The 57,671-nt window shown below is 70.9% G+C and carries 43 protein-coding genes and 1 pseudogene (1 of these 44 running past the window's edge); 22 read left to right on the top strand and 22 right to left on the bottom strand.

Annotated features, from left to right (window positions below; all coding sequences use genetic code 11):
- Positions 1 to 3,782, bottom strand: the 5' portion of a protein-coding gene (locus tag AB0F29_RS13910; RefSeq protein ID WP_361871263.1) for a GH92 family glycosyl hydrolase. 103 nt of this gene lie to the left of the window's left edge; 3,782 of the gene's 3,885 nt are visible here — the first part of the coding sequence; its start codon is at positions 3,780 to 3,782; the stop codon falls past the left edge of the window.
- A gap of 514 nt (positions 3,783 to 4,296) precedes the next feature.
- On the opposite strand from AB0F29_RS13910, the gene ngcE reads away from it, so the two are divergent.
- The 9 genes from ngcE (at position 4,297) to AB0F29_RS13865 (ending at position 16,432) form a co-directional block, all read left to right on the top strand.
- Positions 4,297 to 5,742: an N-acetylglucosamine/diacetylchitobiose ABC transporter substrate-binding protein gene (gene ngcE, locus AB0F29_RS13905; protein WP_361871260.1), complete on the top strand. Its 1,446-nt coding sequence runs from the start codon at positions 4,297 to 4,299 to the stop codon at positions 5,740 to 5,742.
- A 49-nt stretch (positions 5,743 to 5,791) separates the two neighbouring features.
- A complete protein-coding gene (locus AB0F29_RS13900) occupies positions 5,792 to 6,712 on the top strand; it encodes a sugar ABC transporter permease (protein WP_361871258.1) in 921 nt (306 codons plus the stop codon).
- The gene (locus AB0F29_RS13895; protein ID WP_361871255.1) at positions 6,712 to 7,662 is read left to right on the top strand and encodes a carbohydrate ABC transporter permease; all 951 of its coding nucleotides are present in this window, start codon (positions 6,712 to 6,714) and stop codon (positions 7,660 to 7,662) included. Before AB0F29_RS13900 ends, AB0F29_RS13895 begins: the two co-directional genes overlap by 1 nt.
- 213 nt (positions 7,663 to 7,875) lie before the next feature.
- Entirely contained in the window at positions 7,876 to 9,075 is a 1,200-nt protein-coding gene (locus tag AB0F29_RS13890) for an ROK family transcriptional regulator (RefSeq protein ID WP_361871253.1), read from the top strand.
- 120 nt (positions 9,076 to 9,195) lie between these two features.
- Positions 9,196 to 10,308, top strand: coding sequence for a sugar ABC transporter substrate-binding protein (locus AB0F29_RS13885; protein ID WP_361871250.1), 1,113 nt, complete (start codon positions 9,196 to 9,198; stop codon positions 10,306 to 10,308).
- A gap of 280 nt (positions 10,309 to 10,588) precedes the next feature.
- Entirely contained in the window at positions 10,589 to 11,377 is a 789-nt protein-coding gene (locus AB0F29_RS13880) for an ATP-binding cassette domain-containing protein (protein ID WP_361871247.1), read from the top strand.
- Positions 11,374 to 12,687 carry a sugar ABC transporter permease gene (locus tag AB0F29_RS13875; RefSeq protein ID WP_361871245.1) on the top strand — a complete coding sequence of 438 codons (1,314 nt, stop codon included), beginning with the start codon at positions 11,374 to 11,376 and terminating at the stop codon, positions 12,685 to 12,687. Before AB0F29_RS13880 ends, AB0F29_RS13875 begins: the two co-directional genes overlap by 4 nt.
- A 163-nt stretch (positions 12,688 to 12,850) precedes the next feature.
- The gene (dxs, locus tag AB0F29_RS13870; RefSeq protein WP_361871243.1) at positions 12,851 to 14,764 is read left to right on the top strand and encodes a 1-deoxy-D-xylulose-5-phosphate synthase; all 1,914 of its coding nucleotides are present in this window, start codon (positions 12,851 to 12,853) and stop codon (positions 14,762 to 14,764) included.
- Positions 14,765 to 14,965: 201 nt separating this feature from the next.
- Positions 14,966 to 16,432, top strand: a complete 1,467-nt coding sequence (locus AB0F29_RS13865; protein WP_361871240.1) for an amino acid permease — start codon at positions 14,966 to 14,968, stop codon at positions 16,430 to 16,432.
- Between the two features lie 21 nt (positions 16,433 to 16,453).
- Here AB0F29_RS13865 and AB0F29_RS13860 read toward each other — a convergent pair whose 3' ends face one another.
- The 9 genes from AB0F29_RS13860 to AB0F29_RS13820 form a co-directional block, all read right to left on the bottom strand.
- The gene (locus tag AB0F29_RS13860; RefSeq protein WP_361871238.1) at positions 16,454 to 18,604 is read right to left on the bottom strand and encodes a prolyl oligopeptidase family serine peptidase; all 2,151 of its coding nucleotides are present in this window, start codon (positions 18,602 to 18,604) and stop codon (positions 16,454 to 16,456) included.
- Positions 18,601 to 20,046, bottom strand: coding sequence for an MFS transporter (locus tag AB0F29_RS13855; RefSeq protein WP_361871236.1), 1,446 nt, complete (start codon positions 20,044 to 20,046; stop codon positions 18,601 to 18,603). The genes AB0F29_RS13860 and AB0F29_RS13855 overlap by 4 nt, the downstream gene beginning before the upstream one ends.
- On the bottom strand, positions 20,031 to 20,990 hold the full coding sequence (locus AB0F29_RS13850; protein ID WP_361871233.1) for a hypothetical protein: 960 nt from the start codon (positions 20,988 to 20,990) through the stop codon (positions 20,031 to 20,033). Before AB0F29_RS13850 ends, AB0F29_RS13855 begins: the two co-directional genes overlap by 16 nt.
- A gap of 2 nt (positions 20,991 to 20,992) precedes the next feature.
- Positions 20,993 to 22,183, bottom strand: coding sequence for a radical SAM protein (locus tag AB0F29_RS13845; RefSeq protein WP_361871230.1), 1,191 nt, complete (start codon positions 22,181 to 22,183; stop codon positions 20,993 to 20,995).
- Positions 22,180 to 23,172, bottom strand: a complete 993-nt coding sequence (locus AB0F29_RS13840) for a hypothetical protein (protein WP_361871228.1) — start codon at positions 23,170 to 23,172, stop codon at positions 22,180 to 22,182. The genes AB0F29_RS13845 and AB0F29_RS13840 overlap by 4 nt, the downstream gene beginning before the upstream one ends.
- Positions 23,147 to 24,343: a glycosyltransferase gene (locus AB0F29_RS13835; protein ID WP_361871225.1), complete on the bottom strand. Its 1,197-nt coding sequence runs from the start codon at positions 24,341 to 24,343 to the stop codon at positions 23,147 to 23,149. Before AB0F29_RS13835 ends, AB0F29_RS13840 begins: the two co-directional genes overlap by 26 nt.
- A 327-nt stretch (positions 24,344 to 24,670) precedes the next feature.
- Entirely contained in the window at positions 24,671 to 24,793 is a 123-nt protein-coding gene (locus AB0F29_RS13830; RefSeq protein ID WP_003965535.1) for a hypothetical protein, read from the bottom strand.
- 390 nt (positions 24,794 to 25,183) lie between these two features.
- A complete protein-coding gene (locus AB0F29_RS13825) occupies positions 25,184 to 25,579 on the bottom strand; it encodes an NTP pyrophosphohydrolase (RefSeq protein WP_361871223.1) in 396 nt (131 codons plus the stop codon).
- Between the two features lie 39 nt (positions 25,580 to 25,618).
- Positions 25,619 to 26,719: an LCP family protein gene (locus tag AB0F29_RS13820; protein ID WP_361871221.1), complete on the bottom strand. Its 1,101-nt coding sequence runs from the start codon at positions 26,717 to 26,719 to the stop codon at positions 25,619 to 25,621.
- Positions 26,720 to 27,114: 395 nt separating this feature from the next.
- Between AB0F29_RS13820 and AB0F29_RS13815 the strand changes: the two genes are divergently transcribed.
- From AB0F29_RS13815 to AB0F29_RS13790, 6 genes are all read left to right on the top strand, one after another.
- Positions 27,115 to 28,152, top strand: coding sequence for a hypothetical protein (locus AB0F29_RS13815; RefSeq protein ID WP_361871219.1), 1,038 nt, complete (start codon positions 27,115 to 27,117; stop codon positions 28,150 to 28,152).
- A gap of 316 nt (positions 28,153 to 28,468) precedes the next feature.
- Positions 28,469 to 30,100 carry a stealth family protein gene (locus AB0F29_RS13810; RefSeq protein WP_361871216.1) on the top strand — a complete coding sequence of 544 codons (1,632 nt, stop codon included), beginning with the start codon at positions 28,469 to 28,471 and terminating at the stop codon, positions 30,098 to 30,100.
- 15 nt (positions 30,101 to 30,115) lie between these two features.
- On the top strand, positions 30,116 to 31,723 hold the full coding sequence (locus AB0F29_RS13805) for a sugar phosphotransferase (protein ID WP_361871214.1): 1,608 nt from the start codon (positions 30,116 to 30,118) through the stop codon (positions 31,721 to 31,723).
- 92 nt (positions 31,724 to 31,815) lie between these two features.
- Entirely contained in the window at positions 31,816 to 33,483 is a 1,668-nt protein-coding gene (locus tag AB0F29_RS13800) for a stealth family protein (protein WP_361871212.1), read from the top strand.
- Positions 33,480 to 35,579 carry a glycosyltransferase family 4 protein gene (locus AB0F29_RS13795; RefSeq protein WP_361871210.1) on the top strand — a complete coding sequence of 700 codons (2,100 nt, stop codon included), beginning with the start codon at positions 33,480 to 33,482 and terminating at the stop codon, positions 35,577 to 35,579. The genes AB0F29_RS13800 and AB0F29_RS13795 overlap by 4 nt, the downstream gene beginning before the upstream one ends.
- A gap of 21 nt (positions 35,580 to 35,600) precedes the next feature.
- The gene (locus AB0F29_RS13790; protein WP_361871207.1) at positions 35,601 to 36,995 is read left to right on the top strand and encodes a GDSL-type esterase/lipase family protein; all 1,395 of its coding nucleotides are present in this window, start codon (positions 35,601 to 35,603) and stop codon (positions 36,993 to 36,995) included.
- A 61-nt stretch (positions 36,996 to 37,056) separates the two neighbouring features.
- On the opposite strand, the gene AB0F29_RS13785 is transcribed toward AB0F29_RS13790, so the two are convergent.
- From AB0F29_RS13785 to AB0F29_RS13765, 5 genes are all read right to left on the bottom strand, one after another.
- Positions 37,057 to 39,186, bottom strand: a complete 2,130-nt coding sequence (locus AB0F29_RS13785) for a 3-hydroxyacyl-CoA dehydrogenase NAD-binding domain-containing protein (RefSeq protein ID WP_361871204.1) — start codon at positions 39,184 to 39,186, stop codon at positions 37,057 to 37,059.
- Positions 39,183 to 40,409, bottom strand: a complete 1,227-nt coding sequence (locus AB0F29_RS13780) for an acetyl-CoA C-acyltransferase (protein WP_361871202.1) — start codon at positions 40,407 to 40,409, stop codon at positions 39,183 to 39,185. The genes AB0F29_RS13785 and AB0F29_RS13780 overlap by 4 nt, the downstream gene beginning before the upstream one ends.
- Before the next feature lie 328 nt (positions 40,410 to 40,737).
- A complete protein-coding gene (locus tag AB0F29_RS13775; RefSeq protein WP_361871199.1) occupies positions 40,738 to 42,009 on the bottom strand; it encodes an HRDC domain-containing protein in 1,272 nt (423 codons plus the stop codon).
- A 114-nt stretch (positions 42,010 to 42,123) separates the two neighbouring features.
- Positions 42,124 to 42,786 carry a response regulator transcription factor gene (locus tag AB0F29_RS13770; RefSeq protein ID WP_018956913.1) on the bottom strand — a complete coding sequence of 221 codons (663 nt, stop codon included), beginning with the start codon at positions 42,784 to 42,786 and terminating at the stop codon, positions 42,124 to 42,126.
- A gap of 211 nt (positions 42,787 to 42,997) precedes the next feature.
- Entirely contained in the window at positions 42,998 to 43,657 is a 660-nt protein-coding gene (locus tag AB0F29_RS13765; protein ID WP_361871198.1) for a DUF3000 domain-containing protein, read from the bottom strand.
- Between the two features lie 92 nt (positions 43,658 to 43,749).
- Here AB0F29_RS13765 and hemE point away from each other — a divergent pair, with 92 nt between their 5' ends.
- The gene (gene hemE / locus AB0F29_RS13760) at positions 43,750 to 44,847 is read left to right on the top strand and encodes a uroporphyrinogen decarboxylase (RefSeq protein ID WP_361871195.1); all 1,098 of its coding nucleotides are present in this window, start codon (positions 43,750 to 43,752) and stop codon (positions 44,845 to 44,847) included.
- A gap of 37 nt (positions 44,848 to 44,884) precedes the next feature.
- Here the strand turns inward: hemE and AB0F29_RS13755 are convergent, their stop codons facing one another.
- Positions 44,885 to 46,273 carry an FAD-dependent oxidoreductase gene (locus tag AB0F29_RS13755; protein WP_361871192.1) on the bottom strand — a complete coding sequence of 463 codons (1,389 nt, stop codon included), beginning with the start codon at positions 46,271 to 46,273 and terminating at the stop codon, positions 44,885 to 44,887.
- A gap of 67 nt (positions 46,274 to 46,340) precedes the next feature.
- A complete protein-coding gene (locus AB0F29_RS13750; RefSeq protein ID WP_361871190.1) occupies positions 46,341 to 47,321 on the bottom strand; it encodes a DUF4349 domain-containing protein in 981 nt (326 codons plus the stop codon).
- Positions 47,322 to 47,447: 126 nt separating this feature from the next.
- On the opposite strand from AB0F29_RS13750, the gene hemG reads away from it, so the two are divergent.
- Positions 47,448 to 48,959, top strand: coding sequence for a protoporphyrinogen oxidase (hemG, locus tag AB0F29_RS13745; protein ID WP_361871187.1), 1,512 nt, complete (start codon positions 47,448 to 47,450; stop codon positions 48,957 to 48,959).
- Positions 48,960 to 48,963: 4 nt separating this feature from the next.
- The gene (gene hemQ / locus AB0F29_RS13740) at positions 48,964 to 49,692 is read left to right on the top strand and encodes a hydrogen peroxide-dependent heme synthase (RefSeq protein ID WP_026290345.1); all 729 of its coding nucleotides are present in this window, start codon (positions 48,964 to 48,966) and stop codon (positions 49,690 to 49,692) included.
- Between the two features lie 163 nt (positions 49,693 to 49,855).
- Here the strand turns inward: hemQ and AB0F29_RS13735 are convergent, their stop codons facing one another.
- From AB0F29_RS13735 to AB0F29_RS13720, 4 genes are all read right to left on the bottom strand, one after another.
- Positions 49,856 to 51,418: an alpha/beta hydrolase gene (locus AB0F29_RS13735; RefSeq protein WP_361871185.1), complete on the bottom strand. Its 1,563-nt coding sequence runs from the start codon at positions 51,416 to 51,418 to the stop codon at positions 49,856 to 49,858.
- 129 nt (positions 51,419 to 51,547) lie between these two features.
- Positions 51,548 to 52,615: a TIGR04222 domain-containing membrane protein gene (locus AB0F29_RS13730; RefSeq protein WP_361871183.1), complete on the bottom strand. Its 1,068-nt coding sequence runs from the start codon at positions 52,613 to 52,615 to the stop codon at positions 51,548 to 51,550.
- Entirely contained in the window at positions 52,612 to 53,961 is a 1,350-nt protein-coding gene (locus AB0F29_RS13725) for a DUF692 domain-containing protein (protein ID WP_361871180.1), read from the bottom strand. Before AB0F29_RS13725 ends, AB0F29_RS13730 begins: the two co-directional genes overlap by 4 nt.
- Before the next feature lie 219 nt (positions 53,962 to 54,180).
- On the bottom strand, positions 54,181 to 54,909 hold the full coding sequence (locus AB0F29_RS13720; protein ID WP_361871178.1) for a peptidyl-tRNA hydrolase: 729 nt from the start codon (positions 54,907 to 54,909) through the stop codon (positions 54,181 to 54,183).
- A 71-nt stretch (positions 54,910 to 54,980) separates the two neighbouring features.
- Between AB0F29_RS13720 and AB0F29_RS13715 the strand changes: the two genes are divergently transcribed.
- The 4 genes from AB0F29_RS13715 to AB0F29_RS13700 are packed head-to-tail and all read left to right on the top strand — an operon-like array spanning position 54,981 to position 57,554.
- On the top strand, positions 54,981 to 55,655 hold the full coding sequence (locus AB0F29_RS13715) for an AIM24 family protein (RefSeq protein ID WP_361871175.1): 675 nt from the start codon (positions 54,981 to 54,983) through the stop codon (positions 55,653 to 55,655).
- Positions 55,656 to 55,657: 2 nt separating this feature from the next.
- The gene (locus AB0F29_RS13710; protein WP_361871173.1) at positions 55,658 to 56,677 is read left to right on the top strand and encodes an ATP-binding cassette domain-containing protein; all 1,020 of its coding nucleotides are present in this window, start codon (positions 55,658 to 55,660) and stop codon (positions 56,675 to 56,677) included.
- The gene (locus AB0F29_RS13705; protein ID WP_361871171.1) at positions 56,674 to 57,342 is read left to right on the top strand and encodes an ABC transporter; all 669 of its coding nucleotides are present in this window, start codon (positions 56,674 to 56,676) and stop codon (positions 57,340 to 57,342) included. The genes AB0F29_RS13710 and AB0F29_RS13705 overlap by 4 nt, the downstream gene beginning before the upstream one ends.
- Positions 57,343 to 57,350: 8 nt before the next feature.
- Positions 57,351 to 57,554, top strand: coding sequence for a hypothetical protein (locus AB0F29_RS13700; protein ID WP_361871169.1), 204 nt, complete (start codon positions 57,351 to 57,353; stop codon positions 57,552 to 57,554).
- A 30-nt stretch (positions 57,555 to 57,584) separates the two neighbouring features.
- Here AB0F29_RS13700 and AB0F29_RS13695 read toward each other — a convergent pair.
- A pseudogene (locus tag AB0F29_RS13695) lies at positions 57,585 to 57,671 on the bottom strand (NIL domain-containing protein); the annotation flags it as partial.

The following is a 57,671-nucleotide window of genomic DNA, read 5'->3' as shown; positions in this document are numbered from 1 at the left end:
TTGTCCCAGGCGAACGACTGGCCCGAGCGGCGGTCGACGTCCGTCCACTTCTCGCCGTCCGTCGACCCCTGGAGCGTCCAGCCCTCCGGCGCCTTGTCGGCCGCCGCCGAGGTCAGCGTGTACTGGACGCCCTTCGTCGCCGAGGGCACCGGCAGCTCCACCGACTCCACCGTCGCCGAGGTGGCGGAGGTGTCGTCGAAGAGCGCGCCGTCGCCCTTCAGCGCGTCGCCCTTGGGCGCCGGGACCTTGTCGTCCTTCTGGACGGAGACCGGGGCCGCGTCCTCGCCCGTGCCCCACGCCGACGGCTTCGGGCCCATGTCGAACTCCAGCGTGCCGCCCTTGGCCAGGACGTCGTGGGGGAGCGCCGTGGAGGTCCACTTCTTGCCGTTGACCTTCACGCCCTGCACGTAGATGTTCTCGTCGCTGTTCTTCGGGGCCTTCACGGTCAGCTTGCGGCCGTTGTCCATGCGGACGGTCACCTTCTTGAAGAGCGGCGAGCCGATCGCGTACTCCCCGCTGCCCATCACCAGCGGGTAGAAGCCGAGCGAGGAGAAGAGGAACCAGGCCGACTGCTCGCCGTTGTCCTCGTCGCCGTGGATGCCCTGCCCGATCTCGCTGCCGACGTACAGCCGGCCCAGCACCTCGCGGACCTTCTCCTGCGTCTTGTACGGCTGCGAGGCCGCGTTGTACATGTACGTGGCGTGGTGGGCGACCTGGTTGCTGTGCCCGTACTGGCCCATCCGCACGTCACGCGCCTCGGTCATCTCATGGATGACGCCGCCGTAGCTGCCGACGAACTCCGGGCCCGCCGTCTCCGGGGTGGAGAAGTACGTGTCCAGCTTCTTGCCGAGACCGTCGCGGCCGCCGTACAGGTTGGCCAGGCCCCGGCTGTCCTGCGGGGCGGTGAAGGCGTAGCCCCAGCCGTTGGTCTCGGTGTAGTCGTAGCCCCAGACGCGGGGGTCGTACTCACCGGAAGGCAGCCGCCAGTCGCCGTTCGGCTTCTTGCCCTGGAAGAACCCGGCCTTGTCGTCGAAGAGCTTGACGTACTTCTGGGCCCGGTTCATGAAGTACTCGGACTCTTCCTTGTACCGCGCCTTCTTCGTCTTCTTGTACAGCTCCTGGCCCATGCGGGCGATGCCGTAGTCGTTGACGTAGCCCTCCAGCGACCAGGACAGGCCCTCGTGGGTCTCGGTGTCCGCGTAGCCGGTGAAGACCGAGGTCTGAAGGCCCTTGCGGCCGACGCCCGAGGACGGCGGGGCCACGGTGGCGTTCTTGAGCGCCGCGTCGTACGCCGCCTCGGCGTCGAACTTCACGCCCTTGACGTACGCGTCGGCGAACGCCACGTCCGAGCTGGTGCCGGTCATCAGGTCCGCGTAGCCGGGGGAGGACCAGCGAGAGGTCCAGCCGCCGTCCTTGTAGTGCTGGACGAAACCGTCCACCAGCTTGCCGGCCTTCTTCGGGGAGAAGAAGGAGTAGGCGGGCCAGGTGGTGCGGTAGGTGTCCCAGAAGCCGTTGTTGACGTACACCTCGCCGTCGACGATCTTCGCGCCGGTCCGTGTCGGGGTGTTCTCGCCGACCGCCTTGGAGAAGGGGCTGGCGTACCTGGTCTTCCCCTTCACCTTCTCGTGGCCGGAGTTCGGGTAGAGGTAGAGCCGGTACAGGCTGGAGTAGAGGGTCGTGAGCTGGTCCGCGTTGGCGCCCTCGACCTCTACCGTCCGCAGGATGTCGTCCCAGGCCCCCTGGGCCTTGCGTTGCACCCGGTCGAAGGAGGTGGACTCCGGGATCTCCATGGCCAGGTTCTGCTTCGCCTGGTCGACGCCGATCAGCGAGGTGGCCAGCCGCAGGTTGACCGTGCGGTCCTTGCCCGCGTCGAAGCGGAAGAACCCGGTGACGTCGTCGCCCCCGCCGCCCTTCAGCTTGCCGCTGTCGGTGACCGGCGCGTCGAAGACGCCGTAGACGAACATCCGGGTCGCGCCCGTGGACAGGCCGCTCTTGACGTCCGAGTAGCCGGAGAACGATCTGGTCTTCGGGTCGAGGGTGATGCCGCCGTCGTTCGTGACGTTGTCGAAGACCAGGCTCGCGTCCTTGCCGGGGTAGGTGAACCGCATCCGGGCCGCGTGGTCGGTCGGCGTCATCTCGGCCTTGAGGCCGTTCTCGAACGTGACGCCGTAGTAGTGCGGCTTCGCCGTCTCGTTCTCGTGCCGGAACGGCAGCGCGCGGGCCGTCCGGGACGCGTCCGGTGTGCCGCTCGCGGCCGACGGCATCAGCTGGAAGGTCTGCCGGTCGCCCATCCAGGGGCTCGGCTCGTGGCTGGCGGCGAAGGCCTGGAGCGTGGGGAGGTTGTCCGCGTTGTTGCCGCGGTGGTAGTCGTACAGCCAGCTGGTGGTGCCCGCGTTGGTGACCGGCGTCCAGAAGTTGAAGCCGTGCGGGACGGCCGTGGCCGGAATGTTGTTGCCACGCGAGAAGCCGCCGCTGGAGTTGGTGCCGCGGGTGGTCAGCGCGTAGTCCGACAGATGCGCCTTGCGCTTCTCGGGCTTCTTCGGGGCGATCGTGATGTCGTCGATCCAGCCCTGGAACTTCGCCTTCCCCTTGGGGGAGTCGTACGCCACCAGGATCCGGTCGACCGTCTTGCCCGCGGCGACCGTGCCGAGGCGGGCGGCGACCTTGTTCCACTGGTTGACGTAGAGGCGCTTGGCGTCCGCCTGGCCCTGCGGGGTGAGCAGCCCGCCGTGGCTGTCGGTGGCCTTCAGCTCGCTCAGGTACGTGCCGTCGGTGAAGGCCAGGTCCACCGCGACGTGCGTGGCGGGATAGTTCAGGTCCGTCTCGCCCATCTGCGGGTAGACCAGGTAGGACAGTTCGGTGTCCTTGGTGACGGCCGTGTTCACGTCGAAGATCTTGTTGTACGAGTAGGCGCGTCCTTCGGGCGTGTGGGTGCCCGCGTAACGCAGTGCCTTCTTTCCGGTGAATCCCGCGCCGGACTTCGCGGTGGGGGAGCCGGAGGGGCCGCGGTCGGGCTGGCTGCGCATCTCGTCGGGCACCGGCGCGGAGGTGTCACCGTTCGAGAACTGAACGTCGGCGAGCTGAAGCGCGTCCGAAGCGCCGTTGTTCGCGGTGATCTCCAGGCGGAAGTGCCGGTAGGCGGTGTCGCCCGCGAAGTCGTAACTCTTCGTCTCGTGCCGCTTGGCGAATCGCTCGCCGGTGCGGGTGTCGAGGCCGGTCCACTCCTTGCCGTCCACCGAGCCCTTGAGCGTCCAGTCCTTCGGGTCGCGCTCGGCGTGGTCGTTGGCCGAGGTGAGGGCGTACGTCACGACCTTGACGGGTTCGTCCAGGTCGAACTCGACCCAGCCGGTGGGCTTGAACGCCAGCCACTTGGAGCCCGGCTCGACGTCGACGAGGTTCTCCTTGACCTCCCCGCCGGCGGTGTTCTCGGCGCTCGCGCGAAGCTCCGTCACCCGGTCGGTGACATTGCCCGGTATGCCGGAGGAGAAGCCCCCGTCGACGCCCGAGGAGCGCTTCTCGCCGTCGGGGCCCTCCTCGACGGTGCCGCGCCAGTCCGGCTGCCTCTCGTCCGCCTCGAACGAGGTGCTGAAGGTGCGGTCGCCGGACGGCTTCCGGTCCGGCGAGGAGGGCTGGGCGGTGGCGACCGCGGGGGCGATCACCACCAGGGCGAGGGAGGCCGCCAGGGCGGCTGCTGTGGGGGTCCGTCTCCGGCGGTGAGCCGGGCGGGGGACCGCGTGAGAGGCCTTGTCTGATCCGTGATCGATGCCGCGTGGTGGCTGCATGCCGAGCCGTTCCTCCCCGGGAAAATGCATGGACAACGTTGTCATAGCGGGATGCAAGGTCCAGTAGGGATCCCAGGGGCGGGACGTGTCAAGGGTGTTGCCGGGAGGCCCCTCGGCGAATCGGCCGGTATGGGGAAAAAGTCTCCGCGGGAAGAGGGCGCGGGGTGCCGAGGTGTCCGTGAGGTCTCAACTCGGGAAAGACTGCCGCCCAAACCTGCGTTCGATCTTGCTCAGTTGGCGACAAGTGGACTATACCTGTCGGCACCTGCACGGCCGCTTTCACGCGGACGTGCGCGCGGGGGAAACAGGGACGGTTGCGAGGACGCCAGGGGTGTCCTCGCTGTACGGTCTCCCGACATCCCCACTGCACCGGCCCGTCCGGTACATCTGCATATCTGCATATCCGCATGACCCAAGCGCAACTGACCGCGGTGGCGGGGCCCTTCGCCTGAGGCGAATTCTCGACGGGTGACCGGTACACCGCCTGAGTCCTGGAGAAGGCGAGGACTTGAGCATGGGATCCACCTCCGCCCACAACAATGAGGGCCTTGGCCGTCGCGATCTGATCAAGCGTTCTGCCGCACTCGGCCTGATCGCTGTTCCGACGATGAGCTTCCTGTCCGCCTGCGCGAGCGGCGACAGCAGCAGCGACGACAAGGTCGAAAAGGGCGAAAAGACCGAGAAGAACCCGCTGGCCGTCAACGGCAGCGCACCGCTGGAGATCGTCATCTTCGACGGTGGCTTCGGCACCAAGTACGCCGAGGACGCCAAGGCCGTCTACGAGAAGACCTATCCCGAAGCGAAGGTCAAGTTCTCCGCGACGCAGAAGATCCAGTCGGTTCTTCAGCCGCGGTTCAACGGTGGTACCCCGCCGGACCTGATCGACAACTCCGGTGCCCAGCAGATGGACATGGGCGTCCTGGTCGGCAAGAAGCAGCTCACCGACCTGACCCCGCTGCTCGACGCCCCCTCCATCGACGACCCCGCCAAGAAGGTCCGCGACACCCTGCGGCCGGGCATCATCGAGATGGGCCAGTTCGACGGCGACCCGGTCTGGATCATGTACTACGCGTACACGGTCTACGGCGTCTGGTACTCGCAGACCGCGCTGGAGAAGCTCGACTCCGCGTACCCGGAGACCTGGGACGAGATGCTCGCGCTCTGCAAGAAGGCGAAGAAGCAGGGCATCGCCGGCTGGACCTACCCCGGCAAGCACCCCTACTACATCCCCTTCTCGCTGTACCCCTTCATCGGCAAGATCGGCGGCGTCGAGGTCCTCGACGCGATCGACAACCTGGAGCCGAAGGCCTGGGAGCACCCCGCGGTCAAGGCGGCCTTCGAGGCGTACTACGAGCTCGTCGCCAACGACTACATCCTGGAGGGCACCCCCGGCCTGGACCACCGCGGCTCCCAGGGTGCGTGGGCCCGCGGCAAGGCGCTGTTCATCCCGAACGGCTCCTGGGTCGAGAACGAGGAAGCGGCGATCATCCCCAAGGACTTCAAGCTGTCCGTGGGCGCTCCCTCCAGCCTCGACGCCTCGGACAAGCTGCCCTTCGGCACCCTCTGGGCGTCCGGCGGCGAGCCGTTCATCGTCCCGAGCAAGGCGAAGAACCCCGAGGGCGGCATGGAGCAGCTGCGCATCATGCTCAGCGAGGCCTCCTCCAAGTCCTTCACCACCAGCACCAAGTCGCTCTCCGCCTTCAACGGCGGCACGGACGGCATCGAGCTGTCCGACGGCCTGAAGTCCGGTGTCGCCGCGCTGGAGAAGGCCGGCACCAACGTGGTCAACCCGCGCCTGCAGGACTGGTACGTGAAGCTCCAGAAGGAGCAGATCGGCGTCGCCGCGATCGGCGAGATGATGGCCGGCCGCGCCAAGCCGGCCGAGACCATCAAGAAGATCCAGGCCTTCGCCGACGCGACCGCCAAGGACCAGTCCATCAAGCACTTCAAGCACCAGTGACCACGCGTCACCAGCGGCGGGCAGCACGGGAAGGTCGGAGTCGGTAACGATGCAACACGGTAAATACCGGTTCATAATCGGGTTCTTGGTGGTCCCGATGGCGTTGTACGTCATCTTCGTCATCTGGCCCTTCATCCAGTCCATCTACTACTCGTTCACGGACTGGACGGGGTTGAGCCCCGACTTCAAGATGGTCGGGTTCGACAACTACACCAAGATGCTCGATGACGACATCTTCTGGAAATCGCTGCAGCACAGCGTGCTGCTGGCCGTGCTGCTGCCGCTGGTGACGCTGGGGCTCGCGCTCTTCTTCGCCTTCATGCTCAACGTGGGCGGGCGGCGCCGCAAGGGCGCCGCCATCGCCGGCGTACGGGGCTCGGGCTTCTACAAGATCGCGTACTTCTTCCCGCAGGTGCTCTCGATCGCGATCGTGGCCATCCTGTTCCAGTTCGCCTTCGACCCGGCCCAGGGCATGATCAACGGCACGCTCAAGGCCGTCGGCTTCGACGACGTGCCGAACTGGCTGGGCGATCCGCAGCTGGCCCTCTGGGTCATCATGGCGGTCCTCGTCTGGTGCACGACCGGCTTCTTCGTGGTGCTGTTCTCCGCGGGCATGGCCTCCATCCCCAAGGACTTCTACGAAGCCGCCCTGCTGGACGGGGCAAGCCGCTTCACGACCTTCTTTCGGATCACGCTGCCCCTGCTGTGGGACACGGTCCAGTCCGGCTGGGTCTACATGGGCATCCTGGCGCTCGGGGCCGAGGGCTTCGCGATCGTCCACATCATGAGCGTCGGTCCCGGCGGGCCCGACTACTCGACCACCGTCCTGCCGCTGTACGTGTACCAGTCGGCGTTCCGTGACGGACAGGCGGGCTACGCGACCACGATCGGTGTCGCCCTGCTCCTCGTGACGCTGGCGTTCGCCGCCATCGTCATGCGGGTGGGCCGGCGCGAGCGGCTGGAGTTCTGATGAAGACCACTGACACCCCTCCTCCCGGGCCCTCCGGGTCCCCCTCCGACGCCGAAGCGGCGAAGGTTCCGGCCCAGCGCAGCGGGCCGGTGGGCAAGGGCTCGCCGGCCCCCGTGAAGAAGAGCGAGGGCCAGGTCCTCAACGTCTTCTCGCACGGGATGCTGATCCTGTGGGCGATCATGGTCGTCCTGCCGCTGTTCTGGGCGGTGATGTCCTCGTTCAAGAGTGACTCGGACATCTTCAACACCCCTTGGTCGCTTCCCAGTTCGCTGAACTTCGACGCCTGGGGCCGGGCCTGGAGCCAGGCCCACATGAGCGAGTACTTCCTGAACACCATCCTGGTGGTGGGCGGGTCGCTCACCGGCACCCTGGTCCTCGGGTCCATGGCCGCCTATGTGCTCGCCCGCTTCGAGTTCCCGGGCAACCGGTTCATCTACTTCTTGTTCGTCGGCGGCATGAGCTTCCCGATCATGCTGGCGCTTGTCCCGCTGTTCTACGTCATGGACAACATGGGGCTGCTGAACACGATCCACGGCCTGATCCTCGTGTACATCGCGTACTCGCTGCCGTTCACCGTGTTCTTCCTGACCTCGTTCTTCCGTACGCTGCCGACCTCGGTGGCGGAAGCGTCGATCATCGACGGGGCCTCGCACACCCGCACGTTCTTCCAGGTCATGCTGCCGATGGCCAAGCCCGGCCTGATCAGCGTCGGCATCTTCAACTTCCTGGGGCAGTGGAACCAGTACATGCTGCCCACGGTGCTGAACACCGACCCGGAGAAGCGGGTACTGGCCCAGGGCCTGGTGGAGCTGGCCTCCAGCCAGGGCTACAAGGGCGACTACTCCGGCCTCTTCGCCGGCCTGGTGATCGCGATGCTGCCCGTGCTGGCGGCGTACATCATCTTCCAGCGCCAGGTCGTCTCCGGCCTGACGGCGGGCGCCCTGAAGTAGCCCGCGACGCGCGTACGGCCCGGTGCCCCGGCGGAATCCCTCCGCCGGGGCACCGGGCCGTTGTGGGTGTGCGCGTGCTCAGGTCTTGACGGGAGGCACCCCCAAACGGTCAGCTTGGAGTTCACATGTTGGAGGAAGCCGGGGTCTCATCGCTGCGGCCCCGGCCGGGGCGGTCTTCAGGACCGCCCGCCAAGGGCAGGAGTGGATGAGTCGATGGAGACTCCCGGGTCGCAGACATCGCTGCACAGGGCCAATCTGGAGCGGGTCGTACGCGCCGTACGGATGGCAGGATCGCTCACCCAGGCGGAGATCGCCCGGAGCACCGGGCTCTCCGCGGCCACCGTCTCCAATATCGTCCGGGAGCTGAAGGACGGCGGAACGGTCGAGGTCACCCCCACCTCGGCGGGCGGCCGGCGGGCCCGCAGCGTCTCCCTCAGCGGTGACGCCGGCATCGTCATCGGCGTCGACTTCGGCCATACGCATCTGCGCGTCGCCGTCGGCAACCTCGCCCACCAGGTGCTCGCCGAGGAGTCCGAGCCGCTGGATGTGGACGCCTCGTCCGCCGAGGGCTTCGACCGGGCGGAAGTGCTGGTCAAGCGGCTGATCGCGGCCACGGGGATCGCCCCGGACAAGGTGATCGGCATCGGTCTCGGCGTGCCGGGCCCCATCGACGTCGAGTCCGGCACCCTGGGCTCCACCTCGATCCTGCCGGGCTGGACGGGCATCAACCCCAGCCAGGAGCTCTCCGGCCGCCTCGGCGTGCCCGTGTACGTCGACAACGACGCCAATCTCGGGGCGCTGGGCGAGCTGGTCTGGGGGAGCGGGCGGGGCGTCAAGGACCTGGCGTACATCAAGGTGGCCAGCGGCGTCGGCGCCGGTCTGGTGATCGACGGGACCATCTACCGGGGCCCCGGCGGCACGGCCGGCGAGATCGGGCACATCACGCTCGACGAGTCGGGCCCGGTGTGCCGCTGCGGCAACCGCGGCTGCCTGGAGACCTTCACGGCCGCCCGCTACGTCCTGCCGCTGCTCCAGCCCAGCCACGGCCCCGGGCTCACGATGGAACGGGTGGTCCAGCTCGCCCGGGAGGGCGATCCGGGGTGCCGACGGGTGATCGGCGACGTGGGCCGCCACATAGGCAGCGGCGTGGCCAACCTGTGCAATCTGCTCAACCCCAGCCGTGTCGTGCTCGGCGGCTCGCTGGCGGAGGCCGGGGAGCTGGTGCTGGGGCCCATACGGGACTCCGTGTCGCGTTACGCGATCCCCAGCGCCGCCCGGCAGCTCTCGGTACTGCCCGGCGCGCTCGGAGGGCGCGCCGAAGTCCTGGGCGCACTCGCCCTGGTGCTCAGCGAGATGGGGGATTCAACCCTTTTGGAGGGCACCCTCCCCGCAGCGACTCCTGCCTTCACTTAGATAACGAATGGCACCGTTGTCATCTCGTTAAGGATTTACTCCTTGACGCTGACGCTGGGGCCGAGTTGACTTCCAGCCACCTCGGCCGCAACGTCGCGGCCTCGTCAGGGAGGTTCGAGAATGAACACGCGTATGCGTCGTGCCGCCGTTGCCGTTGCCGCCACCACGATGGCGGTCTCGCTGGCCGCTTGCGGGAGCGCCAAGGAGTCCGGTGACAAGGCCGAACAGGGCTCGGAGAAGAAGGGCGACGACCTGAAGATAGGTCTGCTCCTTCCCGAGAACCAGACGGCCCGTTACGAGAAGTTCGACCGGCCGATCATCGAGAAGAAGATCAGCGAGTTGACCGGCGGCAAGGCCGAGGTCACCTACAACAACGCCAAGCAGGACGCGACCACCCAGTCGCAGCAGATCGACACGATGATCACCAACAAGGTCGACGCGCTCATCATCGGCGCGGTGGACGCCAAGGCGATCGAGAACAGCGTCAAGAAGGCCAAGGACGCGGGCATCCCGGTCGTCGCCTTCGACCGCCTCGCCGAGGGCCCCATCGACGCCTACACCTCCTTCGACAACGAGGAGGTCGGCCGCGCGCAGGGCACCGCCCTGCTGGAGGCCCTGGGCGACAAGGCCGACGGCGGCACGATCGTGATGATGAACGGCGCGATCACCGACCCGAACGCCGCCCTCTTCAAGAAGGGCGCCAAGTCGGTCCTCGACGGCAAGGTGAAGTACGGCAAGGAGTACGACACCAAGGAGTGGAAGCCGGAGAACGCCAACGCCAACATGGAAGCGGCGATCACCGCGCTGGGCAAGGACAAGATCGACGGCGTCTACTCCGCCAACGACGGCATGGCGGGCGGCATCATCACCGCCCTCAAGGGCGCCGGTCTCTCGCCGCTCCCGCCGGTCACCGGCCAGGACGCCGAGCTGGCGGGCGTGCAGCGCATCGTCTCCGGTGAGCAGTTCATGAGCGTCTACAAGTCCTACCCCGCCGAGGGCATCGTCGCCGCGGAGATGGCCGTCGCCCTCGCCAAGGGCGAGAAGCTCGACTCCATCGCCACCTCCAAGGTCGACAACGCCAGCCAGAAGGGCATCCCGACGGTCCTCGTCCCGGTCGTCTCGCTGACCAAGGACAACATCAAGGACACCGTCATCAAGGACGGCATCTGGACGCTGGACGAGATCTGCTCGGCCAAGTACAAGGCCGCCTGCGACACGATCGGTCTCAAGTAGCCACCCGGGACCCGGCCCGCCCCCGAGCCGCCGGGCCCCGCCCGCCGCTACGCCCGCCGCGATCCCGCGCGGGCGCCGGCGGCCCCACCGCCCGCGCACGTGCCCGCCGCGCCCCGGCCCGCACGCGCGCCACGAAGCCTGTCCGGCGCCCCGCACACCAACCGTCCCGCTACCGGGCGGGGCGTCGGACGGAACGCTTCACCCCGCTTTTGTCTCTGTGCTCGACACCGCCGCGCCTTCCCCCGGGCGCGGCATCCCCGCCGGTCAGGCGGCGAAGGAGATGGTTCATGTGTCCGCTACGCCCGTGTTGGCGTTGCGAGGGGTCTCCAAGCGCTTCGGTGCCGTCCAGGTACTCACCGATGTAGAGCTTGAGGTCCACGCCGGTGAGGTGGTCGCCCTGGTGGGCGACAACGGCGCCGGTAAATCAACGCTGGTCAAGACGATCGCCGGAGTGCACCCCATCGATGACGGGGTCATCGAGTGGGAGGGCAGGACCGTGCGGATCGACAAGCCGCACGACGCCCAGAACCTCGGCGTCGCGACCGTCTACCAAGACCTCGCGCTGTGCGACAACATCGATGTCGTCGGCAACCTCTACCTCGGCCGGGAGCTGCGCAGGTTCGGCATCCTGGACGAGGTGGAGATGGAGCGCCGCTCCCGCGAGCTGCTGTCCACGCTCTCCATCCGCATCCCGAGCGTCCGCATCCCGATCGCCTCGCTCTCCGGCGGTCAGCGCCAGACCGTGGCCATCGCCCGGTCGATGCTCGGCGAGCCCCGGCTCGTCATCCTCGACGAGCCGACCGCCGCCCTCGGCGTCGAGCAGACCGCCCAGGTCCTCGACCTCGTCGAGCGACTGCGCGAACGCGGCCACGCGGTCATCCTCATCAGCCACAACATGGCCGATGTGAAGGCCGTCGCCGACAAGGTCGCCGTGCTCCGGCTGGGCCGGAACAACGGTGTCTTCGATGTGAAGACCACCTCCCAGGAAGAGATCATCTCCGCCATCACCGGCGCCACGGAAAACGCCGTGACCCGACGTGCGGCGCGCAACGCGGAGGTTTCCAAGTGACCACCGACAAGTCCGCCACCTCGCTGGACAAGGCCGGAACCCCGGCCGACGCGCCGCCGGTCGGCAACCCGGACGCGGCCGAGGGCGCCGCCACGGTGATCGACCCCCGCCTGCTCATCCGCGAGCAGGGCCTCGGCGGCTACGTCACCGAGTTCAAGCGCAAGATCAGCGGCGGCGACCTGGGCTCGATCCCGGTGATCGTCGGCCTCGCGATTATCGCCATCGTCTTCCAGAGCATGAACTCCGAGTTCCTCTCCGCGAAGAACATCAGCGACATCGCCACCACGATGGTCGCCACCGGCATGATGGCCGTGGGCATCATCTTCGTCCTGCTGCTCGGCGAGATCGACCTCTCGGTCGGCTCCGTCTCCGGTGTCTCCGGCGCCCTCGTCGCGGTGCTCAGCGTCACCCAGGGCATGAACGAGTGGCTGGCGATCCTCGTCGCCATCGTCAGCGGCGCGGTGATGGGCGCGATCCACGGCTTCTTCTTCGCCCGGGTCGGGGCGCCCGCCTTCGCCGTCACCCTGGCGGGCCTGCTGTTCTGGCTCGGCTTCATGCTCCAGCTGCTCGGCGACTCCGGCACGATCAACCTGGACGGCGACGGGGTGGTCGGCAAGCTGACCACGTACTACTTCACCGACGTCGCCGCCGCCTACGGGCTCGCCGCCATCGCGGTCGTCGGTTACTTCGCCGCGGCCTTCCTGGACACCCGCCGCCGCGAGGCGGCCGGCATCCCGGCCCGCCCGCTCGCCGACATCCTCGTGCGCACCGCGGTCATCGGCGTGTTCGGCTTCGCCGCCGCGTACATGTTCAACCAGTACCGCGGCCTGCCGCTCGCCCTGGTCCTCTTCCTGATCGTCCTGGTCGGCACGGACTTCCTGCTCCGCCGCACGGCCTACGGGCGGAAGATCTTCGCGCTCGGCGGCAGCGTCGAGGCCTCCCGGCGCGCCGGCATCAACGTCACCGCGATCCGGATCTCCGTCTTCTCCATCGCGGGGACCTTCGCGGCGATCGGCGGCCTGTTCTGGGCCTCCAAGATCGCGGCGGCCAACCAGGGATCCGGCACCGGCGACCTCCTGATGAACGTCATCGCGGCGGCCGTCATCGGCGGCACCAGCCTCTTCGGCGGCCGGGGACGCACCTGGAACGCGCTGCTCGGCGTCATGGTGATCGTCTCCATCCAGTACGGCCTGTCGCTGGAGGGCATCGCCACCCCGATCCAGTACATGGTCACGGGAGCCGTGCTTCTCGCCACGGTCGTCATCGACTCCGTCACCCGGAGGACCCAGAAGACCGCGGGCCGCGCCTGACCGCACAACCGCGCAGGTGCCCGGTGCCCCCAGGGGCGCCGGGCACCCGCGCGTGTCCGGCATTCCGTGTTCGAACAGGGCCGCCCGATGCCCGCCGCCGCGAGCGGAACATTAGACTCATCGGATCGGCACGCTCGATCAGCTCAAACGCAAGGAGGCACGGGTGGATCTGCTGACCCGCATCAAGGGACCGCGCGACCTGGACCGGCTCAGCCTCGGTGAGCTGGACCAGCTCGCGGAGGAGATCCGCACCTTCCTCGTGGACGCGGTGTCCAAGACCGGCGGACACCTCGGCCCCAACCTCGGCGTCGTCGAGCTCACCATCGCCCTGCACCGGGTCTTCGAATCACCACGGGACAGGGTGCTCTGGGACACCGGCCACCAGAGCTACGTGCACAAGCTGCTCACCGGCCGCCAGGACTTCTCCCGGCTCAAGAGCAAGGGCGGCCTCTCCGGCTACCCCTCCCGTGCCGAGTCCGACCACGACGTCATCGAGAACAGCCACGCCTCCGGGGTCCTCGGCTGGGCCGACGGCCTCGCCAAGGCCAACGAGGTCCTGAAGAAGGACGACCACGTCGTCGCGGTCATCGGCGACGGCGCGCTCACCGGCGGTATGGCCTGGGAGGCGCTGAACAACATCGCCGCCGCCAAGGACCGCCCCCTCGTCATCGTCGTCAACGACAACGAGCGCTCCTACGCCCCGACCATCGGCGGACTGGCCAACCACCTCGCCACCCTCCGTACGACCGACGGCTACGAACGGTTCCTGGCCCGCGGCAAGGACATCCTGGAGCGCACCCCGGTCGTCGGCCGCCCGCTGTACGAGACCCTGCACGGCGCCAAGAAGGGCCTCAAGGACTTCATCGCCCCACAGGGCATGTTCGAGGACCTCGGCCTGAAGTACGTCGGCCCGATCGACGGCCACGACATCGAGGCCCTGGAATCCGCGCTCCAGCGCGCCAAGCGCTTCCGCGGCCCGGTCATCGTGCACTGTCTCACCGAGAAGGGCCGCGGCTACACCCCCGCCCTCCAGGACGAGGCCGACCGTTTCCACGCGGTGGGCAAGATCCACCCGGACACCGGGCTGCCGATCGCCACCTCCGGCCTCGACTGGACCTCCGTCTTCGGCGAGGAGATGGTCAAGCTCGGCCATGAGCGCGAGGACATCGTCGCGATCACCGCGGCCATGCTCCAGCCGGTCGGCCTCGGCAAGTTCGAGGCCGCCTTTCCGGACCGGATCTACGACGTCGGCATCGCCGAGCAGCACGGCGCGGCCTCCGCGGCCGGCCTCGCCACCGGCGGACTCCACCCGGTCTTCGCGGTCTACGCCACCTTCCTCAACCGCGCCTTCGACCAGGTCCTGATGGACGTCGCCCTGCACAAGTGCGGTGTGACCTTCGTCCTGGACCGGGCCGGCATCACCGGCACGGACGGCGCCTCGCACAACGGCATGTGGGACATGTCGATCCTCCAGTGCGTGCCCACGCTCCGGATCGCCGCTCCGCGCGACGCCGACCAGGTCCGCGCCCAGCTGCGCGAGGCCGTCGCCGTCGACGACGCGCCCACCGTGGTCCGCTTCTCCAAGGGCGCGGTCGGCCCCGCCGTCAAGGCGGTCGGCAGGGTCGGCGGCATGGACGTCCTGCGCGAGCCGAAGGCCGACCGCCCGGACGTCCTGATCGTCTCGGTCGGCGCACTCGCCCCGATGTGCCTGGAGATCGCCGACCTGCTGGACGCCCAGGGCATCTCCAGCACCGTCGTCGACCCCCGCTGGGTCAAGCCCGTCGACGAGGCGCTCGCCCCGCTCGCCGAGCGCCACCGCGTCGTCGTCACGGTCGAGGACAACAGCCGCGCCGGAGGCGTCGGCTCCGCCGTCGCCCAGGCCCTGCGCGACGCCGGCGTCGACGTACCCCTGCGCGACTTCGGCATCCCGCCGGTCTTCCTCGACCACGCCTCGCGCGGCGAGGTCATGGCCGAGATCGGCCTGACCGCGCCGGACATCGCCCGGCAGGTCACCGGCCTGGTCGCCAAGCTCGACGGCCGCTTCGAGAGCCGCGCGGTGGAGCCCGCCCGCGACTGACGCGCGAACCCGCGAACACCGCTCCGTACGGCCGATGGGCCGGGAGAACCGCCCCTGTACGGGTGGTTCTCCCGGCCCATTCGCATGAAACGGGCCAGATGGCGCGTTCGCGTCCGGCGGGGTCCCCATCATGGCGTTCACAACGAATGCGTGGAGGTATCGCAGGTGAGCGCGCAGGTCACACCACCCCGCGGAAACGGCATGTTCCGCACCAAGTCCGTCGAGCAGTCGATCCTGGACACCGAGGAGCCGGAACACGCGCTCAAGAAGTCCCTCTCCGCCCTGGACCTCACGGTCTTCGGCGTCGGCGTCATCATCGGCACCGGCATCTTCGTCCTCACCGGACAGGTCGCCAAGGAGACGGCGGGCCCCGCCACCGCCATCGCGTTCGCCGTGGCGGGCGTCGTCTGCGCGCTGGCCGCGCTCTGCTACGCCGAGTTCGCCTCCACCGTCCCGGTGGCCGGCTCCGCCTACACCTTCGCCTACGCCGCGCTGGGCGAACTGGTGGCCTGGATCATCGGCTGGGACCTGGTGCTGGAGTTCGCGCTGGGCACCGCTGTGGTCGCCGTCGGCTGGTCCGGCTACGTCCGCTCACTGATGGACAACGTCGACTGGACGATGCCCGAAGTCCTTTCGGGCACGGACGTGGCGGAAGGTTTCGGCTTCGACATCCTGGCCTTCGCCCTGGTGCTGGTCCTGACCGTCATCCTGGTCGTCGGCATGAAGCTGTCCGCCCGGGTCACCTCGGTCGTGGTGGCGATCAAGGTCGCGGTGGTCCTCATGGTGATCATCGCGGGAGCCTTCTTCATCAAGGCCGAGAACTACAAGCCCTTCATCCCGCCGGCCGAGAAGCAGCCCGCCGGCTCGGGCTGGGACGCGCCGCTCGTGCAACTGCTGTTCGGCTACGAACCCACGAACTTCGGCGTGATGGGCATCTTCACCGCCGCCTCCATCGTCTTCTTCGCCTTCATCGGCTTCGACGTGGTGGCCACCGCCGCCGAGGAGACCAAGCTGCCCCAGCGCGACATGCCGCGCGGCATTCTCGGCTCCCTCATCATCTGCACGGTTCTCTACGTGGCGGTCTCCATCGTGGTCACCGGCATGCAGCACTACAGCGAACTCTCCGTCAGCGCCCCGCTCGCCGACGCCTTCAAGGCGACCGGGCACCCCTTCTACGCCGGGCTGATCAGCTTCGGCGCGGCGGTCGGTCTCACCACGGTCTGCATGATCCTCCTGCTCGGCCAGACCCGGGTCTTCTTCGCGATGAGCCGCGACGGCCTGCTCCCGCGCTTCTTCTCCAAGACGCACCCGCGCTTCCGCACGCCCTACCGCCCGACGATCCTGCTCGGCGTGCTGATCGCGATCATCGCCGGGTTCACGAGCATCGAGGAGCTGGCCACCCTGGTGAACATCGGCACGCTCTTCGCGTTCGTCATCGTCGCCCTCGGCGTTCTGGTCCTGCGCCGCACCCAGCCGAACCTGCCCCGCGCGTTCCGTACCCCTTGGGTGCCGGTGCTCCCGATCGCCTCGGTGGCCGCGTCGGTCTGGCTGATGCTCAACCTGCCGGTGGAGACCTGGGTCCGCTTCGGCGCCTGGATGGTCCTCGGCGTGATCGTCTACTTCGTGTACGGGCGCTCCCACAGCCGCATGGCCAAGGAGGGCCACTGACGTTTGTGCCGGGCCGGGTCCTCACGGAGTGGCCCCGGCCGGCGCCGGCAGCCCCACCTGCCCGGCCAGGAACGCCAGGCACTCGGCCTCCAGCGCCATCACGCGCGAGACGGCGCGGGCGCCGTGCCCGACGCCGCGTTCCAGCCGCAGCAGGACCGGCCCTGCCCCGGACGTGGCGTGTTGCAGGGCGGCGCACATCTTGCGCGCGTGGAGCGGGTCGGTCCGGGTGTCACCGTCCGAGGCGGCCAGCAGCACCGCCGGGTAGCTGACGCCGGGCGTGACGCGGTGGTACGGGGAGTAGCTGAGCAGCGTCCGCGCCTGGGCGGGGTCGCGCACACTGCCGTACTCGGGCACCCAGCTGGGCCCCAGCCCCGACGCCTCGAAGCGGACCATGTCCAGGAGCGGGACGCGGCACACCGCGGCGGCGTACTTCTCGGGCTCCTGGGTCAGGGCCGCGCCGACCAGCAGCCCGCCGTTGGAGGAGCCCATGACGGCGACCCGGCCCTCCTCGGCCCAGCCGGCCGCCAGCAGGTGGTCGGAGGCGGCGGCGAAGTCGTCGAAGGTGTTCTGCTTGTTGGCCCCGCTGCCGGCGAGGTGCCATTCCTCGCCCTCCTCGCCGCCGCCGCGCAGCCCCGCCCAGGCGAAGACGCCGCCCGCCCTGACCCAGGCGAGGACCTGGGGCCGGTACCGGGGCGACATGATCTGGCCGAAGCCGCCGTATCCGGTGAGCAGGGCCGGGCGCGGCACGTCCGGGCGGCCGGTGGGGGAGATCACGAACATCCGTACCGTCGTCCCGTCCCGGGACGGGAAGGCGACCTGCCGGGTGATCGCCCCCTCGGCCTCGGGCGCGTGCCGGGCGCCGTGCTCCCAGCGCGTCGCGCGGCACGTCCGCCCGTCGAAGCGGAGGACGCGCGTCGGCGTCACGAAGTCGGTGTAGGTGAACCAGGCCTCGTGGCTGCCGGCCGGCCCGGACGCGAAGCCGCCGACGGTGCCGCTGCCCGGCAGCGGCACCGAGGCCACCTGCCTGCCGTCCGTCAGATCGTGCACGGTCACTTCCGCCACCGTGTGGCGGGTCCAGGCGGCCAGGCCGAGCGGGTGGTCGAGTTCGGGTCCCGAGACCACCGCGAAGTGGGTGAGGACCGCGTCGGGACGTCCCGCGACCACCTCCCGCCACGCCTCCGGGCCCCGGTGCAGCGCGTTCGGCGGACACGCTACGACGTGCCCGCGAGCGGCGCCGTGGTCGGTGCGCAGCCACACCGGGTCCCGCGGGCCGGTGCCGGGCGCCACGTGCAGATGGGTGGCGGCCGGGGCGTTCTCCTGGACGGGCACCAGCAGCGGCCGCTCCAGCGGTCCCGCGGTCAGGTCGGCCAGGTAGAGGTCGGTGCGGCGGCCGGTGCCGAGCGTGGCCCTGATCCCGAGCCAGCGGCCGTCGGCGGACCCGGAGACACTGTAGAACTGGGTCCTGTCCCGGCCCTCGCCGAAGACCAGGGCGTCCGTGCCGGGCGCGGTCCCGACCCGGTGCAGCCAGACCCGGCGGTGGTACTGCTCCTCGCCGGGGTTCAGCCGCGGGTCCAGCCGCCGGACGTAGTAGAACGCCTCGCCGCCGGGCAACCAGGCGACCGACGACCTCCGCACCCGGTCCACCGGCCCGTCGACGACCTTCCCGGTCGCCACGTCGATCACCTGGAGCCGCGAGTCCTCGGTGCCGTCCCGGGAGATCTGAAAGGCCAGCAGATCGCCCTCCAGGGACGGCTGCCAGGCGTCGAGCGCGGTGCGCCCGGAAGGATCGAGGAGCTGCGGGTCCAGCAGCACCCGCCCGGTTTCCGCCCCCGTGCCAGCCTCGGGCTCCGCCACCATGAGCACGGGATGCTCGTGGCCCGCGTCCTGCCGCAGCCAGAAGGTCCTGCCGCCGCGGACCCTGGGCGGTGCCGCGCGATCGACGGCGTTGAGCGCCGCCACCTCCGCCTCCCAGCGCTCCCGGCCGGGCCAGGACGCCCGCTCCGCCGCGTAGAGGGTCTCCTGCTCGGCGTCCCAGCGGATCACCTCGTCCGCCTTCGCGTCCTCCAGCCAGCGGTACGGGTCGGGGACGGGCACCCCGTGCACCTCGTCCACGACGTCCTGCCGGGCCGTGCGGGGGTACTCGTGCGGTGCCGGTCGGGCGGCGGAGGTCACTCGGTGCTCCCTCGTCGTGGTGGGGCGGTGCCTCGGACAGCGGCGGCGCGAGTGGCCGGCGCCTCGGCCGGTCCGGCGGGCGCACCGGGCGTTTCCTCCCCGGCCGGTCCTCCGCCGGGTCCGCCGTCCTCGGCCGTCCCGGGGTCGGGCAGGGCGCCGCGGGCGTAGAGGCCGGACAGCAGGATGCACAGCCCGGCCACGGCGATGATCGTGTCGATGGGGCCGAACCGCAGGCCCGCCACCGAGCCGTCGAAGTCCCGCAACAGGGTGCCGGCGAGCCAGCCGGACAGCGCCGCCGCGACCATCGCCGCCAGTTGGGTCATCGGCTGGAACACGGCGATCACCCGCCCGCGGTACTCGGCGGACGCCGCCGAGAGCAACAGCGGGGCCATCGCGGTGTTCAGCACGGTGAGGGGAATGGTGAACAGGACGAGCAGGACGATGCCACCGACGAACCCGGTCTGCCGGGAGTAGGCGACCAGCAGGGCGCCGCTCACCAGCAGGCTGACCCACGTCGTCCGCCGCGCCCCGATCCACTGCACCACCCGGCCGGCGCACAGCGCGCCGACGATGCCGCCCACCCCGATGGCCATGCCGACGTAGCCGAAGAGTTTGGCCGACATGCCCAGGTTCTCGGTCGTGAAGAAGATGTTGAGCGTGTTCAGCGCGCCGACCCCGAACTGGCCGATCACGGCGAAGACCAGCAGCGCGACCAGGAACTTGCTGCGCCCGAAGAAGCGGAGGCCCGCCACGAACTCCCGCAGCACGCCGGACCGGTGACCGGCGGCCTTCCCCGTGCCGCTCCCGTCGACCGGTGCCTTCTCGGCGGGGGCCACCCGGACCGAGGCGATGGCGACGTACGACACCAGGTAGGAGAGTGCGTTGAAGAGCATGGCCCACTGCACGCCCAGCGTGAAGAACAGCGGCGCCGCGAGCGGCGGGCCGACGATCAGCGCCGTCTGACTGGTCGCCTGCGTGATGCCGGCCGCCCTGGCGCGGTCGGCGTCCCCGGTCACCAGGTCCGCGATGATGGTGAAGCGGGCCGGTGCGAAGAACCGGGCGGCCGCGTGCAGGAGCAGCACGGTGCCGTAGACGAGAGTGAGCCACACCCCGGCCGGCAGTGCGTCGGCCGGCAGGAAGGAGACGACGGCCAGCAGGGCCACCAGCCCGCCCCGCAGCACTTCGGTACCGAGCATCGTGCGGCGTTTGTCCCAGCGGTCGACGAAGACGCCCGCGATCGGACCGACGACGAGCACGGCGGTGCCACCCGCCACCAGGACGCCGCTCACCGCTGCCGGGGCCCAGCTCTCGTCCTTCGCGAGCACGGTGGCCACCCACAGCATCAGGGTGGTGCTGAAGACCATGTCCCCGATGGACGAGACGGCCTGTCCGAACCAGAGCCGTGTGAAGTCGGGGCTGATGAGGGTCAGCCGTGGTGCCATGACGGCCTCCCCGAGGTGAGGACCAGTGTCATGAGGGCGGTCACCAGGGTCGTGTGATAGGCCTTCCGGAAGAATTCCCCGGCCGGCGCCGACGCGGACGCCATGAGTGCGGCCGACCGCCCGGGAATCGCCCCGTCGGACCGCTGGGCCCGCACCAGACACTCCACGGCCGCGGCCCCCGAAGGGGTGCGCAGCGGCTCAAGACCCAGGATGAACTGCGTGATGACGAGTTCGGCGGCCAGGTCCCACCGGTCCTGCCGGACGCAGTGGTCCAGCATCCTGCGGACCAGGTTCCGCGCGTGTGCCAGGGCGTCCCCGGTCAGACCGGTCGCGGTCCGCCCGTAGTCGCCGAGGAAGAACGCGGCGTGGGTGAGGGAGTACCCCTCGGAGTCGGTGAGCGGTGCCACGTCCCCCGCCGCCACGTCCTCCTTCTCCGCGCTCCCCGGCACCGGGGACGCCAGGGTGACGAGCGGGCTCTGCCCGACGAGTTCGGCGTACGGCTCCATGGTGTGGTCCGCACCCGCCTTGTCCGCGTAGAAGCGGATCTCCATGCGCTTGAGCGGCGACTTGCCGGCCGGAGCGAGGAAGCCGGGAGAGAGCCGCCCGAGCGTGGCCCGGCACACCGTGTCGTCGATCCCGTCGGGAGCCAGCGCGGCGTAGGCCAGTCCGTAGGTGGGGGCGGAAGGGGGGTGGGTGTCGAAGAGCCGCGGGAACCCCGGGCGCTGCCAGAGCTTGCGCAGCAGGGCGGTCGCCCCGTCCAGCCGCTCGTCGTGGGCTCCGCCGGCCCGCGCTGAGCAGTGGCACAGCAGCGCCAGTTCCAGTACGGCCTTGGCCTGCCGGTGCGCCGGCGTCCCCGCGTCGGCCGCGTACGGGTCGAAGTGGTCCAGGTTCGCTCCCAACCAGTCGAGTGTGCCGGCGGAGAGCTGGTCGAGAGATGACGGCATGGCTACAGGCGCTCCGTCTCGTCGAGGTAGTCGAGCAGGGTGGCGTCCACGTCGTCGCGGAACCGCATGAGGACGCGGGTGTCCTCGTCGTAGCGGTAGAGGTCCTCGCAGGAGATCCAGCGGTCGCGGGTCGCCTCCGCGGGCCGGTATCCGTCGGCCACCGTGCCGACCTCCCAGTCGGGTTTGCCCGCGGTCTCCCAGCAGCTGGCCAGGGTCCCGTCCGCGCTGATCACCGCGCCGTAGCGGCCTTCGGTGTGGCCGCAGGTGAGGCAGGGCCGTCGCGCGCCCGGACGGCTCACCCTGAAGCCGAGTTCCAGCGCCCGACGCTGCCACCGGGTGAAGTGGGCGGAGAGCTCGCCCGTGTGCAGCAGGTCGTTGGCGTATCCGATGCCCACGTCGCCGACCCGGGCGAAGTACAGGGCGCACCGGGAGGGGTCCAGTTCCGCCGCGAGCCGGTCGACGAGCGCGTCGACGCCGTCGAAGGTCTCCTGGGAGACGTTGACCCGCAGGGTCCACCGGATCGGCGTGACCTCGCTCGCCGCGACGATGTTGCGGACGATCTTGTCGTAAGTGCCGCCGTTGTCGGCCCTGTTGACCCGGATACGGTCATGGTCGGCGCGGTCGCCGTCGAAGGTGACCTGGACGGAGTCGAGCCCGAGGCCGGAGAGCTGCCGTGCGAGCCGCGGGCTGAGCAGTGTGGCGTTGGAGATCATCCAGGCCGACGTCATCCCGATGCCCGCGGCCCGCTCCAGCAGCTCCAGGCAGCCGCGCGGGTTGAGCAGGGGCTCTCCGCCGAACAGGAGGATCCGCAGCCTGTCCAGTTCGGCCGCGGCCATCTGCCGCTCGGTGAACCCGAGGATCGAGGTGATGGTCTCCGAGGTGAGTCGGGTCCGGGCGATCCTGGGCGGACGGCTGCCGTCCGTGGCGTCCTGGGCGGTGTTCTGGAAGCAGTATCCGCAGCCCAGGTTGCAGTTGGTGCTGGTGAGGACGGTCAGCGCGTACGAGCGGACCGGCGGGGCGGCGAACATGCCGCGCTCGCGCAGCCGGAGCTCCGTTCCGGGCCGCAGGTCCCCTTCGGGGGTGACGTGCCGGCCGCCGAGGCGGACGACCCCGCCCCGGCCGAGGAACCACCAGTTGCGCTTGCCCTCGAGGAGGCGCGCTCCGTCCGGGAGTTGGACCTGTTGCAGGCTCATCGCGTCCTCCGAGCTGTGGGTGATGCCGTGACCGGAACGGGGCGGGGGCGGCGGGCGTTGGCGAGCAGCAGCGTCGTCAGCGCCGTGACGAGCGTCGGCTGATAGGCCCACCGGAAGTACTGCTGAGGAGGGGCGGACGCCGGGGCCCGTCCCCGGGCCCTCTTGCCGGGTAGCGAACCGTCCGGCGACCGGGCCCCCGCGAGCATCCCGAGGGCCGCCGTCCCCGAAGGCGTTCGCAGCGGATCCGAGCCCAGGCAGTGCTGGGCGAGCAGCAGCTTGGCCGCGTACTCCCACGCGTCCTCGCGCACGCAGTGGTCGGTGAGCCGCTCCACCACGCGCGAGGCCCGCTCCCGGGCCTCCGCGTCCAGGCCGGTGTCGCGGAAGCCGTAGTCGGAGAGGTAGAACACGGTGTCCGTCACCTGGCAGACGTCCAGTTCGGCCACCGGCACGCCGTCGGCGCGCGCCAGTGCGCTGCATGCGTACAGCTCCTCGTACGAAGCCAGTCCGTGCCCGAGGCCCGCGAGTTCGGCGTAGAACCTGGTTCCCAGGTGGAGGTAGGGCGACTTGCGGCGTGGTGTCAGATAGCCGTCGGCGGACAGCCGGTCGAGCACACCGCGTCGGGCGTCGGTGACGGTCCCGGCCGGTGCCAACGCGGCCCATACCAGACCGAACGGCCTCGCACTGTCGGGGGAATGGGCGAGCAGGCGCGGGAAGTCCGGTCGGCGCCACGCGTGTTCCACGACCGAGAGCACCGGCTCCAGGGCGATGTCGTCCGGTGCGGCCTTCTGCCAGCAGCGGCAGAGCAGCGCGAGTTGCAGGAGGGCCTTCACCCTCGGCGTTACGGGCAGTTCGGCGCGGCCGGCCGAGGAGTCGAGACGGCCCGCGTGGAGCCCCAGCCACCGCCCCGTATCCGCTGCCAGGGCCGAGACGGTATCCCCGGCGGCGGCTGTCCCGCCGTCCGTGTCAGGGGCTGACGTTCGCGTAGTCATGGTCCTCCTTCGGGATCACGGAGTGCTGGGCCACCCGCTCGACGACATCGGCCGCCCGGGCTGCGCCGTCCACCGCGGCCAGCCTCCGGCCGAGGGCCCGGGCGCGGCCTCGCAGGGCCTCGTCCCGCCAGGCCGAGTCGAGCAGCGTCGGCCAGTTGGACGGCGCGGATTTCGGCAGGTGAACGCCCACGCCGGCGCGCATGCAGGCACCGGTGAGCAGCGGCTGCTCGGAGCCGTTGGGCGAGGCGGCGAGGGGGCGGCCGCGCAGCAGGGCGGCGAGTACGGGGGCTGAGGTGCCGCTGGTCAGCACCAGGTCGGCCAGGTCGATCAGCGGGCCCATCCACGGCTTGCGCACCGTCAGGATGTCCGCGTCCGGGGCGGGTTCGGGGCGCGGGGAGCGGCCCTGTTCGACCACGGCCTGGAACCGGCCGCCGGTGAAGGTCTCGTTGAGGTGGGGCCACCGGCTGCCGCCCTCGAACACGCGCCCGAGGTGCACGTACACCACGGGCTTCCCGGCCCGCGCCACCCGGTCCCTGACCGCGTCGACCTCGCCCGGTCCGGGCGTCGGCTCCCAGCGCAGCGGCCCCACGTGCACGACCCGGTCGGGCAGTTCAGCGCCGGGGTACTCCAGCGCCGGGTCGCCGCGCAGCAGAAGGGCGTCGCCCGGCAGCGGGTCGTCCCCCCACCGGGACCCACGTGCCGGCAGCCCGGCCTGCTCCCGCACGTCGGCGTACTGCTGACGCATCTCGCGGGTCCGGTTCCACCGTGGTCTGCCGAGCGGCGGCTCGTCGTCCCCGCCGGCCCGGTAGTCCCACAGGTGGACCGAGAGCCCGACCACCACCACGGGAAGGCCGAGCACTTCGGCCGCGAGCAGAGTGCCGTGGCACAGCACGGAGGTGATCAGCAGGTCGGCCCGGTCCGCGCGGGCGGCGCGCACGGTCGCCCGGTACTGCGCCATGGCGGAGCTTCCCCACCACGCGACGGAGAACGCGCGCCGTTCGCCGAAGTCCTCCGCCGCCGCGAACGGCAGGCCGGCGTCGGCCGCGACCGAGGCTGCGCCGGACCTGCCCAGCACGCTGACGTGATGGCCGCGCCGCCGGAGTTCACGACCGGCCGCGACCGTCGGGTAGAGGTAACCGCCGTCGCTGAGCGGACACAGCAGGATCCTCACGACACCCCCCGGCGGGGGCGCGCCGACCGGATGCCGGACGACGCGTGCGAAAGCGGAGCGGCCGGTGCCGGGAGTTCCCACACCGCGTGCGCCGGGGCGCGGTGCGGGCGCCGGAGCTGTGCCGGTAGGACGGCGGGGGTCACTCGGTGCTCCCTCGGGGCGTGGCGGGCGGTGGCGGTCCTGAACGGGCGGGCGGACCGGCAGGGGCGGGCGTGTGACGCCGGCGGGCCTGACGCCGACGGGCCTGACGGCGGCCGGGCCTCCGTCGCTCGGAACGATCAGTCCGAGCGTCGGAGGCCCGCGCCGTGCACAGGACTCGACGGGCAGTTACTGCAGCATGTCGCTGTTGTTGGTGAGGCAGTTGCCCGCCTCGTCCTCGCCGTCCTCGCTGTGCGCGACGACCTCGAACTCCTCGGACTCGGTCGGCTCCTGGCTCTGGTTCTCAGGCATGTTCTTCTCCTCTGTCGACGGTGTCGGTTGCACCGGCTGAGAAGGAACGTACGGATGCGTGGTATGGAAACGCCTGATCGCCGACCCGACGGCGGTATACGGCCCATGGCACGGGGGCGGGCAGCATCGGAATCCGGTGCGGCGGGCCAGGGTGTCCCGCTCGGATCGTGCCGGGCTCGGCGCACGCCGGCGCACGGCCGGAAGGCCGCGAGGAGAGGTCGGGCGCGGTGGGTTCGGACGGGCCGCGCGGGGCGAGGGCGGCCGCGCCCCCGGGCCGGAGGCAGCGGCCTCAGAAGGTACGGACCGGGGGCCGGGTACGGGCAGGGGGAGCCGCCCCAGGAGGTACGGGCCGAGGCCGCGGCCTGAGGAGGCCCGGCGCCCGGGGGACCGCTACGCGTCCGGCGACGGCCGTACCGTACGGGGGCCCACGCAGCGTGCCCCGTACGCCTCGACCCGCTGCCGGAGCCCCCGGTCGGCGGTGACGACGACACAGTCCCGGCCCGGGGCGGCCCCGGCCGCCAGCTCGGCGATCAGGTCGTCGCCGCTGCCGGGGGCCGAGTCGACCCGCACCCCGGCCACGGAGGCGACGCCCCGGGCGGCCCCTTCCACGACGAGCACCAGCTCGACGGGGCCGGGCAGCCCCGGCAGCCCGGCCGCCGCGTACGGGACCAGCGAGTCACGCAGCCGGGTCGCCGCCCCGCGCCGGTCCCGCCACCACCCGTCGGGCACGGAACCGACCACGTTGGCGGCGTCCACGATCACCAGCACCGCATCGTCCTCGCTCATCCCGGCAGGGTGTCACGGGCGGCGCGGCACGGCGGGTCGTCAGCCCCCGGTGGCGGGGGACTTCTTCGCTTCCTCGGGGATCGTGGTGTCCTCGCGGATCGCCTTCCACAGCTGACCCGCCTGCGGCTCGGCCGCGACCACCCGGGCCTTGTCGATCTTGTCGTACGCCACCGGCAGCATGATCGTCTCCATCGAGGCCGGGTCGACGCCGTTCATCGAGCGGGCGAACTCCGCCAGCGAGGTGAGCGAGGCGAGCCCCGAGTCGGTGGTGAGCGACTTGGTGGCCGACTTGGCGATCTTGTACGAGTTCGCCGGACTGCCCAGCAGGTCCTGCGACTTGACCTCGCTCAGCAGGGCCATCATGAACTGCTGCTGGAGCCCGATGCGGCCGAGGTCGCTGCCGTCGCCGATGCCGTGCCGGGTCCGGACGTACGCCAGGGACTCGGTGCCGTTCAGCTTCTGCGGGCCCGCGGCGAGGCTCAGCCCGGAGGCCTTGTCCTCGATGTCCTGCGGTACGTCGACGGTGACCCCGCCGATGGCGTCGACCAGGTCCTTGAACCCGGCGAAGTTGATCTCCAGGTAGTGGTCGATGCGGACGCCGGACATCTTCTCCACCGTCTTCACCACACAGGCCGGGCCGACCTGTGCGTAGACGGAGTTGAACATCACGCGTTCCTTGGCGGACACCGTGGATCCGTTGTCCCCGACGCACTCGGGCCGGGTCACCAGGGTGTCGCGGGGGATGGAGACGGCGACGGCCTTCGACCGGCCCTCGGGTATGTGCACCACCATCGCGGTGTCGGAGCGCGCACCACTGACGCCCCCGCCGCCGCCCAGCTCCTTGTTCTCCGCCCCGGCACGCGAGTCCGAGCCCAGGACCAGCAGATTCTGCCCGCTGGTGGGCAGCTTCTCCGGGCGGTCCTCGCCGAGCGCCTTGTTGATGTCGACGCCCTTGATGTTCCCGTCGAGCTGGCTGTAGAGCCAGTACACGGTTCCGCCGCCGGCGAGCAGCAGGACGAGCAGGACACCGAGCGTGATCTTGAGTCCGCGGCGGCGCTTGCGATCTTTCTTGCGCTTTCGCCCGGAGGACTCGATCCGGCGGGAGGCGCGGGGGCCCGGGGGTGTGACGTCGTGGCTCATCCTGCGCGAGTCCCTTGTCTGTGGCCCGTGAGGGCTGAGGCGTGGAGTGGGGACTCGGGTGGGGCCGGTCCACCCAGTGGGGGTTGGCAGAGCAGTATAGACAAACTTTCGAATCGCGACTGAATCCGGCGACTCCGTCGCCCGGCGTCGTCGTTTCCGCAGAGGTGAACCCGGAGTATCGGTTCGATGTCTATCGAACGGAGATTCTATGATGGCAAGGCGTCGCATCCGTCGTGTGCTCCTCATCCGGAGGGGCGAACAGCGGCACGGGTGCGTGGCGGGGATTCAGGGAAGGACGACCTCACATCATGCGGGTCAAGTCAGGGCGTGCCGGGCGGGGGAGTGGACCGGGGCGGGTTGCCCAGGGGCACGGGCGAGAGACTCGGCCCTCCGTCGTGGCGGCCGTCAGCGGGCAGTGGCTGGTGCGCGGCAAGGACGGACGACTCGCCGCGTACGCCCGCCATTCCGGCGGGGTGCTCCGGTGGACAGAGACGCGACCGGGCGGGCCGGAGTGGTCCGGCCCGGATCTCTTCGAGATCCCGCACCTGACGCACCTTTCCGTCGCGCAGGGTGCCGATGGGTATGTGCACTTCCTCGGGAGGCGTTCCGTGCAGAAGGGGGACGGGCCGCCCGTCGTCGACGTGGTGCACGCCATTCAGTACCAGAGCGGTCGTGGACTCACGAGTTGGTACTCCCTCGGCAACCCTCGCAAGAATTCCGACCAGGCTTCAGGCCTGGGGGCGCCGGCCGGGGTGGTGGGTCCGACCGGTCTGGTGCACTTCTTCGTCCGTACGGGGGCCGGAGGCGTGATGCTGCGCCGTGACGACAAGGCCGGCAAGTGGGAGTCGTGGCACAACATGAACGCCCGCGGCGCCGAGGAGGGGATGGCCGTCACACTCGGCCCGTCCGGCACCGTCGATCTCCTCGTGGCGGGTCCTGGTGTCGCGATGCGCTGGCGGCAGACGTCTCCGAACGGCGGCTTCTCGCGAGAACAGGACATCCCCGTCCAGATGGCGCCGAGCAGTGTGGCAGCGCTGGTGACCGCTCCGGACCGGGTTACGTACTACTGGACCGACCCGGCCACCGGGGGAGTGGTGGCCCATCGTGTCGGAGGCTGGGTGATCCCCCTGGGCGGCACCCCCGCCGAAGGTCCGATCTCCGTTCTGAGGACGGTGCTCGACGGCTACGACTGCACGGTCCTGGCCCATCGTGACCTCGACGGTCACGTCATGCTCGCGGCCTGCGGCACCGAGGGCGAGGAGGGTGGCCTGTGGTGGTCGCCCGCCGGAGAGCGAACGGCCATGCCGCCCGCGCTGGCGACCGATCACGCGGGGCGGGTGGTGCTGGGATCGATCGGCGCCGACGGAGCCCTGTACATCGCGCGCCAGAACCCCGAACAGGGCCTCGCCATGGGGGCGGCCCGACGTGTCTGACTCCAGGGTCAAGGGGCTGGATCCGCCGGTGCCACGGGGCCTCGGACGCTCTGACGCCTATTTCAAAATTTCTAGAGGTTTGTCGCTTTTGAGTCGGACATTGACATAAGGCTTACGGGTGATGAAGATGTGATCGCTCTGTGAAACTTGAAGTTCTTTCCATTGTCATTAATGACTACTTGTGGCAGATGGAGCGCGCAGAGTGGCGGCCCACGGGGGGATCCGCTGGGAATTCTGCTGGTCACCGACCGCAGACAGATCAAGGAGTGGATGGCGTGCGGCGGCTTCTGTGCGACCCGAGCCCGGGGTGGCGGTTGTGACGATCACGCCCGAGCCGACGGTGCGGCACTTCGCGGACGCGATACCGAACCCTTCGCGGGGCCCCGTCGTGACGTTGCCCGAACGTCCTCAGCGGCAGGCCGAGCAGAGTGGTGGAACGGCCGACGACGTCTACGTCGAGCCGGGACTCACGCCCCTCGGCGCTCGTGAGGCCAACCGATCCGCCGTTGCCGACCTCCTCCGGTCCGTCGGGGTGTCCTTCTTCGCCGTACGCGGTACCTCGGACCACGGGACCGTCCTGGCCGTCGCAGAGGGAGACCGCGAGGCCGTCCTGGGCGTGCTCTTCCGGGGCATGGGCCAGTACCCGGGGCATCTGAGCGTGATCGACGCACAGGCGGTGGCGCCCGCCGGCCCTCTCTCCTCCCGGAACCCCAAGGCCTGGCGCGGGGTTCGCACGGCAGCCGCCGTGCAGGTCAGCTGGTACCGCACGGATGCGGGCAGGCATCTGGTGATGGGGCACGAGTACGGCTGCGCGGTGGAGTTCTGGAACTGGCGCGGCACGCATCTCGTCGCCCCCCGGGCCAACAGGGTCACCTGGGCGGTGTCGGGCGAGGGGAGGAACGTTCTCGGGGCCGCACGGTTGTTCAGCCGCTTCGTTTCGGACCACACCTCTCAGCACGAGGCGCCCTCGCTGCCCACCAGGCCCGAGTTCCTGGTCAGTTGTGCGGAGGACATCGCCTTTCCCGTGGACGCCGTCTACACGTGGGTGGACGGGAACGACCCGGCGTGGCAGGAGCGAAAGGCCGCCGCGAAGGGTGAGGTCTACCACGCCGAGTCCGCGAGCGACGCCCGTTTCATCAGCCGCGACGAGTTGCGTTACTCGGTGCGATCACTCCATATGTTCGCCCCGTGGATCCGTAACGTCTACATCGTCACCGACGACCAGGTTCCGGCGTGGCTGCGCGAGGACGTTCCCGGAGTCCGGGTGGTCAGCCACCGGGAGATCTTCCGCAACGCCTCGGATCTGCCGACCTTCAACTCGCACTCGATCGAGAGTCAGCTGCATCACATCGAGGGCCTTTCCGAGCACTTTCTCTATTTCAACGACGACATGTTCATCGGCCGCCCGGTGACACCCCACGCCTTCTTCACCCCGAGCGGAAAGGCGCGGTACTTCCCCTCGCGCAACCGCATCCCCCAGGGGCCGGTCGTCGACACCGACACTCCGGTCGACGCGGCCTGCAAGAACAACCGCATGCTGCTGAGGGAACGCTTCGGCCGGGTGATCACTCAGCCCATGGAGCACATCCCCTACGCACTGCGCCGCAGCGCGATGGATGAGGCGGAACGCGACTTCCCCCAGGCTTGGGCCCGTACGGCTGCCAGCCGCTTCCGGGCGATGACGGACCTGTCCACGACGTCGTCGTTCGGGCTCTACTACGCCGCGCTGACCGGCCGTGCGCAACCGGCGAGCATGCCGTTCACCTATCTCCAACTGGCGGTTCCCGATCTCGCGGACCGGCTGCAGCGGCTCCTCGACGGCCGGAGCCAGGACTCGTTCTGTCTGAACGACGCGTTCTCCACACCGGAGGACATCGAGGCCCAACAGGAGCTGCTCGACGGGTTCCTCAACGCCTATTTTCCTGTGCCCAGCCCCTACGAGCGATGAATCGGAGTTCCTGACATGGCCGATTCGAGTTCGGCGGCCCGGGTCTACAAGCGCATCGTTCCCCAGCCGGTGCGTGCCGTCGCCGGCAGCCGGGTGCCGCCCCGGGTCCGGCGCAAGGTCAAGGGCGGCCTCGTCCGTACCCTGAACCGCCGCGAGGCGCGTCTGCATCAACGCGCCCTGAGGATGGTCAGGAAGGGGGACTTCGCGAGCGCCTCCGAGCGGCGGACGCGTACGCCCGACGGCCGGGTCGGGCATGTGCACGAGGGACTGACCGTCGACCTGGCCCGCCGCCTCGACCACGACCTGGTGACCTCCGCCCTCGACGCCGCGGAGATCCCCTGGTTCGCGGTTCCCGCACTCGATGACCGGCGTATCTGCATCGCCGTGGAGCAGCAGGACAAAGGGCTGGTCCGCCGGGTTCTGCGTGCGCTGCTCGAAGAGCACACGGGATACATCGTGTCTGCCTCACCCGTCAACGATGAAACCCGCATGACCCCCGGGAGCCACCTCAAAGCCTGGAAGAACTACGGCAGGGCCAAAGCCATCCGGGTCGTCTGGTTGCGCACCGAGCCCACCGAGAACCTCTGGGTGGGCGAGGACCAGGGCATCGAGATCGAGTTCTGGACGGTCAACACCGATCTGCCGCACGAGCGGTTGATCGGCCCCCGCCCCAACCGGGTCCAGCGCGTTGTCTCCAGGGATGCCGCGGGCATCGAGATCAGCTTCGACCGCCTCTCGGGCTACAGCGACATCGACGGCGACCTGCCCCCTTCGATCACCCTCGAAGCATTCGACATCCCCCGGCTCGAAGAGATCACGTTCCCGGTGGACGCCGTGCTGCTGTGGGAGCACCAGAGCGTCTGGGGCGAAGAGCTGCTGAGGGCGACTCTGCGCTCCCTCCACCAATACGCCCCCTGGACCGACGTCATCCACGTGGTGGCGAACGCGCCCGCACCCGCGTGGCTCGAGGGCGCCGATGGCAGGGTCGCCGTGGTGCACAACCCCCCGGCCGACGGCCACTTCCACCTGCTCCCCGACGTCGCGGAGCACTTCCTGTTGTTCCGCCCCGGAGCGCTGCTCGGGCGCCCGACCCGCCCGTTCGACTACTTCATGCCCGACGGCACGACCCGACCGCGGCAGGCGAAGTGGACGGCCGAGGAATCGCTCGCGCCCTGGACCGCGCTCGGGTACTCCACGACCGGCCGCGCCGTGACGCAGTCCTTCGCGCCGGGACCGCAGCCGTACAGCTGCTCGGTTCTGGGCAGGCTCGCGAACAGCGGGGCGGTGGGAGCGGTGTCGCCGGACGGGCAGACGCATCCGAGGCTCCCCGAGTGCCATCCGGACGACGGTCTTGTCCACCACTTCGCGTACACCCACGGGCTCGCCGATCCGTCGGGCGAGACGACGGCCGTCGTGCACGCGGCCCTTCCCGGCATCGGCCTGCGGCTTCAGCGGTTGCTCGTACGCCGCGACCTGCAGCAGCTTCAGTTCTTCGGGCTCGGGAGCGACGAGGCTCTCAGGCAGGGCGGCAGCACAGCGGTCATCGACTTTCTGCGCCGCTACTTCCCCGTGGCGAGCCCGTTCGAGCACGGACATCCAGAGGACCCGGAAACGTACACGTGACCACAAGCAATCCGGAGGCATCTGCTGTCGTCGGGATATACCGCACCTTCGTTCCGCGCTCCCTGAGGCGGCGAGTCGCCCACCGCGTTCCCATGCGTCTGCGCAGCGGAGTCAAGGGGCTGTTGCGCCGTCTCCACATCCTTACCCTGGTCGCGCGTTTCGTCCGGGGCCGCCGGGCGCGAAGCCGCTGGCCCCACCTCTTCGGGGCCTCGGAGCGGCTGGCGGTCCTCTCGGGCCGGGGCGGCATGATCGCGCTCGTACGCTCCACCGCCTCCCCGCTGGGTCTGCGGGAAGCGAACCTCGAACTGATCGTCTCGCTCTTCGAGGGCGCCGGGATCGACTACTTCGCGGTCCGGGGCGCCTCCGACTTCAGGTCGGTCCTCGCGGTCGCGGAGACAGACCGGGAGCGCGTTGTCGCCGCTCTGGCGACCACACGCGGCACCGCGCCCGTCTACCTCTCGGCCTGTTCCGGGGAGCGGCTCGTGGGCAGATCGTCCCTCTGCGGCTCGTCGCGCGGCGCGCGCACCGGGCGGCAGGCCGCGGTGCTGCGTACCGGCATGGTCTGGGCGGACCCGGGCAACTCCCTGGTGCTCGGCCTCCGTTACGGCTGCGACATCGAGTTCTGGCGTCCCGAGGACGGCCGACTGGTGGCCCCCCGTCCCAACCGCATCACCGAGGACGTGGCGCTGGACGAGCCGCGGGTCAGCGTCCCGATCAGCCGGCTGACCGGGTTCGCAGCCCTGCACACCCGCCGTACCCGGTCGCTGCGCACGATCGAGGCGTGTGCCGACGCCCTGCCGGAGGACGTAAGGTTCCCCGTCGATGTCGTCTACACCTGGGTGGACGGGTCTTCCCCCGAGTGGCGGCAGCGGCGAGCACAGTTCACCGACGGTGGCTACCACGCCGAAGCGGCGAACGCGGCCCGGTACATCAGCCGCGACGAACTCCGTTACTCTCTACGCGCGTTGGAGCAGAACGCGCCATGGGTGCGGCACGTCTACCTGGTGACCGACCGGCAGACACCCGAGTGGCTCAGCCTGCGGAGCCCCCGGATCACGGTGGTCGACCACTCCGAGATATTTCACGACCCGGTCGCGCTGCCGACGTACAACTCGCATGCCATCGAGAGTCAACTGCACCACATAGACGGTCTGTCCGAGCACTTCCTGTATTTCAATGACGACATGTTCCTGGGGTGCCCGACCACGCCCAGCGACTTCTTCCTGTCGAACGGAATGACCCGCACCTTCTTCTCTCCCTCGCAGGTTCCCAGGCGGGACCTCAGCGATGGGGACCGGCCCGTCGACGCCGCCGGGAAGAACAACAGGAAGATCATCCTCGACAACTTCGGATCCGCCATCGTTCAGAAGCTCCGACATGCGCCCTACGCGCTGCGACGCAGTGTTCTCTACGAGATGGAGAAGGAACTCGCCGAGGCGTACCACATGACTTCGCACAGCAGGTTCCGCAGTGCGACGGACATCTCGATCCCTTCCTCGCTCTACCACTACTACGCGTACTTCACGGGACGTGCCGTGCCCTCCGACATCAGCTTCGCCTACCTCGACCTGGCGAAGCCCGAGATTTCCAGAAGGCTGGGCATCCTGCTGGCCCGGCGCGACCGCCAGGCCTTCTGCATCAACGACACGGTCTCCGACACGTTCGAAGTGAACAAGCAGACTCTCATGCTGAAATCTTTTCTCGACTCCTACTTTCCGGTCCCGAGCCCCTTCGAGCGAAAGGAACTCGAAGCGCGGTGAAGATCTCGTTCCTGATCAACAACATCTACGGCATCGGCGGTACCAACCGTACGGTGATCAATCTGGCCGAAGCGTTGGCGGCACGGCACGACATCGAGATCGTCTCGGTCTTCAGACGGACCACCGCGACGAAATTCGAGATCTCGCCGCGGATCACCGTGCGGGCCCTGGTGGACCTCCGTCCCGGTTCGGCGGATCTGAAGGCGAGCGGCAGCGACGAGCCGAGCGGCGTCGTTCCGCGCCAGGAGGAGTTCTACGCCCAGTACAGCAAGTTCACCGACACACGGATCATCCAGGACCTGAGCCGGACCACCGCGGACGTGGTGGTGGGTACCAGGCCCAGCCTCAATCTCTTCGTCGCACAGCACACCCGTGACTCGGCGCTGCGTGTCGCCCAGGAGCACATGACGCATCTGGCGATCCCCCCGGCGGTCCGGGCCGAAATGGCACGTGTCTATCCCCGGCTCGACGCCGTGACAACGGTCACCGAGGCCGACGCCCGCTCGTTCCTGGAGAACACCCCGGTGCCGGGCATCCCCGTCGTCGGCATTCCCAACAGCGTGCCCCGGCCCGCGGTGGAACCCTCGGACGGTGCGCACAAGGTCATCGTCAGCGCCGGCCGCATGCATCACGTCAAGCGCTACGACCTGCTGATCCGCGCCTTCGGCATGCTCGCCGACGAGTTCCCGGACTGGCAGTTGCGCATCTACGGCGACGGAGGTGAGGCCGGCAAGCTGCGATCCCTCGTCACGGAGCTGGGTCTCGCCGGCCGCGCGCTGCTCATGGGGGGATTCTCGCCGATCGAGTCCGAGTGGGCCAAAGGTTCGATCGCCGCCGTCACCTCCAGCGCCGAGTCCTTCGGCATGACGCTGGTGGAGGCCATGCGCTGCGGACTGCCCGTCGTGTCCACCGACTGCCCCGTCGGCCCACGCGAGATCCTCCGCCACGGGGAGGACGGCCTGCTCGTCCGTACCGAGGACGCGGAGGCCGTCGCCCACGGCCTGCGCGTGCTGATGTCCGACGACAGACTCCGCCGGGAGATGAGCGCGGCAGCCCTGCGCAACTCCACGCGCTACGACCCGGAGGCGGTCGCGGCCCGCTACGAGGAACTCTTCGAGGACGCCGTACGCCGACGGTCCTCCGTGGACCGGGGCTACCGGGCGCCGTCCGGTTCCAAGGCAGCCGCCGGCGGGCAGCCGATCGTGTCGCCGCCCGTCCCGCTCACCGCTACGCCGGTCGACGTCACGGCGGACGACGCGGGCTGGCTGAGGTTCTCCGCCAGCGGCCCGCAGGACGGCAAACACCGCTGGCAGTTCACGCTCCGGCACAATCCGTCCGACGGGAAGCGCCTGCCGGACATGCCGTTGCGCACCACCCGCAAGCCGCTCGCGAACGGCGGAACGCGCTACACGGCCGCCATCACCCCCTCGGCCCTGGACGCCCTCGGCGACGGCAGGTGGCGTGTCACCATGACCTCGGCCAAGTCGGCCAGTGTCCACATGAAGGCCGGCATCCGGGACACCCGGAAGCTGATCGGCGCACGCACGACCGTACTGACCGGCGCCGGGTCCGCGGTCGTGGGCTGGAACCTCCCCTACGCCCAGCCCAACGGAAAGCTGATGCTCCGTACGGTGCTGAGGCAGGACCACGTCGAGTCGACCTCCGTCGCCGTCGACGAGCACGGCATCACGGTGACCGGTGTCCTCTGCGGCGCCGGGCGGATTCAGCCCGGCGCCCTCTTCGTGGTCAGCCGCCGCGGCCCGCACTCGGCCAACTTCACCGTTCCCGTCCGGGTGCTCGGCGGCAATGCCTTCAGCGTCGACGTGCCGGTCCGCAAGGTCGTGGACCATCGGCTCGACCGCTGGGAGGACTGGGACTGGTGGCTCCAGCCCGAGCCCGACAACTGGCGCAAGATCCGTGTCTGCCACCTCCTGGAGGACTTCCCGGACGTCAAGAGCGCCTTCGTGTACCCCGCCGTACCCGTCGTGGGGGACGAGACGTCAGAATTTGTCCGTTTCCACCCGGCCAAGCCTGTCCGTGTGCGTCCGTACTGCTCCGCATCAGGAGCCATGGCCATGAACGTGGTCGACCGCTAGAAATCCTTGAATGGGGATGAAATGAACCGCACGATATTTGTCCTCGGGGATTCCGTTCCGGCGCCGCGCACGGAGGAGGAAGCCCCCATGGCCGGCTGGGGGCAGAAGATACAGGAGCTGCTCGTCGGCCCGACCGATGTCGCGAACTACGCGCGCAGCGCGATGACCACGCGCAAGTACTACACCGAACGCTTCGCGGGACTGCTCAACCGGATGCGTCCCGGGGACATCGTCCTGATCGGGTTCGGTGGTGTGGACCACATGATCCACAACGGCATGCGGTACGTGCCCATTCCCGAATACCAGGAACTCCTCGGGCTCTTCAGCGATTACATCCGAAGCGAGGGAGGGGTGCCGGTCATGGTCACCCCCACAGCGCGCTACGCCTTCTCCGCGACGGGCGAGGTGAAGAACACCCGCGGAGAGTATCCCCGGGCCATGGCGGAGGTGGCCGCCGACCGAGGCGTACCGCTGATCGACCTCACCGGTATCACGATGAGTCTGTGGGCCAGGATCGGACCGACCCGGCTGCGCCAGTACTTCTGCTGGGTCGACGCCGGCGAACACCCCCTGCACCCGGACGGAAACATCGACTCCAGCCATCTGAACCACCCGGGCGCCTACGAGGTGGCTCGTCTCGTCGTCGCCGGTCTGGTCGAACGGAACGTGCTCAGCCGGGCCGACGTGGACATCGCGGCGCTCATGGAGCCCGAAGGGCTGCCGGCGGTCTCCCAGGAGTTCACGGTCCAGTCGCCCGAATCGGCTCTGAACTACGGAACGCGTACAGGAGGCGCGCCGACCTTCGCCCGGCCTGTCGCCGGCGCCACCGTGGGCCCCATGACCAAGTTCGCGGGAACCGCCGCGCCGGGAACGGACTACCTGCTGTTCTTCGAACACGGCCAGTACATCGGGGGTACGGGTGTGGGCGCGGCCGGCCAGTGGATCTGGCGTCGAGCCGTCGAGTGGGCCCCGGGCGAGCACGCCGTCCAGTGTGTCGCTCTCCGGGCGGATGGGTGTTCCCCCACGGTCGAGCAGCACTTCCGGGTGCTCGCCGGTGTCGAGCCCACCGTCATCACCGCGCCGAAGGAGAACAAGTTCTCGGGACCGAAGGTTCGTTTCGCCGGACGCACGCAACCAGGCGCGACCAAGGTCGTGCTGATGGAGGCAGGCCGGCTGATCGGCGCGACCGCCGTGGACGAGAAGGGCGAGTGGCACTACACGCACGCACACCGCTGGCGGGCGGGACACCACGCCGTCGAGGTCATCGCGCTCTTCGGCGCGCAGGAGTCCGCCCCCGCCGCCGTGACCTTCAAGGTCGTCGGGATACCGGAGAACAGCACCATCCGCACAGCGGGCAGTTCCCGCGAGGAGTGCGGCGAGGTGTGTAACCACAGGCCGTTCAGCGGGACCTGGTAACGACGGGAACGGGCCGTACGGGAGATCATCCCGTACGGCCCGTCCGTAGTGCAGTCGAGCGTTACGCCGGCACGCTCGCCACGCCCCGCGCCAGGAACGGCTTGCCGTTCACCCGCTGGGAGACGCCCTCACGGTCCAGGTACGGCGTGATGCCGCCCAGGTGGAAGGGCCAGCCCGCGCCGGTGATCAGGCACAGGTCGATGTCCTGGGCCTCGGCGACGACGCCCTCGTCCAGCATCAGGCCGATCTCCTGCGCCACCGCGTCGAGCACACGGTCGCGGGTCTGCTCCTCCGTGAGGACGGTGTCGCCCTGCTTGAGGAGCGCGGCGACCTCGGGGTCGAGGACCGGAGCGCCGGAATCGTAGACGTAGAAGCCGCGCTTGCCGGCCTTCACGACCGCCGCGAGGTTCTGCGAGACCGTGAAGCGCTCCGGGAAGGCGCGGTTCAGGGTCTCGGAGACGTGCAGACCGATGGCCGGGCCGACCAGCTCCAGGAGCACCAGGGGGGACATCGGCAGGCCGAGCGGCTCGACGGCCCTCTCCGCGACCTCGACCGGGGTGCCCTCGTCGATGACGTTCTGGATCTCGCCCATGAAGCGGGTGAGGATGCGGTTGACGACGAACGCCGGGGCGTCCTTCACCAGGACCGCGGTCTTCTTCAGCTTGCGGGCCACACCGAAGGCCGTCGCCAGCGAGGCGTCGTCCGTCCGCTCGCCGCGCACGATCTCCAGCAGCGGGAGGATCGCGACCGGGTTGAAGAAGTGGAAGCCGACGACCCGCTCCGGGTTCTTCAGCTTCGACGCCATCTCGGTCACCGACAGCGAGGAGGTGTTGGTGGCGAGGATCGCGTGCGCCGGGGCGACCGCCTCGACCTCCGCGAACACCTGCTGCTTGACGCCGATCTCCTCGAAGACGGCCTCGATGATGAAGTCCGCGTCCGCGAAGCCCTCGGCCTTGTCGAGGACACCCGAGACCAGGCCCTTGAGGCGGTTGGCCTTGTCCTGGTTGACGCGGCCCTTGCCGAGCAGCTTCTCGATCTCGGCGTGGACATAGCCCACACCCTTGTCGACGCGCTCCTGGTCGATGTCGGTGAGGACGACCGGGACCTCCAGGCGGCGCAGGAACAGCAGCGCCAGCTGCGAGGCCATCAGACCAGCGCCCACGACGCCGACCTTGGTGACCGGGCGGGCCAGGCTCTTGTCCGGGGCGCCGGCCGGGCGCTTGGCGCGCTTCTGGACCAGGTTGAAGGCGTAGATGCCGCTGCGCAGCTCGCCGCCCATGATCAGGTCCGCCAGCGCCTGGTCCTCGGCGTCGAAGCCGGCGGACAGGTCGCCGTCCTTCGCCGCCGCGATGATGTCCAGCGCGCGGTACGCCGCCGGGGCCGCACCGTGCACCTTGGAGTCGGCGATGGCCCGGCCGCGCGCGACGGCCTGGTCCCAGGCCTCGCCGCGGTCGACCTCGGCACGCTCGACCTCGACCGTGCCCTTGAGCACGTTCGCGGTCCAGACCAGCGACTGCTCCAGGAAGTCCGCACCCTCGAACAGCGCGTCCGCGATGCCGAGTTCGAAGACCTGCTTGCCCTTGAGCTGACGGTTCTGGTTGAGCGAGTTCTCGATGATCACCGAGACCGCGCGGTCCGCGCCGATCAGGTTCGGCAGGAGCGCGCAGCCGCCCCAGCCCGGGACCAGGCCGAGGAAGACCTCGGGCAGCGAAAACGCCGGGAGCGCCTTGGAGACGGTGCGGTAGGTGCAGTGCAGACCGACCTCCACACCGCCGCCCATGGCCGCGCCGTTGTAGTACGCGAAGGTCGGGACCGCGAGGCCGGCCAGGCGGCGGAAGACGTCGTGGCCGCCCTTGCCGATGGCCAGCGCGTCCTCGTGGCGGCCGAGCAGCTCGACGCCCTTGAGGTCGGCGCCGACGGCGAAGATGAACGGCTTGCCGGTGATGCCGACGCCCGTGATGGTGCCCTCGGACGCCTCCTTCTCGACCTGGTCGATCGCGGCGTTCAGGTTCGCCAGCGACTGCGGTCCGAAGGTGGTCGGCTTGGTGTGGTCCAGGCCGTTGTCCAGCGTGATGAGGGCGAAGTTGCCCGCGCCGGCCGGCAGGTCCAGGTGACGTACGTGCGCCTGGGTGACGACCTCGCCGGGGAACAGCTCGGCCGCACCCTTCAGAAGCTCAGCGGTGGAGCTCACTTGTTGCCTCCGTCGGCGTTGAAGTGCGGGTTCTCCCAGACGACCGTGGCGCCCATGCCGAAGCCGACGCACATGGTCGTCAGGCCGTAGCGGACCTCGGGCTGCTCCTCGAACTGCCGGGCCAGCTGCGTCATGAGCCGGACACCGGAGGAGGCCAGCGGGTGGCCGTAGGCGATCGCGCCGCCGTACTGGTTGACGCGGGCGTCGTCGTCGGCGATGCCGTAGTGCTCCAGGAAGGCGAGCACCTGCACGGCGAACGCCTCGTTGATCTCGAAGAGACCGATGTCCCCGATGGAGAGACCGGCCTGGGCGAGCGCCTTCTCGGTCGCCGGGATCGGGCCGTAGCCCATGACCTCCGGCTCGACGCCCGCGAAGGCGTAGGAGACGAGGCGCATCCTGACCGGGAGGCCCATCTCGCGGGCGACGTCCTCGGCGGCGAGCAGGGAGGCGGTGGCGCCGTCGTTGAGACCCGCGGCGTTACCGGCCGTCACGCGGCCGTGGGCGCGGAACGGGGTCTTCAGACCGGCCAGCGACTCCATGGTGGTGCCCGGGCGCATCGGCTCGTCGGCGGTGACCAGGCCCCAGCCCGTCTCACCGACATCGGCGTTCGTGCGGCGCACCGAGACCGGCACCAGGTCCTGCTGGATCTTGCCGTTGGCGTACGCCTTGGCGGCCTTCTCCTGCGAACGCACCGCGTACGCGTCGGCACGGTCCTTGGTGATCGTAGGGTAGCGGTCGTGCAGGTTCTCCGCCGTCATGCCCATGAACAGGGCGGACTCGTCGACCAGCTTCTCGGAGACGAAGCGCGGGTTCGGGTCGACGCCCTCGCCCATCGGGTGGCGGCCCATGTGCTCCACGCCGCCGGCCACGACGACGTCGTACGCGCCGAAGGCGATGGAACCGGCCGTCGAGGTGACAGCGGTCAGCGCGCCCGCGCACATGCGGTCGATCGAGTAGCCCGGGACGGACTGCGGCAGACCGGCCAGGATTCCGGCGGTGCGGCCCAGCGTGAGGCCCTGGTCCCCGATCTGCGTGGTCGCGGCGATGGCGACCTCGTCGATCTTCTTGGGGTCCAGGTCCGGGTTGCGACGCAGCAGCTCCCGGATGGCCTTCACGACGAGGTCGTCGGCGCGGGTCTCGTGGTAGATGCCCTTGGGGCCCGCTTTGCCGAACGGGGTGCGGACGCCGTCGACGAAGACGACGTCCCGGATGGTACGAGGCACGGTGGCTCTCCTCCAGGGTGCGGGATGGCACTGCTGCGGGGCACGCCGCGGGGGCGCGCCGCCTGCCCTCATGCTACTTGCGGGTAACCAGACTGCCCACCCCTCACGGCCGGAGCGTCGAAGGTCACACCGCCCCGGCGCCCCGATAATCGCCGTCCCGGCGCCCGGTACGGGCCGCCCCAGCAGCCGCGCGGCGGGAGAAAGGGCCCTGAACCTGGCGCGATTTCGACCATCGGTTCGGTCCGTGAACAGGGCCGGGAAAGCGGAACACCCCCGGTCGGTGACCGGGGGTGTTCGCTGCGTCACGGGAACGGGCGCAACGGGTGTATCAGGAGGCGTCCAGCGCCCGCACCAGCAGCGGGGCGACCTGCTGGATCTGCCAGTTCCGCGCCCCGTATCCGGCGAGGGTGTCCTCGACGGCGCCCGGCGTCGGGTTCTTCGGCGGCTCCCAGCAGACCCGGCGCACGGTGTCCGGGGTGATCAGGTTCTCCTGGGGCATGTGGAGACGCTCGGCCAGCTCGGAGACGGCGGTGCGGGCGGCCGAGAGCCGGGCGGCGGCGGCCGGGTCCTTGTCGGCCCAGGAGCGCGGGGGAGGCGGTCCGGCCGGCTGCTGACCGGGCTGCGGCAGCGCCGTCTCGGGCAGTGCCTTGGCCCGCTCCACGGCGGCCTGCCACTGCTCCAGCTGACGGCGTCCCATGCGGTGGCCGAATCCCGGCAGCGCGGTCAGGGCCTGCACGTCGACCGGCAGCGCGAGCGCGGCCTCGATGATCGCGGCGTCGCCGAGCACCTTGCCCGGGGAGACGTCGCGGCGCTGGGCGACCTGGTCACGGGCGGTCCACAGCTCCCGGACGACGGCCATCTGACGGCGGCGGCGCACCTTGTGCATGCCCGACGTGCGGCGCCAGGGGTCCTTGCGGGGCGGCGCCGGCGGGGCGGAGGCGATGGCGTCGAACTCCTCCCGGGCCCACTCCAGCTTGCCCTGCCGCTCCAGCTCCTCCTCCAGCTCGTCGCGCAGGTCGATCAGGAGCTCCACGTCGAGCGCGGCGTAGCGCAGCCAGGGCTCGGGCAGCGGGCGGGTGGACCAGTCGACCGCGGAGTGGCCCTTCTCCAGGGCGTATCCGAGGACGTTCTCCACCATCGCGCCGAGGCCGACGCGCGGGAAGCCCGCGAGCCGTCCGGCCAGCTCGGTGTCGAACAGCGAGGTGGGGGTCATGCCTATGTCCCGCAGGCACGGCAGGTCCTGGGTCGCCGCGTGCAGGATCCACTCCGTGCCGGACAGCGCGGAGCCGAGGCCGGAGAGGTCGGGGCAGCCGACCGGGTCGATCAGGGCGCTGCCCGCGCCCTCGCGGCGCAGCTGTACGAGGTAGGCGCGCTGGCCGTAGCGGTACCCCGAGGCGCGCTCGGCGTCGACGGCCACCGGGCCGGTGCCCGCGGCGAAGGCCGCGATCACCCCGGCGAGGGCGTCGTCGGACGTCACTACCGGGGGAACGCCCTCGCGCGGTTCGAGCAAGGGGATCGGCGCCGGGGCGACGTCGTCCGGGGGAGCGCCCCCGGTGGTTCGCAGTGAACTGTCTGCTGCGGTCTCTTGGGCGTCGGTCACGTGTCAAGGGTATCTGTGTATGCACGGAGCCCGTCGACGGAACGTTCCGTCGACGGGCGGCCATGCGCGTATTCCAGCCGGAGGCGCATCGGTGCACGTCCCGGCGGGGTGCGGTCAGTGGATGATGCCCGTCCGCAGGGCGACCGCGACCATGCCGGCACGGTCTCCGGTGCCGAGCTTGCGGGCGATGCGGGCGAGGTGGGACTTGACGGTCAGGGCGGAGAGGCCCATCGAGACGCCGATGGCCTTGTTGGACTGGCCTTCGGCGACCAGGCGGAGCACCTCCACCTCACGTCCGGACAGTTCGCGGTAGCCGCCCGGGTGGCTCGGGGAACCGGGAGGCCTGCGGTGCATACGGGCCGCGTTGGCGCCGATGGGTGCGACGCCGGGGCGGGAGGGGTGGCCGATGTTGGTTCGGGTGCCGGTGACGACGTAGCCCTTCACGCCGCCCGCGAGGGCGTTGCGAACGGCGCCGATGTCGTCGGCGGCGGAGAGGGCGAGACCGTTGGGCCAGCCTGCGGCGCGGGTCTCGGACAACAGGGTCAGCCCGGAACCGTCGGGCAGGTGGACGTCGGCAATGCAGATGTCGCGCGGGTTGCCGACGCGGGGGCGTGCCTCCGCGATGGACGACGCTTCGATGACGTCACGTACTCCGAGGGCCCACAGATGGCGGGTGACGGTGGAACGGACGCGCGGGTCGGCCACGACGACCATGGCCGTCGGCTTGTTCGGGCGGTAGGCGACCAGGCTTGCGGGCTGCTCAAGGAGAACGGACACCAGGCCTCCTGGGGGAGTGGCGGGACGGGCCGGCTCGGGGGGTGAAGCCGGGGGCGAACCGTGCTTGAAGGGTCATTGACCTCTTCGGCAGCGGACCCGTCCTCCTTTAGGGGAAGATCGCTATTTGATGCGTAACAATTCGGGCAAATAGGACGCGCGATCGATTGTACGAAAAGAGAGCCGGTGCTTGTGCGAAACGGGTGACGGAGTGTTACGAAACCTGCGGCCCGCGCCGTTGCGGCAACGTCACCACCGCCGCGTCCGCCGGATCCGACGGCGGCAGCCCCGCGATCTGGCACAGCAGATCACCCCAGGCCATCAGGTGCGACGCCGTGTCCGGCACTCCGCCGCGCGACTCCCTCGGCGTCCACGAGGCCCGGATCTCGATCTGCGTCGCCGGGCGGCGCGTGGACAGCGCACCGAAGTAGTGCGATCCGGCGCGCGTCACCGTCCCTCCGGCCTCTCCGTACGACAGGCCCCGCGCGTCCAGCGCACCCGTCAGCCAGGACCAGCACACCTCCGGGAGCAGCGGGTCCGCCGCCATCTCCGGCTCCAGCTCCGCCCGGACCAGCGTCACCAGCCGGAACGCGCCCTGCCAGGCGTCGTGCCCCGCCGGATCGTGCAGCAGGACCAGTCTGCCGTCCGCGAGATCGTCCTCGCCGTCCACCACCGCCGCCTCCATGGCGTACGCGTGCGGGGCGAGCCGCTGGGGCGGCCTGGTCACCTCCACCTCCAGCTCCGGTCGGAGCCGCGCGGAGCGCAGCGCGTCGACCGCCGTCAGGAACGCGGGCGGCACGGAAGGCCCCTCCGCGCGGTCCTTGCTGTCAACGCCGTCGGAATGATCGGAAAATTGTCCCTGAGCCGGAGCCATGCGGGGAAGAGTAGGCGGAAGCCGGGCCCCGCGCAGGGAGAGACACCCGTGCGGGGCCGGGCTCCTTCGGCGCGCGTGCGAAGATTCTGTGCGTGAGTGCCAACGACAGCCCTTCGGGCCAGCAGACGACGACCTCCGCCAGCCTCGACGCGGTCCGCCACGCCACCCACGACTCGGCGTTCCTGCGGGCCTGCCGCCGCGAACCCGTCCCGCACACGCCGGTCTGGTTCATGCGCCAGGCGGGGCGCTCGCTGCCCGAGTACCTGAAGGTCCGCGAGGGCATCGCGATGCTCGACTCCTGCATGATGCCGGAGCTGGTCGCCGAGATCACCCTCCAGCCCGTACGCCGCCACAAGGTCGACGCCGCGATCTACTTCAGCGACATCGTCGTGCCCCTGAAGGCCATCGGCATCGACCTCGACATCAAGCCCGGCGTCGGCCCCGTCATCGCCGAGCCGATCCGCACCCGCGCCGACCTGGCCCGGCTGCGCGACCTCACCCCCGAGGACGTCCCGTACGTCACCGAGGCCATCGGGATGCTCACCGCCGAACTGGGCGCCACCCCGCTCATCGGCTTCGCCGGGGCCCCCTTCACGCTGGCCAGCTACCTCGTCGAGGGCGGCCCCTCGCGCAACCACGAGCGCACCAAGGCCATGATGTACGGCGACCCGCGCCTCTGGGCCGACCTCGTCGACCGGCTCGCCGAGATCACCGGCGCCTTCCTCAAGGTGCAGATCGAGGCCGGCGCCTCCGCCGTCCAGCTCTTCGACTCCTGGGTCGGCGCGCTGGCCCCCGCCGACTACCGCCGCGCGGTGCTGCCCGCCTCCGCGAAGGTCTTCGACGCCGTCGCCCCCTACGGCGTCCCCCGCATCCACTTCGGCGTCGGCACCGGCGAGCTGCTGGGCCTGATGGGCGAGGCCGGCGCGGACGTCGTCGGCGTCGACTGGCGGGTCCCGCTCAACGAGGCCGCCCGCCGCGTCGGCCCCGGCAAGGCGCTCCAGGGCAACCTCGACCCGGCGGTGCTGTTCGCGCCGACCCCGGCCGTCGAGGAGAAGACCCGCGAGGTGCTGGACGCCGCCGCCGGCCTGGAGGGCCACATCTTCAACCTGGGCCACGGCGTCATGCCGAACATGGACCCGGACGCGCTCACCCGCCTCGTGGGTCACGTCCACGAGCAGACCGCGCGCTGAGCGAACGGTCCCGGGGCCCGCGCCCCGGGACCCGCCGTCAGCTCCCCGCGCCCCGCACCGCCGTCACCGTCTTGCGGGCGGCCACCAGCACCGGGTCCCAGACCGGCGAGAACGGCGGGGCGTAGCCGAGGTCGAGCGCCGTCATCTGCTCCACCGTCATCCCGGCCGTCAGCGCCACCGCCGCCACGTCGACCCGCTTCGCCGACCCCTCACGGCCGACGATCTGCACCCCGAGCAGCCGGCCCGTACGGCGCTCCGCGATCATCTTCACCGTCATCGGCCTCGCCCCCGGGTAGTAGCCGGCCCGCTGCGTCGACTCGATGGTCGCCGTGACGTAGCGCAGCCCGACCGCGCGGGCGTCCTTCTCCCGCAGCCCGGTCCGGGCGATCTCCAGGTCGCAGACCTTGCTCACCGCCGTACCGACCACGCCCGGGAACGTGCCGTAGCCGCCCCCGACGTTGGAACCGATCACCTGGCCGTGCTTGTTGGCGTGCGTGCCCAGCGCGATGTGCCGGGTCCGGCCCGCCACCAGGTCCAGGACCTCCACGCAGTCGCCGCCCGCCCAGATGTTCTCGTGGCCCACCACCCGCATCGCCAGATCCGTCAGCAGCCCGCCGTGCGGGCCCACCGGCAGCCCGGCTTCGCGCGCCAGCGCCGTCTCCGGCTCCACGCCGATGCCGAGGACCACCACGTCCGCCGGATAGCTCCCCGCGTCCGTCGCCACCTCGCGCACCCGCCCGTCCGGACCGGTGACGATCCCGGTCACGGCGGCCCCGTTGACCGTGGTGATGCCCAGCCCGTCCATCGCGTCGTGGACGAGCCGCCCCATGTCCGGGTCGAGTGTCGCCATCGGCTGCTCGCCCCGGTTGAGGACGGTCACCTCGAAGCCCCGCTTGAGCATCGCCTCGGCCATCTCGACGCCGATGTACCCCGCGCCCACGACGACCGCCCGGCGGCTCTCCCGCGCGCCCAGGGCGTCCAGCGAGTCCAGAAGTGCCTGCCCGTCGTCCAGGGTCTGCACCCCGTGCACCCCGGGCGCGTCCATACCGGGCAGCGCCGGGCGCACCGGACGGGCCCCGGTGGCGATCACCAGCTTGTCGTAGCCCGTCCAGTACGTCTTCCCGCTCTCCCGGTCCAGTGCCTTCACCCGCCGCCCGGGCACGTCGAGTTCCGTCACCTCGGTCCGCATCCGCAGATCGATGTCCCGCTCCCGGTGCTCCTCGGGGGTGCGGGCGATCAGGTCGTCGCGCGCCGCGACGTCACCGCTCACCCAGTACGGGATGCCGCACGCGGAGTACGACGTGAAGTGGCCGCGCTCGAAGGCGACGATCTCCAGCGCGTCCGCCGCCTTCAGCCTGCGGGCCTGTGACGCGGCGGACATGCCCGCCGCGTCACCGCCGATGACCACCAGTCGTTCCGCTGCCATGCCGGGTCCCCTTTCGCCGAATCGCCGATCGGGCGATTCACCACGTCGGAGCCCCACGCTACGGCGGTCAGGGAGCCGGAGCGCCCTCCGGCTCCTGCCGGGGCGCCGCCGGGGCCCTGCGGGCCGCCCGCCGGGCCCGCAGCACTCGCCACCCCACCAGCGCCAGAGCGGCGGTGAGCAGGAACGGGAACGCGGCCCCGAACGCCACCGCGATCCACCGCAGCACCGTCACGAACGCGTCCCAGCCGCCGCCCAGCGCGTCCAGGAACCCGGTGTCCTCCTCCCGCCCGTCGTCGTCCGGGGCGTCCGGCGGCGTCAGGTCCAGGGTGATCGTCGCCAGCGAGGTGCGGTCCTTCAGGCTCGACTGCTGGGCGAGCAGCGACTCCAGGTCGGACTGACGGCTGCTCAGCTCGCCCTCCAGGGCGACCACGTCGCTGATCTTCTCCGCCCGGTCCATCAGCTCCCGCACCCGCGCCACGCTCGCGCGCTGCGTGGCGATCCGGCTGTCCACGTCGACCACCTGGTCGGTGACGTCCTTCGCGTCCGAGGTGCGCGACAGGAGCTTCCCGGAACCGGCCAGCTCCCGCAGGACCTCCTGGTACCGGTCCTGCGGAACCCGCAGCACCAGGTGCGAGGTCTCGTACGTGTCGTCGAGCCGCTCGGTCTCCTCCGTCGCGACGAGGCCCCCCGCGCTCTCGGCCGCACCGCGCGCGGCGGCGACCGCCTTCGCCACGTTCTTCACCTCGACGGAGAGCGTGGCCGTACGGATGACATGGGTGGCCGCCGCCCCCGGCTTCGGCGCCGCCTTCGCCCCGGCCGGTTTCCCGTCCGCCCGCTCCTCGGCCGACGACGCGGCCCCGTCCGCGTCCGCGCCGGCTCCCTCCTGCTCCCCGGGCGGCGCGTACTTGCTGTCCGCCGCCTTCGCGCCGCCCGAGGCGTCGCCCGACGCCCCGCAGCCGCCGACGGCGAGCAGGAGGCCGAGCACCCCGGCGGCGAGGGCGGCCCGTCCACGGGCGAAGGATCGATCGGTTCTGCTGCCCAATTCCATAACTGGTCCCCCCAGGACGGTGGTTGATGGTTCCGGTTCGACGCGGCCGCCCCGGGGCCGGTTGCCGGTGGGCGGTTTCGAAGTGGTCACGGTCAGGACGCGGTACGGGTTTGAGAGAGTGGACCCATGCAGCGTTCTCAACAGCGTGCGGAAACGCCCCCGGGCCACGTCGTCGTCGTCGGCGGCGGCATCGCCGGCCTGGCGGCCGCCCACCACCTGGTCTCCACCGGACTGCGGGTCACCCTCCTGGAGGCGACGGACCGGCTCGGCGGGAAGCTCATGACCGGCGAGGTCGCGGGCGTCCAGGTCGACCTGGGGGCCGAGTCGATGCTCGCCCGGCGCCCCGAGGCGGTCGCCCTGGCCCGCGAGGTGGGCCTCGCCGACCGCCTCCAGCCGCCCGCCACCGCCACCGCCTCGCTGTGGACGCGCGACGCGCTGCGCCCCATGCCCCAGGGGCACGTCATGGGCGTCCCCGGCGACCCGGCGGTGCTCGGCGATGTGCTGTCCCCCGAGGGCCTGGCCCGGATCGCCGAGGAGCGCGACCTGACCCCGACCCCCGTCGGCGACGACGTCGCGGTCGGCGCGTACGTCGCCGACCGGCTCGGCCGCGAGGTCGTGGACCGGCTGGTGGAGCCCCTCCTCGGCGGGGTCTACGCCGGCGACGCCTACCGGATCTCGATGCGCGCCGCCGTCCCCCAGCTCTTCGAGGCGGTGAAGGAGGGCGGGCCGCTGCTGGACGGCGTACGCCGCATCCAGGAGCGGGCCGCCGCCCGGCAGCAGAGCGGACCCGTCTTCCAGGGCATCGAGGGCGGCATCGGCACCCTCCCCGCCGCCGTCGCAGACGCCGTACGGGCCGCCGGCGGCGAGATCCTCACGGAGACCCCCGTCCTCGGCCTGACCCGTACGGAGTCGGGCTGGGCCGTCCGCACCGACACCCGGACGCTCGCCGCCGACGGCATCGTCCTGGCCACCCCCGCCTGGTCCGCCGGCACACTGCTGGCCGCCGAGTCCCCGGCCGCGTCCGCCGAGCTGTCCGGCGTCGAGTACGCCTCGATGGCCCTGGTCACCCTGGCCTTCCGGCGGGCCGACATCGAGCGGTACGAGGCCCTGCGCGGCCGCTCCGGATTCCTCGTACCGCCGGTCGACGGCCACACGATCAAGGCGTCCACCTTCTCCAGCAACAAGTGGCAGTGGGTCGCGGACAGCGCCCCGGACCTGTTCGTGCTCCGTACCTCCGTCGGCCGGTACGGCGAGGAGGACCATCTGCACCGCGAGGACGAGGAGCTCGTCGCCGTCTCCCTGCGCGACCTCGCCGCCGCCACCGGCCTCACCGCCCGCCCCGTGGACACCGAGGTCACCCGCTGGATCGGCGGCCTGCCGCAGTACCCGGTGGGCCACCTCGCAAGGGTCGCCCGGATCCGCGACGAGGTCGCCAAGCTCCCCGCGCTGCGGGTCTGCGGCGCGGTCTACGACGGGGTCGGCATCCCCGCCTGCATCGCGAGCGCGCGCCGCGCGGCCGACGAGATCGCGGGGGAGATCACGGGGAAGCTCACGGCAGGGACGACGGGCGGGACGACGGGAGAGATCATCGCCACGTCGACCCTGGTTCGGGGCACGGGGAGCGAGGCGGGACAATAGCCGTATGAGTGCCCCTGAGACTGTGACATCAAGCAAGAGTCCGAACGCCGGCAAGAAGGCCAAGGACCTCAACGAGGTCATCCGCTACACCCTGTGGTCGGTCTTCAAACTGCGCGATGTGCTCCCGCTGGACCGCGCGGGATACGCCGACGAGGTCCAGGAGCTGTTCGACCAGCTCGCGGCCAAGGACATCACCGTCCGCGGCACCTACGACGTGTCCGGGCTGCGGGCCGACGCCGACCTCATGATCTGGTGGCACGCCGAGACCTCGGACGAGCTCCAGGAGGCGTACAACCTCTTCAGGCGCACCAAGCTCGGCCGTGCCCTCGACCCGGTCTGGTCGAACATGGCGCTGCACCGCCCGGCCGAGTTCAACAAGTCCCACGTCCCGGCGTTCCTCGCCGACGAGACGCCGCGCGACTACATCAGCGTCTACCCCTTCGTCCGGTCCTACGACTGGTACCTGCTGCCTGACGAGGACCGCCGCCGCATGCTCGCGGACCACGGCAAGATGGCCCGGGGCTACCCGGACGTCCGCGCCAACACCGTCGCCTCGTTCTCGCTGGGCGACTACGAGTGGGTCCTCGCCTTCGAGGCGGACGAGCTGTACCGCATCGTCGACCTGATGCGTCACCTGCGTGCCTCCGAGGCACGTCTCCACGTGCGCGAGGAGGTCCCGTTCTACACGGGCCGCAGGAAGAGCGTCGCAGACCTGGTGGCCGGGCTCGCATAACCAGCGAGTCCCGCACCACCCCAACCCGGAAGATCAGAAGGGCGGGCACCGGGCACCGATCGTGCCGTCCGCTCCTCCAGCGACACCGGGTTCGGCTTCGGGGGCCGTCGCACCGTCATGGTGCGGCGGCCCCCGCTCCGTACCGCCCCGCCGACAGCCGGCCTCAGTCCAGCGACACCGGGTTCGGCTCCGGGTGCGCGGCGCAGTCCGCACCCCGCCCCGGCACCTCACCGGTCAGCAGATACCGGCGCAGGTGGTCGTCGACGCAGGTGTTCCCGGCCCCGCCGATGCCGTGCGTCCCGGCGTCCCGCTCGGTCACCAGCGACGACCCGGGCAGCCGCTTCCGCAGCTCCAGCGCCCCCTTGTACGGGGTCGCCGCGTCCCGCTCCGCCGCCAGGATCAGCACCGGCGGCAGCTCGCCCCACCGGGTCCCGACCTCCAGCGGCCGCTGCCGGGGCGCGGGCCAGAAGGCGCACGGCAGGTTGGCGAAGGCGTTGTCCCAGGTCTCGAACGGCGCGACGCGCGCCAGCTCCGTGTGGTCGCGGTCCCACACCTCGAACGCCTCGGGCCAGGGCGCGTCGTTGCACTCGACGGCCGTGTACACCGCCTGGGCGTTCTCGTTGTCCTTGGCCGCCACCGCACGCGGGGAGGCCTGCGCGACCAGCGGCTCCGGGTTGCCCCGGACGTACTCGGAGAGCGCCGTCGCCCGCATCGCCCAGTAGTCGTCGTAGTAGCCGGCCCCCAGGAACGCCGAGTGCAGCTGCCCCGGCCCGACCTTCCCGCCCGCGGGCTTCTCCGCCAGCTCGGCGCGCACCTCGTCGTAGTGGGTCTGCACTGCCTCCGGGGTGGTCCCCAGGTGGTACACGTCGTCGTGCTTGGCCACCCAGCGGCGGAAGTCCTCCCAGCGCGCCTCGAAGGCCAGCGACTGGCCCATGTTGGAGCGGTACCAGATCTGCTCCGGGTCGGGGTCGACCACCGAGTCGAAGACCATGCGCCGTACGTGGGAGGGGAACAGCGTCGCGTACAGCGCGCCGAAGTACGTCCCGTAGGACGCCCCCATGAACGTCAGCCGCTCCTCACCGAGCGCGGCCCGCAGGACGTCCAGGTCACGGGCGTTGTTGAGCGACGTGTAGTGCCGCAGTGTCTCGCCCGCGTGGCTCGCGCAGCCCTGCGCGTACGCCTTCGCACGGGCGACGCGCCGCTCCTTGTACTCCCGGGTCGGGTGCGTCGGCGCGTCGGTCGGGCCCTTCGTGTACGCCGCCGGGTCCTGGCAGGTCAGCGGGGCGGAGGAACCGTTCACCCCGCGCGGGGCGTAGCCGACCAGGTCGTACGCCTCGGCGATCTCCTTCCACTCCGGCAGCTCCCCGGCCATCGGGAAGGTGATGCTGGAGGCGCCGGGACCGCCCGGGTTGTAGACGAACGCGCCCTGCCTGCTCTCGGCCGGGCCGGTGGCCCCGGTGCGGCTGACGGTCAGTTCGAGCTGTTCCCCGTCCGGTTCGGCGTAGTCGAGGGGCACTTTCACCGTGCCGCACTTCAGGGAGTCCGGGAGCATCTCCTTCTCCGGGCAGGAGACGAAATCGATCCCGGCGGCCGTGGCGCGGGCGGCGGCGATCGCGGTGCCCCGGGCCTCGGCGGAGCCCCGGTTCTCCCAGGCCCCGGCGGGAGCGGCGGCCAGGGCGGACAGGACCAGGGAGCCGATCGATGTGTACAGCGCAGCAGTTCTCACGCGCGGTGCCTCTCTGCGGATGCGGAGAGGGATGGTCGGGCGGGCGGGACGGTGAAGTCCAGCACCGCCCGAGCATGTCCGGAACCATGACTCCGATGGGCGGTCAGCTGCCGGGGCGGCGGGCCCGGTTCAGGAACCGCCGCCCCCGCCGCAGCTCGACCCGCCCGAGCTTCCGCCGCAACTCGAACCTCCCGAGCTGGAGCCCCCGCAGCTCGATCCGCCGCTGCCTCCGCCCGCGGACCCCGAAGAGCAGCTGGAGCCGCCTCCACAGCTCGATCCGGAGCCACCCCCGCTGGAGCCCCCGCAGCTGGATCCGCCGGGACTGGAGGCGGCGCACCAGACGGTCGCCACCGCGAGGTCCGACGCCCCCGCCGTACTCCCCGCGTACCCGGGCCACCCGCTCCCCGCCAGGCCGGAACGCGACCGCCTCGCCGACGCGGTCAGGCGGCTCGCCGCGACCAGTTGCTCCCAGAGCGCCCGGTCCGGGAGCGCGCGCAGCCCCCGGGTGGCGACCAGGTGGGCCGGGGTCTCCGGGTGGACCCGGGCGGCCCGGCACGCCTGGGCGGCCCGGCGGCCCGCTCCGGTGATCCGGTTGGCCGCGGCCGAGGCGATGACGAGTCCGCTGATCCCGCCGAGCAGGATCGCGGGCAGCACCTTCAGGACAAACGGGACCGGCATGCTCAGGCTCGCGTCCATCGTCACGTACTGGAGGACGGTGAGGACGATCGACAGCGGGAGTGCGACGAAGCAGCTCACTCCCTGGATCAGCCCCCACCGTCGTACGGGGCGGCCCTCGCCGGGCGGAACCAGCAGGCCCCGCCGCGCCAGCCCGTCACCGATCTCCTGCACGGCCGGGTGGCGCATCAGCGCGTCCCGCACCAGGTGCAGGGCGCCGCTCGGAGCGGTGGACAGCTCCTGGAACACGGCGCGTTCCACCGGGTCGTTCGCCCGCGCATAGCGTACCGAGATGATGCCGGGACCGCCGATGAGCACCCGGCCGTCCGTGTGCAGGGCGGTGAGCGCGGTGTCCGCGACCCCGGCCGGACCGCCGGTCAGGAAGGCCGCCTCGTAGACGTCGTGGACGACGGGGAAGCGGCCGGCCGACGGGATGCGGGACCGGGAGACGGCCGATTTCGTGATGAGGAGCGTGGTGGACACGACGACCGCGAGGGTCACCAGCAGCGCGAGCACGTTCACGGCGTTCCCTTCCTCACGAGGGCGGCACGGGCCGCCCGGACCAGACGGGTGGTACGGCGCGGGGGCCGGGCGCCCGACCGGTCCTGCCACCAGTACGTCAGCCGGCGCCGCGCCACCGGATCGGCGGGGCCGCCCGTGATGAGCACGTGCTCGGCGAAGTCCAGGGCGTCGCGCCGGTAACCGCCGGACATCGGGCGGCCCCCGGCGTACGCGAGGAACGCGGCGCGATAGCCGTCGCCGAGGATCTCCGGCAGCTCCGGCGCGACCTTCGCGACGACGTCCGCGCGCTTGGCGGCCAGCGCCCGGCTCTGCACCCGCAGCCGCCGGTGATCGAAGCCCTCGGGGGCCGGGGTGCCCGCCACCAGTGAGGAGAGCAGCGCGGTCTGCGCGACGGCGGTACGGTCACGGGTCCCGGCCGGCACGGGGGCGGCCGGCGTCCGGCCCCCGTCGCCACCCCCACCGTCTCCGTTCCCGCCCCCGTAACGTGCCGCGTCCCGGGTCGCGGGACGCGGCTCCACCGGGGGAGTGGCGTCCCGCAGCGTCGCCCGGATCGAGTCCAGCTCGCCCGCCAGCTCCGCGGCCGGCGGGAAGGCGTCGTCGCGCTCCAGCAGCACGCCCGGCGGGTCGACCCGGGAGCGCAGCTCGGCCAGCACCTGAAGGACCGGAGCGGTCACCGGGTGGGCGTGCGTGTCGTGCCAGACGCCGTTCCTCTCGACCCCGCCCGCCACATGGACGTACGCGATGGCCTCCACCGGCAGCTCGTCCAGTGCCTTCGCCGGATCCTGGCCGAGGTTGACGTGATTGGTGTGCAGGTTGGCCACGTCGATCAGCAGCCGTACCCCGGTCCGCTCGACCAGCTCCGCCAGGAACTGCCCCTCGGTCAGCTCCTCGTCCGGCCAGGTGATCAGCGCCGCGATGTTCTCCAGGGCGAGCGGCACCGGCAGCGAGTCCTGCGCGATCCGCACGTTCTCGCACAGCACGTCCAGCGCGTCCCAGGTGCGCGGCACCGGCAGCAGATGCCCGGCCTCCAGCCTCGGCGACGCGGTCAGCGGTCCCCCGGCCCGTACGAAGGCGATGTGCTCGGTCACCAGCGGCGTCCCCAGCAGCTCGGCGCGCGCCGCGAGGGAGGCGAGGCGCGCCGGGTCCGGTCGGTCGGCGCCGCCGAGCCCGAGCGCCACCCCGTGCGGTACGACCCGCACGCCCCGTTCCCGGAGCCGTAGGAGGGAGTCCGGGAGATGGTCGGCGCAGAGGTTCTCCGCGACGGCCTCGACCCAGTCGATCCCTGCCAGCGCCTCCACCTCGTCCGCGATCTCCGGCCGCCAGCCGATGCCGATGCCCAGTTCCATGGCGTTTCCCCCGTCCCCCTGCCGCACACCTCGTTCTGTTCAGGGGTCATGGCCCCGTCAGGCGGCGATGAACCCGACCGGGGAGACGTTCAGAGCTGGATTTGAGGTTCCCGGACCGCAGCCCCCGTCAGGGCGTCGGACTCATCGTGGGCGGCACCGGGCACCCGACCGGGAACGCGACCGCGCCGAGCGGGGAGGCGGGGAAGGAACGAGGAATGTTCAGCGGCGCAGCGCCGGGTGGTCGGCGATCACCGTGCAGGACCCCGGGGCGATCTCGGTGAACCCCGCGTCGCGCACCACCGGCAGCCCGCTCACCGTCAGCTCCCGCCAGCGCTCCGCACCGGCAGTGGCGACGGAGAGCGGGAAGCCGGCCTCGCGCCATGCCTTGCGCTCGGTGTCGGACAGTTCCCACCAGGCGAGCTGGGCCGCGTGCCCCGCCTGCGCCATCGTCTTGCCGGCCGACATGTCCAGCTCCGGGTTGAGCCACAGCACCGGGCCGGAGAGATCGGGCGCCGCGGGCGGCTCGGGATCCTCCAGATCGGTGCCCGACACCTGGAGCTTGGCCAGCTCCTTGGGCCAGCCGTCCAGCGGGATCGGCGGGAACACCCGTACCTCCGCGCCGTCCTCACCCGTCACCGTGATGCCGTCCAGCGCCGCGGCCTTGCGCCACTCCGCGCCGCGCGCCCGCCGTACGACCTTGCGGATCCGGGCGTCCTGCCAGTCCCGCATCGCCCCGGACCACTCGCCGTCGCCCAGGGACCGCTCGTCGGAGAGGATCGTCAGCACCGCACGGGCGGCGCTGCGCAGCGCGTCGGTGCGGGCGGGCGGGTCCGTCTTCTCCAGGTGGAGCACGAGCGGCAGCACGAACTGCCGCGCCTGGTCGCGGTCGGCCGGACCGTCGTGGAACGGGCTCTCAGGGGCGGGGGCGGGGGTGTCATCGCTGGTCACCGTCCCAGTCTGCCAGGCCGGCCCCGTCACCTGCTTGGCGGAACGACCAGGTCCGGGTGAGGATGCTCCGCATGAAGAGCGATCTCTTTTCCAGCGAGCACATGGCCCAGCCGGCCACCGCCCCCGGCATGACCCTGCAGAACACCAAATCGATCAAGTACGCCGTCAACGGGGAGATGCACGCCCGGCAGGGCTCGATGATCGCCTTCCGCGGCAACCTCCAGTTCGAGCGCAAGGGCCAGGGCATCGGCGGCATGCTCAAGCGCGCGGTGACGGGCGAGGGCCTGGCGCTCATGGCCGTCCGGGGTCAGGGCGAGGCGTGGTTCGCGCACGAGGCGGCGAACTGCTTCATCGTCGAGCTGGACCAGGGCGACTCCATCACCATCAACGGCCGCAACGTCCTCTGTTTCGACCCCACGCTCTCCTACGAGATCAGCACCGTGAAGGGCGCCGGAATGGTCGGCGGCGGCCTCTTCAACAGCGTGTTCACGGGCTACGGCAAGCTCGGCCTGATGTGTGAGGGCACCCCGATCGTGATTCCTGTGACCGGCGCCCAGCCGGTGTACGTGGACACGGACGCGGTCGTCGGCTGGAGCCAGCAGCTCACGACCAGCCTCAACCGCTCGCAGAGCGTCGGCTCGATGGTGCGCGGCGGATCCGGCGAGGCCGTCCAGCTGATGCTCCAGGGCGAGGGCTTCGTCATCGTGCGGCCGAGCGAGGCCAGGCCGGAGAAGACCTCCAACTGACCGTGGAACTGAAGGGCGTGGGCCACCGGTACGGCCTCCGCGGCGCCTGGGTGCTGCGCGGGGTCGACCTCGCGCTGCCCGAGCGGACGCTGGTCCGGGTCGAAGGGGGCAACGGCGTGGGGAAGTCGACCCTGCTGCGGCTGCTCGCCGGGGTCGACGCTCCCGCCGAGGGGCGGATCACCGGCCGCCGGACCCGCACGGCGTACGTCCCCGAGCGCTTCCCGGCGGCGCTGCCCCTGACCGCCACCGGCTACCTCGTCCACCTCGGCCGGATCCACGGGCTGCGGAGCGCCGAGTCGAAGCGGCGGGCGGGGGAGTGGCTGACCCGGTTCGGGGCGGCGGAACACGCCCGTACCCCGCTCGCCGAACTCTCCAAGGGCACCAGCCAGAAGGTCGCCGTCGCCCAGGCGCTGCTCGCCGAACCGGATCTGCTGGTCCTGGACGAGGCCTGGACCGGCCTCGACACCGCCGCCCGCGGCGAGCTGGACCGTGCCGTGGCGGAACGCGTCGCGGCGGGCGCCACCGTCGTCTTCGTCGACCACGACCCGCGACGCCTCGCCGGGGCGGCGGACCTCACCCTGCGGACCGGGGGCGGCGGGGTCCACCGGGCGACGGCCCCGACGCCGACGGGCCCCGCCCCCGGCCCCCGCGTCCTGATCGAGGCCGAGGGCCCGCCCGGCGCACCGCTGCCCGCGGCGCTGCCGGGAGACCCGGTCCGGGAGCGGCCGGCCGGCGCGACCCCCGGCCGCGTACGCCTCACCGTCCCCACGCCGTACTCCGACGCGCTCCTGGCGGCCCTGCTCACGGCCCGTCCGCCCTGGCACATCCGGCGGGTCGCCCCGGCGGAGGCGCCCACCCCGGTGGAGGCGCCCGGGCCGGACGCGGCAATCGGGCCGGCCGAAGCTGAGGCCTCCGCGCAGGCCTACCCCCAGGCGTCCGCCGAGGCCTCCGCCCAGGCGTCCGGGCAGGCGTCCGTACAGACCAGGCCCTCCGAGGCCCCCGAGGTGCCCGAAGCGCCATGACCGCCCTCCTCCGCTACCAGGCCGCCCTGCTCGCCCGCTCCCAGCGCTGGCTGGCGCCGCTCCTGCTGTACGCGGCCGTCCTCGCCGTCGGCGTGCGGAGCGGGCAGCCCGTGCTGGGCTCGCTCGGCGTCGCGGCCGCCGCCGTGCTGCCCGTCACCGCGTGGGCCGTACACCTCTGCGTGACCCAGGAGCCGCCCGCCGCCCGGACGGTGGCCTCGGCCGCCGCAGGACCCCGGCGGGTCCACCTCGCCGCGCTGCTCACCGCCGCGGGCTGTGCGGCGGCGCTCGCCGTGGTGACCACCGCCGTCGTCCTGCTCATCAGCGACCCGGTCACCGACGACGGGACACGCGCCGTCTCCCGGCCGGCCGCCGCGCTCGCCGGACTGCTCGCCGTCCTGTGCTGCGTGCTGCTGGGCGCGGCCGTGGGGGCGCTGAGCACCCGTCCGGTGCCGCTCCGCCGGGGCTGGTCCGTCGCGGCGGCCGTGCTCGGGTCGCTCCTCGCCCTCGTGACCGCCGGATCCCCGGCGCGCCACGCGGTCACCGCCCTGGTCACGGGGTCCCGGACCGGGACGGTCCAGCCGCCCGTCCTGCCCCTGCTCGGGGCGGTGGTCCTCGCCGCGGCGGTGACGTTCCTCGTCTGCCGGACCGCCGCCCGGCGCGGGTGAGTAGGCTCGTGGGCGTGGACACCGATGACACGTACTGCGAGACCCCGGGGCCGATCGCACCGGCCCCGCCGGGCGGTGGAGCCGACGGCCCTCCGTACGCCGAGTGCGTGCTGTGCCGCGAGCCGACCGAATACCCGGAGTCGACGAAGGGCGCCACGCTGTGCCCGGTCTGCGCCTGGCAGGAGGCGGGCCGCACGGCCTGCTCCGGCTGAGCCGTTCCGGACGCACCGAGCGGCGAGCCCGACGGTGTCCATCGCGGCGCCGAGGATCGAGATGTCGATGTTGTACGTACGGGAGAGCTGGGAGATGACCGGCTGGGAAGCCGATTC

This window comes from Streptomyces sp. NPDC026589 (assembly GCF_040638385.1).
Lineage (GTDB): Bacteria > Actinomycetota > Actinomycetes > Streptomycetales > Streptomycetaceae > Streptomyces.
This window is presented reverse-complemented; position numbering and strand designations above follow the sequence as displayed.

Excerpts from the sequence above, each read along its gene's own strand:
- AB0F29_RS13855 (WP_361871236.1), bottom strand. The coding sequence starts at position 20,046 with ATGGCACCACGGCTGACCCTCATCAGCCCCGACTTCACACGGCTCTGG.
- AB0F29_RS13750 (WP_361871190.1), bottom strand. The coding sequence starts at position 47,321 with ATGGAATTGGGCAGCAGAACCGATCGATCCTTCGCCCGTGGACGGGCC.
- AB0F29_RS13800 (WP_361871212.1), top strand. The coding sequence starts at position 31,816 with ATGCGTCTGCGCAGCGGAGTCAAGGGGCTGTTGCGCCGTCTCCACATC.
- AB0F29_RS13895 (WP_361871255.1), top strand. The coding sequence starts at position 6,712 with ATGAAGACCACTGACACCCCTCCTCCCGGGCCCTCCGGGTCCCCCTCC.
- AB0F29_RS13725 (WP_361871180.1), bottom strand. The coding sequence starts at position 53,961 with ATGGAACTGGGCATCGGCATCGGCTGGCGGCCGGAGATCGCGGACGAG.
- AB0F29_RS13705 (WP_361871171.1), top strand. The coding sequence starts at position 56,674 with ATGACCGCCCTCCTCCGCTACCAGGCCGCCCTGCTCGCCCGCTCCCAG.
- AB0F29_RS13790 (WP_361871207.1), top strand. The coding sequence starts at position 35,601 with ATGAACCGCACGATATTTGTCCTCGGGGATTCCGTTCCGGCGCCGCGC.
- AB0F29_RS13825 (WP_361871223.1), bottom strand. The coding sequence starts at position 25,579 with ATGAGCGAGGACGATGCGGTGCTGGTGATCGTGGACGCCGCCAACGTG.
- AB0F29_RS13865 (WP_361871240.1), top strand. The coding sequence starts at position 14,966 with ATGTTCCGCACCAAGTCCGTCGAGCAGTCGATCCTGGACACCGAGGAG.
- AB0F29_RS13845 (WP_361871230.1), bottom strand. The coding sequence starts at position 22,183 with ATGAGCCTGCAACAGGTCCAACTCCCGGACGGAGCGCGCCTCCTCGAG.
- AB0F29_RS13850 (WP_361871233.1), bottom strand. The coding sequence starts at position 20,990 with ATGCCGTCATCTCTCGACCAGCTCTCCGCCGGCACACTCGACTGGTTG.
- AB0F29_RS13840 (WP_361871228.1), bottom strand. The coding sequence starts at position 23,172 with ATGACTACGCGAACGTCAGCCCCTGACACGGACGGCGGGACAGCCGCC.
- AB0F29_RS13830 (WP_003965535.1), bottom strand. The coding sequence starts at position 24,793 with ATGCCTGAGAACCAGAGCCAGGAGCCGACCGAGTCCGAGGAGTTCGAG.
- hemG (WP_361871187.1), top strand. The coding sequence starts at position 47,448 with ATGCAGCGTTCTCAACAGCGTGCGGAAACGCCCCCGGGCCACGTCGTC.
- AB0F29_RS13820 (WP_361871221.1), bottom strand. The coding sequence starts at position 26,719 with ATGAGCCACGACGTCACACCCCCGGGCCCCCGCGCCTCCCGCCGGATC.
- AB0F29_RS13765 (WP_361871198.1), bottom strand. The coding sequence starts at position 43,657 with ATGGCTCCGGCTCAGGGACAATTTTCCGATCATTCCGACGGCGTTGAC.
- AB0F29_RS13880 (WP_361871247.1), top strand. The coding sequence starts at position 10,589 with ATGGTTCATGTGTCCGCTACGCCCGTGTTGGCGTTGCGAGGGGTCTCC.
- AB0F29_RS13890 (WP_361871253.1), top strand. The coding sequence starts at position 7,876 with ATGGAGACTCCCGGGTCGCAGACATCGCTGCACAGGGCCAATCTGGAG.
- ngcE (WP_361871260.1), top strand. The coding sequence starts at position 4,297 with ATGGGATCCACCTCCGCCCACAACAATGAGGGCCTTGGCCGTCGCGAT.
- AB0F29_RS13805 (WP_361871214.1), top strand. The coding sequence starts at position 30,116 with ATGGCCGATTCGAGTTCGGCGGCCCGGGTCTACAAGCGCATCGTTCCC.
- AB0F29_RS13755 (WP_361871192.1), bottom strand. The coding sequence starts at position 46,273 with ATGGCAGCGGAACGACTGGTGGTCATCGGCGGTGACGCGGCGGGCATG.
- hemQ (WP_026290345.1), top strand. The coding sequence starts at position 48,964 with ATGAGTGCCCCTGAGACTGTGACATCAAGCAAGAGTCCGAACGCCGGC.
- AB0F29_RS13900 (WP_361871258.1), top strand. The coding sequence starts at position 5,792 with ATGCAACACGGTAAATACCGGTTCATAATCGGGTTCTTGGTGGTCCCG.
- AB0F29_RS13715 (WP_361871175.1), top strand. The coding sequence starts at position 54,981 with ATGAAGAGCGATCTCTTTTCCAGCGAGCACATGGCCCAGCCGGCCACC.
- AB0F29_RS13885 (WP_361871250.1), top strand. The coding sequence starts at position 9,196 with ATGAACACGCGTATGCGTCGTGCCGCCGTTGCCGTTGCCGCCACCACG.